This is a genomic window from Phormidesmis sp. 146-20, assembly GCF_052939475.1.
Genome location: NZ_JBJPHT010000013.1, coordinates 58922 through 114953, shown reverse-complemented (window position 1 = coordinate 114953; position 56032 = coordinate 58922). Strand labels below are relative to the sequence as shown.

The following is a 56032-nucleotide window of genomic DNA, read 5'->3' as shown; positions in this document are numbered from 1 at the left end:
CCCCGCAAGCTGTCGAAAACTGGTGCCTCTGGCGATCGCATTCTGCAAGTCTTGACGAATCTGATCATTGATGCGCTGATCGATCATCAAAACCGTAATTGCGACGGTTCGGGCCGCTTTGCGTTTTTCTTCGGTCGCTTTCTTGTCTTCGATCGTGGCATCCCTCGGCGCTAACACCATCTGAGGCGACACCTTGCCCACATCCAAAAGTGGCTGATTGTAGTAGCGATGTCCCAAGGTGCTGGTCAGAGAAACGACCGTTACCACAAGCACGATCGTTGGATGTACCCCTTCTCGAAAGCCCCGCAGCGAAGCCCCTCGACTAGCAAAATTAGCCGACGCAGAGGTCGAAGAGGTGATCATCGGTAACAGCGTCTGCATCCCGGATTTAGACACCGTTTGGCGGAGTTGCTTGTGATACTGGCTGCACACCTGTTGAATCTGTCGCGTCAAGGACTGAAGAGAGGGCATAGGTGCTGACTCATAGCGTGAAGAGTGCGTGGAGGGTGCGTGGAATCGAGTGAAGAGAGCCGAAAGGATTGAAATTTCTAAAAGATTAGTGCCAACCAGACCGGGGGATTGAGACCAGACCGCCGATATTGATGCTGATCTTAATTAAGATGTACTGCACTCACCTCAAAATGACGAGCGTTTGAGCAAACTCGATCGCAGCAACTTCCTTTATAAAAGCTGGAAGATTGATCGAGCTATCCAAATTTACGAATCACCTGGGGAGCAGCCACCGCAGAGGTCAGCGAATCCATTGGGTTGTAAACTCCAGACCAGTGTGACAGTAAACGCCCTGCCTGGCTCAAGGTTTCAGTCGTGTCGATCGCCATCCGCCACTCGATCATCATTCCACTTAATCCGTTATACGCTCCGGAGAGGGCCGCTGTCAGGGCACAAACGGCGGGTTGATGACTCCGGGCAGCGCGTAATAGGGAGAGCCGAAAATCTTCTGGAGTACTGAGAAAACAGTAGAGCGCCAGCGCGATCGCCCCCTCCGATCGTCCCAGTTTGAGGGCCGCATCAAGTCCTGCGGGCTGCGTCAGTAAGGTTTGCACCTGCTGAAGTTGCTCAACTAGCGGCGATTTGGGCTTGTCAAGGGTTTCCAGGGTCACCAAAAGTTGAGGAATCAGCGTCAAGGGGTCGAGTCTTTCCTGCAAGATTTCGGCGATCGCACATTCCACCGCAAACACGCCGCGCGGGTCGATTTTGGGATTCTCAACGCTGGCGATCGCTCGCTCCAGGTTTTGCCAAAGCTTTAAGGGGTCTTCATGAAAGAATAATCCCACAGGCAGCAGGGCGATCGCCATCTTTGCGGTCACATCTGTCCCTGATAAAGGCTGATCAAACGCCTCCAGATTAAACTTGTGACGAAGCAACTGTTCTAGATAATGATGCGTCAGACTTTGCATCGGAAGAGGCTGAGTGGTCAGTTGACCCACGATCGTCCCCATTGCCCACGCTTCTCCCAAAATGGCTCCCACCAGGGTCGCCTGAAATCGAGTTAACAGCCCATACTGCATCGGTTCGCCCATCCCTTTTGAGGGTAATAAATGTGACGTGAAGATCGATCGCGCTTGCCAGGTTAGGATACACTCAGTAGGATCAATTTGAGGTGGTGCGATCGTTGTATATAGTAGGATAAGTGCAACCTTTCGCTAACCAACCTCCACATTTGGGGTCTCAACCATGCTACAGGTTCAGTTTATCTACCACGACGGATGATCAACTTACTGAGGTCAAGTCCGATGAACGGAAGCCGCACCAGAGCCACAACCCTAAGACGTTTCCAGCGCACGCTTCGAGTCACCTGCCAGCGATCGCTCTGTCACTACGGTACACTCAGCTTACTTTGGGTGGTTTGTTTTGCGCCAGTTGCTCTAAGCCAAAGTCAAGACAGTAGACAACCCGCCTCCTTTAGCATCTTGCGTCCTTTGCTGCGATCGGGCAGTCGAGGCGCAGAAGTGACCGAACTGCAAGCCGCGCTTAAATTATTAGGCTACTACGATGGATCAGTGGACGGCTTCTATGGAGACACGACCGTAACGGCTGTTTCGAGATTTCAGCAGGCTGCCGGACTGACCAAAGATGGCATTGTGGGCACCGCTACCTGGGATCGGCTATTTCCGCCAAATGTGAGCGATCTGCCCGCCTCCACGCCCTTTCCTGCTCGTCCTGTGTCTGCGTCTGCTCCTAAGCCCTCTCCTGCCCCCACTTCTCCCCAACCCGCTCGACAAGAAGATCCCCCGACGACGATCGACTTCCCGATTTTGAGAATCGGCAGCCAGGGAGCAGCGGTCACCAGATTACAGGAGCGACTCAAAGCGATCGGGCTATTGAGCGGAGCGGCCGATGGAGTCTTTGGTGCAGAAACTCAGTCAGCCGTCAAAGCGGCTCAGTCCAGGTTTGGGTTAGAAGCAGATGGCGTTGTCGGAGGGGCAACCTGGAGTGCCTTGATGCGATAAAAGCTGGAGTGAAATGGCGTTTTTAGGGCTGATGTTTCTCGTGATCAACTGATGTGAATTTTGGTAAATGAAGGCGCGATCGACCAGCAGAGAATGCTAGTTTAAAACCAGGCACAAAGAAGTTAAACCACTTCTCCCAACTGTTAGATTTGAGCCTGTGCCTCCCGCTCGAATCTAGTCGTACAGCGTGGTTTGAGTAGCACTGACCTCTAAAACATTAGCTTTGGGTTGTCTCGATCCACTTCGTTTGAGACAAATATAACCCGGCTAAAACTACAGCCTGAATTGGCTGAGAGCGGTGTCAAAAAAGCAATGCTGGCGAATGAAAAGTTCACACTATTTATGACTGATTGAACCAGCTACAACCAATCATTCCTAACTGCTTTAAGGGGTCTAGTTTATCTAAATTAGGCCCCTTGATCTGTGGATAATGCTAACAAAAATAGTTAACTTTCTCGACCTTGCCAGCGCTTTTTCCAATGAGAAGTGGGTTCTAAACCAGACGAGGCTTGCTCGATTTCACGACGTTTCAAAATCACTGCGGGCGAATCTTTGAGCGTAAAATCTCGATAAGGAACTGCGGCACGAGTCTGTAAATGTTCTAACTCCTGGGGCGAGAGTTGTGGCAGGTCAGCAGCCTCCCAACTGGCGATCGTACCGGGCGATCGTCGTCCCACAGGATCAGTCGCCCCAACCCGCAAACCCGCCGCCATCAACGCAGTTCGCACCGCCGCCGCACAAGAATAAGTTGCCAACCGACCCTCCGATTTGAGCAGCCGAGCTACCTGACTGAGAAACTCGATCGACCAGAGTTGAGGGCAATGAGGCGGCGAAAAGGGGTCAAGAAAAATGGCATCAAACGGCTCTGACTCCAAAGGTAGCGTTTGACGAGCATCCCCCAGTATTAGTTGAGCATCGAGGCGATCGGTTTTGACTATGCCAGATTTTGCCAGCGTTGTGAGCGAAGTTTGAATTTCTGGATGCCAGGGAGTGAGAAGCTGATGAGCGACCCTTGCGGTCTCTGCAAAGCAGCACGCCTCTTGAGGCACCGTTGCATCGATCTCCAACGCCACCACTCGCACCCGACAGTCAGGATTTACTTGCCAAATTGCTTCTAGCGCGGCCGCTGTGTTGTAGCCCAATCCATAGCAAATATCCAACAGGTTGAGCGAGGTGCAACCCCTTGTGGATAACTCAAAGCGACTGGCTTTCTGCCTCAACAAAGTCGGCTCGACAAACTTCAATTCTGCTTCTTGCCGCGCCCCAAACTTGCTATGAAACGCCTCTCCATATTCAGTTGAGAAAAACGTAAACGAACCATCACCAGTCGGTTGAGGAGTGAAGGGCATGGGGGAGGGAGGAGGGAGGAGGGAGGAGGGAGGAACGGGAAGTAAAAGGAGATGCGGTAAGATTGAGTTCTTAAGAATCGCGAATTAAATAAGATCATTTATTGCCAAGCGACTTCGCCCCCTAAATCCCCCATTCTGGGGGACTTTGAGATCAAAAAAATTCTGGAATTCAAAACGGGTTCGAGCTTCAAAGTCCCCCAAATTTGGGGGATTTGGGGGGCTATAACCCATTGAAACGAAGCCAAAATCAACTAACCAAGCATATTTAGAGAATTTCAGGTTAATAAACTCGCGTTCCTTAGTTTCAAATTAACGCGAATTCAATCTGGCTTTTTCGCTGCGTTGGTCAAATCAATTGGTTAATGCTACAGACCCTTCGCCCCTAAATCTCATTCTGGGGGACTTTGAGAATCCGATACTTTTTGGCTTGAAGTCCGCCACTCGTGGGAGATTTAGGTTGCCCTCCAAGATCTGTAGCACTCAAAGATCAATTTGGTATTGGTCAAATCTTCTATCTTCCAACCCCTCAGACCTGGAGGACTTTAGACTGTTAAGGTGCTTACCAGGAATTCACACCATCCCTAACCTATGATTCCTGTCGTCTCAGTCGATTGGTTGCGCGAACATCTTGAAGAAGTGACGATCGTTGATTGTCGATTTTCGCTCATGGAGCCAGATTTGGGACGGCAGCAATATGAGCAGGGGCACATTCCAGGGGCGTATTATTTGGATTTGAATCGAGACTTGTCGAGTCCGGTAGGTCGGCATGGCGGACGGCACCCTTTGCCAGATGTGGTAGCGTTGGCGGCGAAATTGTCAGAGATGGGAGTCACCAATTTGACTCAGGTGGTGGCTTATGACGATTCTCGGTTTGCTTTTTCGGCTCGACTTTGGTGGCTGTTGCGCTATCTGGGACACGATCGCGTTTCGGTTCTCAACGGCGGATTCAAAGCATGGCAGGCAGCCGGAAATTTAACGACGACAAGGCAGCCTGATCGCCGCTCTGGAAGCTTTATTCCTCAGCCTCAGAGCGACTGGGTTGTAGACATTGCCGCTGTCCAAGCCAAAAAAGACTCGGTGGCACTGGTTGATTCGCGTGAGGCAGAGCGCTATCGAGGAGAACGAGAACCCATCGACCCGATCGCAGGCCACATCCCCGGAGCTGTCAACTATCCGTGGCAAGATGTGACCAACGCAGACGGATTTTTGATTGAGCAACCCGATCGCTGGGCAGACGTACGATCGGCTTCAGAAATTTTGGTTTACTGCGGATCAGGCGTGACGGCGTGTGTCAATTTGCTGTCTTTAGAACTGGCAGGCATCGACGCAAAACTCTATGCAGGCAGTTGGAGTGATTGGTGTTCGTATCAAAACAAAGGCTGAAAGCTTTGAGTTTTCTGACGGCTCCAAACCAGGAATTTTCTCTAAAAGTCCCCCAGATTGGGGGGTTGGGGGGCAAAAGTGCTGAATCACGAAGCGAAAAAACTCTGTCGAATTCACGTTAATCGAAACCGCATCACTCCAATCGATGAAACTGATTCATAAAAGCCCGATCGATGCGATCTTTGAGCAACCAGAGAAGCGACGATCGCCAGCCAAACGTTCCATAAGAAGCCACCGCAGAACGATCGCCCGTTCCGATTAAGCTGAGATACTGCTTTTGAGGATGATAAGACGCTAACGGCTGTTGTCGAATCACACGGCACAGATTGTTAAACAGTGGCTTTCCTTGACGGACGGCAAATACACCCGCTTTGGGACGAGGAGAATTGACCATCGCTGCAACGTCACCCGCCGCAAACACCTGGGGATGAGAGATGGACTGTAGCGCATCGTTGACCAAAATAAATCCGTTTTGATCCACAGCCAGTCCAGCTTTGCCCAACCAGTCTGGAGCCGAAGCTTCTGTCACCCAAACCGTTGCATCACAGACGATCGCCAACCCCGATTCACACATCACCGTCCCCTGACGCACTTCTCGCACCGTTTCTGACAGATGAAGCTGAATGCCTCGCTGACTTAGCAGTTTCTCAAAAAAACGTCGCACCCAGGGACTATGTTTGGGCATTAATTCTGAAGCGCGATGAAAGAGATGCACCGTCACCTGCGATCGCAGTTCCAACAACCGATGCTGCATATTCAGCGCTAACTCGACTCCACCCGTTCCGCCGCCCACGATGCCGATCGTTCGAGCTGAGACAGACGACTGACAAAATTGCTCCCACCAGTCCAACAATTTCTGCACAGGTTTAGCGGGAATGCACTGCGCTGATTCAATGATCGCGGGCAACTTGGGCGTACTGCCAACATCGATCGACACCCAATCAAAAGCGACGGGAGCCTGGTTTTTACACAACACTTGCTGATTTTCTAAATCCAATCCAACGGCTTGATCGATTAAAAATTCTGCTTGAGCAAACTGAGTGAGCGATCGCAAATCAATGTGACAGTCCTCATGCGTATAAAATCCTGCAATTTGTCCCGGTAGCATTCCTGAATAAGGTGTGTCAGAGGCTTCGCTGATCAAGGTCAAACGCACCCCAGGCAACGGATTCAAACCAAACAGTCGGAGGGCGATCGCGTGGCTATGTCCTCCACCGACCAGCACAAGATTTTTGAGCATTGGTTTCTGTGTCATGTCCTGATTTTACGGTGGGGAAGGGGAGGAGACATTAGACAGGGGACAAGAAGCATCAGACGGTGAGCGAGAAGCATCAGACGGTGAGCGAGAAGCATCAGACGGTGAGCGAGAAGCATCAGACGGTGAACTGCTTTGTTTAAGCTCAGAGATTGGGTCGCATACTGGCAGCGATTTGTCAAACGATAAAAGCGTTCACTCTGCGGGATTGGCAGTATCCTGATAGGATTGTGAAATCTATGTTGGGGAGTTTCTGATGAATAAGATGCTGTGGCTGGCTGGCTTGGGAGTTGCGATCGCCCTAGGAAGCTGTGGCAAGCAAGATCGAGCGCAGATCCAAAAATCACCCGATGCCGTCCCTGTGACTCAGGCTCCCCAAAATTTTCCCAAGCCGACCGTCAGTGCGAATGCACCGATGCCGACGATCGCCGTCAAGGGAATGATTCAATCAACCAGCGCCCAGACTCGACTTTCTCGACTCTCAACTGCTAATCGGCGTGATCCCTTTGCCGCTGTACTCCCCCCCGAAATCAAGATGGGAGCGGTCAAAAATCAACCTGCGGCAAGGCGATCGGTTTCTTCTCAAGTCCAACGGCCCACTGTCAAGCCCGCTACTCAAGCGCCCCAGATTGCCCTAACGCCTCTTCCGCCCAGTTCTTTGCCTGCCCTTCCGCCTGTTGCGGTCAACTCGGCCCCGCCGCTCTCTAATGTGCCTGTCCTTCCGCCTGTCTCGCGCACCAGTTTGGCGGATGCGATCGAGATTACGGGTGTGATTCAAGTTGGGGGCAAAGTGACGGCGATCGTTCAATCTCCAACCGAATCGACCGCACGCTACGTTCAGCCCGGTGAATATCTAGCCAATGGCAGCGTCTTATTGAAACGCATTATCATGAGTAAGAACGGAGAGCCAACGATCGTGCTTCAACAAAACGGTGTTGAGGTGACCAAATCGATCGGCAGCACCCGTGTCGCCAGCGCTTCATAGGAATCAATAGCTGCAAAAAACTCCCTATCGATCTCCAAAAGACATCCTCTGAGATAAATCCCTTTCATCCCTCCTCGCGAAAGCGGGGCAACGCCCTCCCTCATCTCTCAAAACGGAGCTTCCTGGCATGATGGAGCCTTCCCCGCGATCGACTCACTCCAAGCAAATGTCTAGAGCAAACCCAGAACGGCGATCGCTCAACTACCAGGAGTCTTATATCTGTCCGGTGTGTCGTCATGGGCAGATTGAGGCGTTGACGCTGATGGATGCCTTTGCCTGCAATTTTTGTCGCCACATCTTTACGGCCAATTTGCGAGAGCAGTCCATTCACGTCGAAGATAGCTCTCAGCCGATGAGTTGGCGCTGGAATGGTCGCAACTGGCAAGCTGCAAATCAGCCCGATGTCGATCTGACCGTGGTGATCTGGCTGGTAGGTGTGGCGCTAGTGATTTTGCCCCCGGTGCTGGTGGGAATTCCGGCTTACATTTTTACCCCGTTGGAGGGGAGCGATCGCTCCTGGTTTCCGGCTTTTTGGGTGGGGCTGACTTTTGTCACGCACTTTTTGTTTGTCGCGTGGCTAATGGTTGAGCATTATCAACTGCCGCTCTATGTGTCCTACAAAATTCGTTTGCGCCAATGGTTTGAGCGACGTTAATTGGTTAAGGGACGCTATCATCTCTATCTATTCCTGGATAGTCTTGATAAAGAACTTTTGAACACTCCTGCTGGGGTTCCCATTGAGGTATTACGTCAGATTTACGAAGTCGTAAAGGAACGATTCAGCAAAGCATAGATTAAGGGAAATAACTTATGCAGATCACGATCGACCTGCCGCCAGATCTGGAACAAGACCTGATCCGTCAAGCGGCGCAATCTGACATTCCACTTCAGACCTTAATTCTGCAAGCCTTGCGTCGGATGATTGAAACGCCCCCTGTTTCCACTTCTCAATGGTCAGAGGCTATCTTGTCCTACGAAGGAATTCCTGACTTCCCTGCACTTGAGTCCTACCGTGACGAACTCCTTTCACCCCCTGAACTGGAGCTATTCTGATGCGCTATCTGCTCGATACTTGCGTTATCAGCGACTTCATCAAGGGCGAAACTGGTACTAAAGCCAGGCTCAAGCAAACCCCACCCGTTGATATTGCCGTTTCTGCAATCACGGTCATGGAGTTACGCTACGGCTTGGCACTCAATCCACAACGCGCCCAAGAAATCGAAGCGACGATCGCCAGTTTTCTGGCTTCTGTGACAATTCTCCCTTTCAGCATCGTAGAAGCTGAACAAGCGGCTCAGATCCGGGCTGCTCTTAAATCTCAAGGACAGCCGATCGGTGCCTACGATGTCTTAATTGCGGCTACTGCACTTCAACAGACCCTTCTCATGGTCACAGCAAACCAGCGAGAATTCGATCGAGTTCCTGGTCTACAAACTGAGAATTGGCGACAGCCTCAGAAAATTGGTTGATGCAAACCGCAAGGAATTATCTGCTGGAGCGGATGGGCAAGAGATCTCGGTTGCGACGCACACTGGTCTATTGCCGCTCAGAATGATCGTTCGCTGTTAGCTTAGAAGAGTTACCTTCTTGGCGCAGATCAGTTATGTCTGTCGATTTTAGTGCGGCGATTCCGACCTTTGTGATTACGCTGCGTGAAGGAGTCGAGGCGGCCCTTGTCGTAGGAATTGTCCTGGCTTATTTGAATAAAGCGGGTCAGTCTCGACTCAATGCCTGGGTGTATGGCGGTGTCGCTGGAGGAATCGGGGCCAGTGTCCTGGTTGGCATTCTATTTAACTGGACGATTCAAGCGCTGCAAGTGTCCGATCGCCCTTATGCCCCCGTTCTCAAACCGTTGATTGAAGGGGTGTTGGGTGTAGTGGCGATCGCACTCCTCAGTTGGATGCTCATCTGGATGACGCAACAGGCAAAATCTCTCAAATCCGGTGTAGAAACTCAGATTGGACAGGCGCTCAAAGAAGATGTTGGCGCAGGTTGGGGCGTTTTGGGTCTGATCTTTTTTGCCGTTTTGCGAGAAGGGTTTGAAACCGTTGTCTTTATTGCTGCCAAATTTCAGCAGGGGTGGATTCCCGTCGGAGGCGCGATCGCGGGATTGGCGACAGCGGTGGCGATCGGCGTTCTACTCTTCAAATGGGGCGTGAGAATCAACCTGCGTCTGTTCTTTCAGATCATGGGGGTGTTTTTGCTGCTGATCGTTGGCGGGTTGGTCATTTCAGCCCTGGCTCATTTCGACAAAGCGTTGGGAAGGCTGGCTCAAGATCCACAGTTTGCTTCTGTTTGCCCGTCTGGATTGGCCCAAAACGCTTCCTGCTTTCTCGGATCGCCCGTTTGGAATTTGCACGAAATTTTGCCCGATCGCCAATTTCCCGGCATCATCTTGCACACGCTGTTTGGCTATGTCGATCGCTTGTATCTGGGGGAAGCGATCGCCTATCTCCTCTTTCTGCTAACCGTTGGCGGCATTTACTTACAAAGCATTACTGGCTGGACAGGACTCAGGACTGGAGACCAAAGACTGAAGACTGAAGACTGAAGACTGAAGACTGAAGACTGAAGACTAAAGATATTGTCTAAAGTCCAACGCCCAATATCCAAGACCCCATCCAACAAAAACTGGGATCAAAAGCTTTCACTTTCAACCCCAGGCAAAGTAGCTGCACTTAACTTAAATCCACATCATCAGGAAACCAACAGCACGACTAGCCCTGAACGGCTTTACGACGACGAGACGCAGCCAGCAGACCAACAACGCCTAGACCTGCCAGAGTAGCGGGTTCGGGAACGTGAACAGACGCAGCAGACAGCGCAAAGTCAGAGTTTTTGGAGCCAGACGGATAGTTGCCCTTAGCATCTTTGACTTTTACAGGGGTGAGGCTAAACCCAGCAATTTCAGTTTTGCCAAAGGGGTTGAGAATGTTGTAAGACCCACCTTCATTGGTGAGAGAAGGCGAAACATTCACCACAGAGCCACCGGGGAGACTCCAAACGGCTGTGTTGTTGCTCGTTACCGTGAGTTTACCGACCGTGTTGAGAACACCGCCCGCCGTAACGAGAGCAGCTTCAAAGACTTGATCGAAGTAGACTCCTGGCTGATACAAAAAGCTGAGTTGCAGTGATTCGAGAACGCCTGCTTTTTTGAAGTCAACTTTGAGGGATTCACCGAGATCAATTTCGCCTTGAGACGAGTCGCTAGAGAGCTTTTTGGCATCTTGAGCCACCCCGATTCCTAGAATTCCGCCGACGGTTTTTTGCGTCAATTGGCGGTTATTACTGGGATTAGCTGAGAGCTTGAAAAAGTTGTTGACGAGGCAGCTTTGTTGACCAACACAGTTTTGACCAACGGCATCCTGAGCGGTAAAAGAAGCGGCTTGAGCAGACGTGCTGGTGAGGGCGATCGCGCCAGTCGAGAGAACACCAGCCAAAATCGAGAGACGAGTCAATTGAGACATTTTTTTGCTTCAGTGAGTGAGTAGAAGAGGAAGTAAGCGTTTTTAGCGATTCGGTACTCAGTACATACCGCAAAAGCTACGTATAAATTGTCTTCCTTGCTTTGATGTTTCCATACTATTACGCAAACTCCGTAGTTCACCCGATCTCACCCTTTCTTTATGCAACGCTCAAAAAAATGCCTGTATCTCTAACTTTGTGTAAGGTGTGGGAATAAATCGCAATTTGATCGTTCCGTAGGGGCACTGAGTTCTACGTAATAATTGTTACTTAAACGTAGTGATCAAACCACGCCTCGGTAACTTTTCTAACCGGGACGAATTGCAGATCAGCGTTTTCTCTTATGTTTTCTGTTATGTGTTTTCTCTTATGAATGTTGAGGACGATCGCAAGTTCCTCTCAAGGTCATCCCTAAAAAAACGCAGACTCAACAAAATTCTTGACTTCGACTACAGATCCGGAAGCGCTTTCTGAGCCTCACGTTAACGTTAACTCGATGAAGTTCCTTTGCTTCGGTATCAAGCTTCTGCCTCCCAAACCGCCCAATTAGAGGGACTTTAGAACAAGATTTCTGGCTCGTAGCAAAGGAGTTATTGAACTTGCACTAAAAAATAGCTCCAAACTTCAGCACTACGCTGAAAATCTGGAGCTAAGAGAATTTACATATCCGCAGCGACGAGTCTTTACGCCAACACCGTTTTTGCTTGCTGCGCTACTTGCTCAACTTGATCCTGAGACAGCGTTTCTAAGGCCGATCGCGCCTCTGGTGAGTCAAACGCACTCATAGCCTGCACCACACGATAGCGAATTTGCCAATCTGGGTTAGAGACATAAGGCATCAAAATCCCCACCGCTCGTAGATCGCCCAACTCCCCTAGAGAGCCGATCGCCGCCGTTTTCATCAAGTCGTTGTCCGATTCAAGCGCCTCTTGCAGCAGATCAAACGCGCGAGTATCGCCCAATTCTCCCAAAGCAGCCACGATACTAAAGCTGACCAGCCACTCCCCTGTTCTGTGGTAGAGCTGCTGTAAATCGTCGTAGGCTTCTGTCAGTTTGAGCGCGGCGATCGAGTCTGCGGCGGCCGCTTGCACGTCGGGTTCTGGATCAAATAAGCCCGCTTTGAGCAGTTTTAGCGCCTGTTGACGATCCTGACTGCCCAGCGAGGAAAGCTGACTCACCGCCGCGTAGCGCACCCGCACATTGCTATCCACCACAGGTTGTTGAATCATCTGAAACGCGATCGCTGGCTCAAGTTGACGCAGTTGATTGACCCCGCGCATTCGATCGCCAAAATCTGTGGAATCTAAAAGTTCTTTCACCGACTCAGAGGTAATGCTCATCCTAATCAAGTTTTGAGTTTTTATTTTGAATGATCCGCCAATTTCGCAGCCAGAATCCGCTTTACGCCTGCTCTGCGGCCATCGCTCGAATGATGTCGCCACGAGTGAGAATGCCGATCACATGCCCTGCCTTATCCACCACAGGTAGACGGTGAACATTGCGATCGTGCATCAGTTTGGCGGCCTCCGAAAGGGGTTTGTCGGGGGCGATCGTCACAACAGGGTCGTGATTCATGACTTCGCCAGCCGTTTGCCCCAGGGCTTTGTGCAGATCTTTTTCGTAGCGAGATGGGTTTTCGAGATAAATCACGCTGTCGAGGATCATGATGTAAGCCGGAGGAGTCACGCCGCTCTCTTGCCACATCAGATCGCTTTCAGAAATAACGCCCACCAGTTTTCCAGCTTGATCGACCACCGGGAGACCGCTAATCCGCCGCTCCGCCAAAGTTTGAATGACTTCTTTAAGGGGAGTTTCGGGATGTGCAGTCACCGGGTCGCGAGTCATAACATCCGCAATGGTTTTTGGCATGGGAATGATCGCTCTAAGGTTCTGAGGATCATTATTGAGGAATTTGGGGGATCACCTTCGATCGCGTTCATAGCTTGTAACAAAGGTTTGCGCTGATCCCGCAGTTTTACCCTAATCCCAGATCCGTGACCGCCCCCAGACTGCTCGACGAAACGAGTTTGGCATACTTGGCTAACACGCCTTTGGTATAGCGAGGAGCGGGCGGTTTCCAGGTTGAGCGGCGGCGATCGAGTTCTGTGTCTGACACATTCAATTGCAGCAACCGGGCAGGCGCATCAATGGTGATCAAGTCTCCTTCTCGAACGAGGGCGATCGTGCCTCCGACAAACGCTTCTGGGGCGACGTGACCGACGACCATGCCGTAAGTGCCGCCAGAAAAGCGTCCGTCTGTGATCAGTCCAACCGCATCGCCCAACCCAGCCCCAATGATTGCCGACGTGGGAGCCAACATTTCACGCATCCCGGGCCCACCTTTTGGCCCTTCATAGCGAATGACCAAGATATCTCCCGCGACAATTTTATTTGCCAGAATTGCTTCCAGGCAGGCTTCTTCTGATTCAAAAACTCTGGCTGGGCCAGTAATCTGAGCTTTCTTAATGCCCGTAATTTTTGCGACTGCGCCTTCGGTTGCCAGATTGCCGCGCAAGATTGCCAGATGTCCTTGAGCATAGATTGGCTTGTCCCAGGGACGAATCACATCTTGATCGGGACGCGGCTCATTAGGAACGTCTCGCAGCACTTCGGCGACGGTTTGCCCCGTCACAGTCAGGCAGTCACCGTGCAGCAAATCGTGAGCCAGCAGCATTTTCATGACTTGAGGAATGCCGCCTGCTTTGTGTAGATCGGTTGCCACATAGCGTCCAGACGGCTTGAGATCACAGAGAACGGGCACGCGGGCGCGAATTCGTTCAAAGTCGTCCAGTTTCCATTCAACGCCGGCTGAGTGAGCGATCGCCAAAAAGTGTAAGACAGCATTCGTCGAGCCACCCACCGCCATGATCACCGAAATGGCATTCTCGATCGACTTACGTGTAATGATGTCTCTCGGCAAAATCTGATTGCGAATCGCTTCGACCAGCACTTTGCCCGCGAGTTTGGTATTGTCTGCTTTTTCGGGGTCGATCGCCGACATCGTAGAGGAATACATCAAGCTCATGCCCATTGCTTCAAAGGCAGAAGACATGGTGTTGGCAGTGTACATTCCGCCACAGGAACCCGCTCCCGGACAGGCGTTGCGCTCGACAGCATAGAGCATCGCTTCATCAATTCTGCCTGCACTGTATTGACCAACTGCCTCAAAAGAACTGACGACCGTTAAATCAGTGCCTTCTAAATTCCCTGGTTTGATGGTGCCGCCATACACAAAGACAGCGGGAATATTCATTCGAGCCATTGCGATCATGGCACCGGGCATATTTTTGTCGCAGCCGCCGATCGCCAACACGCCATCCATACTTTGGCCCATGCAGGCCGTCTCGATCGAATCGGCGATCACATCCCGTGAAACGAGCGAATACTTCATGCCCTCGGTGCCCATCGAAATGCCGTCGCTGATGGTGATCGTGCCAAAGATTTGAGGCATTCCACCCGCCGATCGAATTCCAGTCTCAGCTTGAATGGCGAGGGGAGCGATTCCCATATTGCAAGGTGTGATCGTACTGTGAGCGCTGGCCACTCCCACGATCGGCTTGGTAAAGTCGGCATCCTCAAATCCAACGGCCCGTAACATGGCGCGATTGGGCGATCGCTGGACACCCTGAGTGATGGCTTGGCTTCTAAGATTGTCTGTTCTAGGATTATCTGACATTCTCTGTTCTCAATTGACGATCGGCGAGTGATTTAACGGAAATTCGATGAAGTTTTTTCGCTTCGGTGTTCAAATCTTTTGCCCCTCAACCTCCCAATTCTGGAGGACTCTAGAACAAGAGTTCTGGCTCAAAGTCCTGCTTTTATAGGGAATTTAAGGAGCGCTTCCAGATTCACAATCGGAGCCTTTTGTCGAATTTACGTTGATTTGGAGTTCGTTTTTTGAACAACCCACAGAGAGCTATTCTAGAACTTCTTAGAAGGCAAAATGGTTGTGTTTCAAGAATGTTATTAGCTGCTGATGAGCTGTTTGACGAGTTCACAAAATCCCTCACCTTCGGCGGCGGTTGTGACATAGGTGGGTTGGTGAGTTAGTTGGTCGGCGTAATGCAGGACGTTTGCGACTCCGACTGAGGTGGGAAAGACACTCGGATCAAACAAACTTTCGTCATTGGGACTGTCGCCGACTGTGAGAATTTCATCCGATGCAAAGCGATCTTTGAGAACAGTTAACAATCCGTCAGCTTTGTTTTGCTGAAGGGGTTTGATGTGGCACTGAACATTGCTATACGTGAAACTCCAGCCTTGAGACTGACAGAAATTAGCGATCGCTCCCAACTCCTCCAAACTCAGCCCTGTCACATCAAACGTCCAATCGGTTAATCGAAAACGGTTATCGTGCGATTCTTCAAGCGTGGGAAATTGAGTCTGCAATTGTCGAAAGGTTTCTGCTAATTTTTGGCGATGCTGATTGAGATCAGGAATGGGAACGAGTAAGCTTCCGAGATCATTTTCGATCAAATTGGAGTAAAACAAACCGCCATTCTCTGCGATCGCGCCCACAACCGGAAGATAATTTGCCAAACCGCTCACCCAGCCCGCCGATCGACCTGTGACAATCAGCACTTCAAATCGAGTTGAAAGGAGTTGCAGCGATCGCAACAGTTCGGGTGTAAATTTGCCTGCGGTGGTCAGCGTCCCATCCATATCGGTCGCAATCAGCCGAATCTTTTGGAGACAATGAGACGATTGAGAAAGCGGAAGTAGAGGCATGGAGGCTAAAAAAGGAGGGCTATGAAAATTCGTTCTGCAAACCAATCTGACATTCCTGGCATCAAATCGAGTTGAAAGGAGTTGCAGCGATCGCAACAGTTCGGGTGTAAATTTGCCTGCGGTGGTCAGCGTCCCATCCATATCGGTCGCAATCAGCCGAATCTTTTGGAGACAATGAGACGATTGAGAAAGCGGAAGTAGAGGCATGGAGGCTAAAAAAGGAGGGCTATGAAAATTCGTTCTGCAAACCAATCTGACATTCCTGGCATTTTACCGATGATTGCCAAAATCTGTGCACTGCACCAAGCCTGGGACGCTGCCAAATATGATTTTTTGCCCCACCCTGAGCGATCGTATCAAAAGTGGTTAAGCAATCTGATTAACGACCCTCAAGATCTTTGCTTAGTTGCTGAAGAATCCAATCAACTGGTCGGATTTTTGATCGCCACCGTCGAGAGAGAAGTTCCTATTTATACATTGAAGAGATACGCATTTGTGCACGATCTTTGGGTCGAGCCAGACTTTCGTCATGCTGGAGTCGCCCGTCAGATTGTAGAACAAGCAATCGCCCATTTCACTCAATTAGAGATTCCGCAAATTCGCTTAGATACAGCGCTGGAGAACAAGTCTGCCCGGAATTTGTTTGAAAAATGTGGATTTAGAATGAGTACGATCGAAATGTTGATCGAACTGCACAAAGGATGAGAGGTCAAAGGACGCTGAATTCAAATCGCCCACTCCGCAAATTTTACGCCTCACCCCTCACTCCTCACTCCTCACCCCTCACTCCTCACTCCCCCGGATTTCTCTCCCCCATGATGGTTTACTTTTGATTCGGGGGCATTCTGAAAACGATTCAAGTTCCTAGCCAGCATCGTCTATGTCATCTCAGCTTATTTTTCCCTTACTCGCTCAAGCCGCTCCCAAAACGACCAAAACAAAATCGGCTTCCAGTCCCGCTGCGGTCTCTACACCGAGTCAAGACGCTGGGCAACAAGTTTGGATGGCCGCCTCTGGTGGGTTGTTTTTGCTGCTGGTGGTTCTTGGCATTTTCTCTACAATTCAAGCCAACAAGCTCAAAAAACAGGTCAAATTTGAGACGTTTAAGAATCGAGAACTGCACAAAAAGCTGAAATACGCTGTAGAAACGATCGGCAAAATGGAGCGTAACCCCGATCTGATTCACTCGCGAGAGTTTAACCTCGACTATCTGAGAATGCGGATGGCTGAAGAGGTGTTTCACTTTGCGATCGTCAATCAAATCAAAATCAAAGTCAAAGACAAAATTACGATCGCGCTGCGTCCGGGTCAGGCCAATCAAGGTGAAATCGGCATTGCTAGCACAGGGCGACAGGTCGATGAGATTTTTGATGTCGAATATGAAGCAAAAGATGCCAGCGGCAAACTCTCCAAGCGCGTTCTGTTTCGCATTCAAATCAAGATTCTCAAATTGCCGACTCAGCCCACTTCGGTCACGATTAATCAGATCATCGACTGCTTTGAAACTTTCCTGAGTCCTTCTCACGAAAACGAAACCTGGCAGCCCGCTGTCCAGGGCCGCATCGCCAACATGCGCTGGGATCAAAAAGCAAAACCCACGCCTCTCTTAGTTTTAGAGCAAACCCAGGAAGGCTCCAATGTCACCTTTAGAACCAATCGGATGGCAGGACAAGCTTAAGGTTTGATGAGTCACAACTCGCTCGATCGCGTCAAATCTCCAGGATAATAGAAGCATCTCTTTTGAAATGACTCCTATGCAGACCAGCGATCGTCCTCTTGCCTCTAGCTTTCAGTTAGCTCGCACCGCTTCCGTGACTCGCAAAACAGGCGAAACGGATGTGAAAGTTAGCCTCAATCTGGATGGGACAGGTCACTGTGTTGCCAAAACAGGGGTGCCGTTTCTAGATCACATGCTGCATCAGATCGCGTCACATGGACTGATCGATCTCGACGTGCAAGCGACAGGCGATATTGAAATCGACGATCACCATACCAATGAGGATGTGGGCATTACGTTGGGGATGGCGTTGGCTCAGGCATTGGGCGATCGTAAAGGCATTGTCCGCTTTGGTCATTTTGTCGCCCCGTTGGATGAAGCTTTAATTCAAGTAGCGCTCGATTTTTCGGGTCGTCCCCATCTCAGCTATGGGTTAGACATTCCGACTCAGCGCGTGGGAACTTACGATACGCAGCTTGTGAGAGAATTTTTTGTGGCGATCGTCAACCATGCCCAGATGACGCTACACATTCGGCAATTAGACGGCATTAATTCTCACCACATTATTGAGGCGACCTTTAAGGCCTTTGCGCGATCGCTCCGCATGGCAACCGAAATTGATCCGCGTCGGGCCCATACGATTCCCAGTTCAAAAGGCGTGCTTTAACTGCCCCCATTGCCTTTAGAATAACCTGGTGAATAAATTCCGCAGAATACCTGGCGGTTAAGGTTAGCTTCGCAAGAGCAGTCGGAGGGCATCTATGATGCGTGCAGGAAGCCTATTCATTTCTTCTCTCCCAGATTTGGCGATCGTTCCTTCCAGTCACTCGCTTGCTCGTAGGCGTAGCCGACTTGAAAGATCTGGTCTTCTCGCAAAACGTTGCCTAAAATTTGGAGACCGATCGGCATTCCCTGACTATCGAATCCACAGGGGACGCTCATGCCGGGAAGACCTGCCAGATTTGCGGGAATCGTCATCAAGTCGGTCAAATACATACTCAGCGGGTCAGCCGTCTTCTCACCGATTTTGAAGGCAGTCGTTGGCGCGGTGGGAGACACTAATACATCGACTTGAGAAAAGGCTTGCTCGAAATCTTGCTTGATTAGCGTTCTGACCTTCTGAGCTTTGAGGTAGTAAGCGTCGTAGTAGCCTGCTGATAAAACGTAGGTGCCAATCATAATCCGACGTTTCACTTCTGCGCCAAAGCCCTCAGCACGGGTGCGGGTGTACATGTCCATCAAGTTTTCGGCATCCTCAATGCGGGCACCGTATCGGACTCCATCGTATCGGGCTAGATTGGCGGAGGCTTCCGACGGGGCGATGATGTAGTAAGCGGCAATGCCGTAGCGGAATCGAGGACAGGAGATTTCTTGAATTTCGGCTCCCAAGTCTTTGAGTTGCTCGATCGCCGTTCTCACCGCTTTTTCGACTTCAGGATCTAGCCCTTCGCCAAAGGTTTCTCGAATTACACCAACTTTTTTGCCTTTGAGATCGGGGGTGAGAAACTGCGTGTAGTCGGGAATGTCTACTTTGAGGCTGGTCGAATCTTTGGCATCGTATCCGGCGATCGCGTTGAGCAAAATGGCGGTATCTTCGACCGATCGACCAAAGGGGCCGATCTGATCCAATGAGGACGCAAAGGCGACTAGCCCATATCGAGAAACGAGTCCGTAGGTGGGTTTGAGTCCGACAATGCCGCAAAAAGAAGCGGGTTGACGAATTGAGCCGCCCGTATCCGACCCCAGCGAAATGGTACATTCTCCGGCAGCAACGGCCGCGGCCGACCCACCAGACGACCCACCCGGCACGCGAGACAGATCCCAGGGATTGGCGGTGAGTTGGTAAGCAGAAGTTTCAGTCGAGCCGCCCATTGCAAACTCATCCAGATTGGTTTTGCCGACGATCACGGCTCCGGCATCTGCGACTTTTTGCGTCACGGTCGATTCGTAAGGCGGCACGAAGTTTTGCAGAATTTTGGACGCGCAAGTAGTGGGAATGCCCTGGGTGCAGAGGTTGTCTTTGAGGGCGATCGGAATCCCCGCCAACAGCCCAATTTCCTCGCCAGCCGCGATTTTGGCATCCACCTGTTTGGCCTGCGCCAGGGCACGATCGGCGGTGATGTGCAAGAAGCTATGAAGCTTTGGCTCTAGTGCTTGAATCTGATCCAAGGCAGCTTGAGCGATTTCGGCAGCAGACCGTTCTTTGCGGATGAGTTGTTGATGCAACTCGCGAATGGATGCCATGTAATGCCCTCTCTCTGTTTCAGCGTCGTTTCAGCTCCAACTAAATAGTATAGGGGCGATAGGCAGCAATCGAGGGGTTGTTATGCTGCCGTCGCTTCTTCATAAACTCAAGGCAAGGGAATTCCTGCGGAACGAATAGCCAATTTAACAGCCCCTTTGACCACATCACTCACTGTTGCATCTCCCAATGACTGCCCCCACTTTAACAAGTTGGCTTTGATTGTCGAATTGGTTTGAGCCTGAGTCGCCATGTCTCTTGCTACCTGCTCCTGAGCAACATCAACTGTCACTCCTTTCTTCTGCAACTGCTCAATCAAGTCTTGAATTTGTGCTGCTGCCCTGCTCAAGTCACTACCCATATTGATGTAGTTACCCTGAACATACGTTCCGGTGTTAGATTCAATATAGTTACCGCCACCTGTATTGATATGTCGATCTACACTCATTACATGATTCTCCACGATTGCCTTTGCTTCCACACTAACTGGTCTACTTGCCATTAGTCTGGCAATTTCCATCAAATTAGTATTTTGGTGTTGATAAGCTTCAATTTCTCGATCTTTTGCTTGTAGTTGATGCCGATACTTCTCGTTGATAGATTTGAGAGCCGATTCATATCGCTGTTTCAGAGATTTTTCTAATTTTGCTTTATCTGCTCCTAGTGGTACATTGACGCGAACAATAAATGCCCCATCATTTTTATTTTCTATTGCCTGAATTGATAGCTCTTTCCCTTCTGTCTCAACTTTTATAGGACTTACGCACTGTACAAGAGAGCCATTGTGTGGGGTAACGTATCTGCGTTAGTGTGGGCTTTTAAAAACTGCCCTTTGCGGGCTGAGATCGCTAGATAGGAAGCAGAAAAATCATGCTCAAAGGGCTGAAAACCATACCTCCTATCTTGGATTTTCTGTCAATGCGTAAGTCCTATTTTAGTTTCTCTAGAGAAATCAGTAGGGCATTCCAATCTACTCCATTTCTAAAGATTAGATCAACTGTACCTAAAGCTTTTTGGAAAAGCTTGTTGAAATCGCCGGGGGCAAAAACTCCACTACTTGGACGACGTTCTTGATTTCCCGACTTTAAATAAACATACTGACATTCAGTATCATCTAAAATAGTACCAGTATTAATATTCCAGTCTTCTAAGCAAGTAGCTGTAAAAATTGCTCCTGTGAAATCTGTTCCTAATGCTTGAGTTCTGCTTAAGTTGGCACCACTTAGATCAGCGTTAACAAAGTCAGAATCATTAATATTAGCTCCACTTAAATTAGCTTGACGCAGGTTTGCTCTGCTAAGGGCGGCATCACTTAAATTTACTCCTCTTAAAATAGTTTTACTAAGGTCAGTTTCACTTAGAATACTTTTGTTTAAATTTGCTTCGCCTAGATTAGCTCCTCTGAGATTAGCGCCGAAGAGAACTGTCTTACTTAAAATTGCTCCAATTAGAACCACTCCACTGAGATCAGCACCTGTTAAATCAGCTTCACTTAGAATTACTCCACTTAGAATCGCTCCGCTAAAATTACTACTAAAAAAGTTTGCCTTACTTAAAACTGCCCCGCTTAAAATTACTCCACTTAAATCAGGAACGATGTTTGGGTTTTCTTCTACCCAATCATTCCAAATTTCAATACCCTGTCGAAGAATTGCTAAATGTTCCTCGTTCGCCATTACAGACTTTCCTCAAGGGTTTATCAGTTGGCGAAGCGAGAATTCTAATGAAACAAGGTCTTCTTGAATCGTTTGCCAGATGATGAATAGGTTCACCTGAAAATACTCGTGAATCACAATATTTCGCATTCCACGCACATCATCCCAAGGAATTTCAGGATGTGAAACTTCCACATCAGGTGGAATGCTACGAACTGCTTCACCAATAATTGCTAGGTTGTACAAGACTGCCCTGATCGTTTTGCGATCGCCTTGAAACTCCTCAAAGGTTGTCTCGTTTGTGAACTCTCGGATCTCTGCGATCGCGGCTAGTACATCTCTTACTCTATTTTGCCAATCTCTAGAAGGCACGAATCGCCTCCCGAAAAACAGGTTCCCGTAGATAAGGTTTGAGGGAGTCGGGTGTACCCAGATCAACCGAACTCTCTAAAATCTCCTCCAGGTATCGTTTCAAGCGTACAAAGGTGAACAACCCGACCGGGCGATCGAACTCTACCAGCAGATCGACATCGCTGTCTATTCGCGCTTCATCTCTTGCTACTGAACCAAACAGCATCAGAGACTTTACGCCAAAATCCTTCAGCGTGTTTTGGTGCTTTGCCAGTAATATAAGGGCCTCCTGTTTTCGCACTACCTAACCTGCAATGAAAAGAAAAACCTATCGAAAATTGTAGCCCACCAGTCACCTCCCAATTGCGTCTCAACCAAAAATTCACAGCTACTTGGGCATCGTGTCCACAGATAGCTTGCCGCTTGCGCTCCCACCGATAACTCAAGGTAGCATAACAAGCGGGCTGACCAAATTTTGGCAGAAGCGGACGTGATTTCTGAAACACAGATCCGATCGGTGACCTTAGAAAATGTTCTGGTGGACACAGGAGCTACAACACTCTGTTTGCCATCAGAAACGATCGCCCAGCTAGGACTGCAAATTCTCAAAGAAGTCAACGTCTCAACCGCAATGGGAATTGGCAAAGCTCGAATCTTTCAGGATGCAAAGATTTCTCTGCGGGGGCGAGAAGGGACATTTGAATGTTTGGAGTTGCCCGGAGGTCGCGATCCCCTTCTGGGTGTGATTCCTTTAGAGGCGTTGGGCATCAAGCTAGATTTACAAAATCAGACCTTAAGACTGTTACCCATCAGTTCTACAGAAACTTACCTGACGATTTATTAGGAAAGGCGTGAAGGGGATTCAACTTAAAGCGGTCTAATAGTAATAGTCTGGCTGGGGAGTGGTCTTAGCTGTAGAAGAGCCGTAGAAATAGTAGTTGGCGGTGTAGCTGACTCGGACTTGAGATTGACTGCGAACCCGATCGCACCCTTCAGTAGGCGCTTTGCCGCCTGTCGTTTCTAATCGCTGAATCCAATTGACGGGGCTAAATTTGCCGCTTCCTTCATGAGATTTGGCCTCCAGCAATAGCCAGGGAATCGTATCTTTGTCGGGCGCACCGGACTTTTCTCTGAGTTGCCCTGCAATTTTGCTGCCGTCATTGGCTTCCCAGGTGGGCCCGGCGTAGTGCTTTCCAGTCGTTTTGCCTTGGTCGTTGAGCAACACCGCATCAGGTGCTCTTAGTGTCCATTCAAACTGATTGGCATCTTCTGCTTTAGCTTTGCATTCATAAATCTGCACGCCTTGAGCCGCCATTTTGAACAAAAGTTCTTGACCCGATGGCACCTGTAAATTTTTGGGCACATCAGGAGCAGCTTGAGCAGAAAGATTCAAGGTTCCCAGACTGATCACAGAGAGCAGCAAGCAAGAAAGTCGATTCATGGCGGACTCCTTAGAAGAATAGATAGCTGAGAGATTACACGAGCGATCGTTTGACTTTATGCAGCAGTCCGCCTTGAAAAGCTAAAATCTTCAGATGGCTGAGAGGGGAAACCCGGCTTAATGATGTCAGGCAAGGGAACAAACGTGAAAAAACTTGGATTTCGATCGCACCTTCAGCAAGCCGTAAAGTTAGCTGGTTTTTTGCTGTTGAGTTGGCTGTTGGTGATGGGTTCCCCTTTACTGGCAGCGCCGATTAACCCCCAGCTAGAAGAGCAAGTGCTGCAAATTATTCGCAAGCATCCAGAAGTGATTCTCGAATCGGTCAGGACTTACCAAAAACAACAGCAAGATCAGCAGCGGCAGTCCCAGCAGGCGTTTGTTGATCAGATGAAAACGAATCCGAGGGCGGTGATTGGTCAGTCTCCGACGACGGGTGCCAAAGCTGGAAAGGTTGTGCTGGTCGAGTTTTCTGACTTTCAGTGTCCTTATTGCGCGGCGGCCAGTGCCACACTCAAACAGTTTTTAGCAAAACACGGCGACGAAGTGACTTTAGTGTACAAGCACTTTCCGTTAATCACGATTCACGCTGAGGCGATGCCTGCCGCAAAAGCCGCCTGGGCCGCTGGACAGCAGGGCAAATTTTGGGAGTATCACGATGCGCTGTTTACCAATCAGAAACAGTTAGGGGAAGCCTTTTACTCACAAACTGCCAAGACTTTGGGATTAGATGTCGCGCGATTTGAGCGCGATCGCTCCAGTAAGGCGGCAGAGACGGCGATCGTTCAAGACCTCCAGTTAGGCGAAAAGCTAGGCGTTGAAGGGACTCCGTTTTTTGTCATGAATGGAGTGGTTTTCTCTGGCTCGGTTGAGTTGCCGGAGTTAGAAGCGACCCTGGAGAAGCTGAAGGGATAAGGGGTGCTGTTGGTTGAGGTTGAGCAATTTTGGTGGTGAGTGAGATGAAACGGTGGATTAACGGGTTGGCGGTGGTATCTTTGATGGTGGCGCTCGATCGGGCTGTGGTGGCCCAAAACAAAATTTATACGCCAATTCCGCTGACTTCTGGTAAGGAGATTTCGGATACGCTGTCGGATGCTGACATTCCTACAGGACAGGGCAATTTTGCGCGAGATTACTCGATCCAACTACAAGCGGGTGATCAGATTTCGATCGATTTATCGTCAGACAATTTTGATACGATCGTGACGCTGATGACGACCAAAGGCGAAACGGTTTCTGAGAACGACGACGGCCCAGATGGCACGACCAATTCATTATTGTTTACGCGAATCGGCAAGCCCGGAAATTACATCGTGCGCGTGAAGGCATTTGGGGAAACCGTGGGCGGGCCCTTCAAACTAAAATTAACCAAGCTGAAACCCGTTCCTTAACCAGAAGATGAATTAGTTTAACAACGCTGTGACGAATCGATTTGAAACGGTGGAAGAAACGTGATTGGATGAGCGATCGAGAATAGCGCGCGATCGAGTTCACTCAAACTCTGGTGCCCATAAATCGGTAACGGCTACTTCCCAACCAGGCAGCAGATCGGGAACCGTCAAAACATCGCCATCTTGCAACGTGACAACTTCCTGGTCTGAGCGGCGCATCTCAACCCAACGCTGTTCTGGATTGAGCAAAATTCCTACTCTGGTGCCCTGTTGCAAAAACTCATCAATCTTGTCTCTCAGTTTTTGAAGGCTGTTAGTAGGCGATTTGACCTCCCCCATCAGATCGGGAGCTAACTCAGCAAAACTGCGGGGACTGCGACGTAGCCGTTCTGCCTGGACAAACGAAACATCTGGCGCACGAGTATCAGAGTTTGGCAACTTAAAGCCTGCACTAGAGCCTGTCACACGTCCCAATTTGCGAGGTCTAACCCAATTGCCTAAAACTCTTGCCACTTCGGTTGCTACCTCGTCTGATTCGTATCCACAGGGACTCATGATGATCACTTCTCCATTGACCAACTCCATTCGATAGTTGGGGTAATGCGCCTGAATGTTTTCTAAGTCTTGAGTGGTCAAATGCATAAAGCCTCCTGTACAGTCTTTGGCTCGATAGTTTTATTGTGAGGGTGTTGGCAGCTTTTGGCGAGATCAGACTTCCCTTTTATCCGTCCTCGCGTAGCGGATTACCCCCAAAGGAGGAACAGATCATCGCAGTTCTCCCTTCTCTTCGCCTCAGCGCTTCGTGCTTCTGATAAGTAGACGGGCTGAATTAAACATAAAACGCTCTAAAGACCCTCACCCCGACCCTCTCCCTGGGGAGAGGGAGCAAGAATCAAGAGTCCGGCTTAAGGGGCCAGGGGATGAGGGTCTTCAGTTTAATTGCACCCAGCTACTTACTAAGGGAGAAGTTGTGTAAAGGTGAGGTCTGATATGAGAAACGCTTCAACGAAACCTGGATCTGTTCAAACGGGAGCATCCCAATTGTGCAAAATCTCGGATTGCCCTCATCCCCAGCCCTTGTATCTTGAGAGGTGCGTAACCCGTCACTCCCTCAGTAGACAATACCGCTCTGTAGCGTGGGTGCCTGTAGGCTCAACAAGAGCAGGGTCATCAGACGGACGCACCTCCGTTCGCTGTGGCTTGTGCTGCCGTCATTTTGTCAGGGGTCTTCGCAGCTCAAAAGATTGGCTCTCCCTCTTGACTTTCAAGACGATCGCTACAAAATTCGGTATTGTTTAAAACTCTCATTCCTGAGCCGGAAATCTTGCTTTAAAGTTACGTGAATTCGATGAGGTTAGGACTTACGCATTGACAGAAAATCCAAGATAGGAGGTATGGTTTTCAGCCCTTTGAGCATGATTTTTCTGCTTCCTATCTAGCGATCTCAGCCCGCAAAGGGCAGTTTTTAAAAGCCCACACTAACGCAGATACGTTACCCCACACAATGGCTCTCTTGTACAGTGCGTAAGTCCTAGAGGTTTTTTTGCTTCGTTCTTCAGCGCTTCTGCCCCCCAACCCCCCAAAATTGGGGGACTTTCAGACAAGATCTTGGGTTCAAAGTCCCTCACTCGTGGGGGATTTGGGGGGCTGCCTGGATTCACAACCGCAGCGAAAGATTTCATCGAATTCACGTTAAAATTCTCTAAAATTGGCGAGCAAAAGCCCTTTACGGCGAAGCGAAAAAACTTCATCGGACTGGCGCTAGAACAACATCACTCTTGTCGATCGAAGCTGACCCAAAAATCTGGCTAGCCGATGTACTGTTAGGGTGTTTGGTGCGAGATTAACCGATGGAAAAATTGACGTTTTACATTGTCGATGTGTTTGCCGAAGAGAAGTATGCGGGCAATCAGCTTGCTGTCTTTCGTCATTGTGGAAACCTCTCCACGGAGCAAATGCAGCGAATTGCCAAAGAGATCAATTATTCAGAAACGACGTTCATTTTGTCTGAGGAGATGCGAGAAGGCGGCTATGACGTGCGGATTTTTACGCCCGATCGCGAGTTGCCGTTTGCTGGACATCCCACTCTGGGAACTGCATTTATTCTGCAACGAGAAGTCATCGGGCAGCCTGTCGAATCGGTGACGCTCAACCTGAAAGTGGGGCCGATTCCGGTGACGCTCAACTACCCCAATGGGACGATCGACCTGCTGTGGATGCGCCAAAATCCCCCGACGTTTGGACGAAAATTTGAGGCAACGACGATCGCGTCCATTCTCAATCTTGACCCCTCGGATCTGGACGATCGCTATCCGATTCAAGAAGTCTCGACCGGGCTGCCTTTTTTTATCGTGCCGTTAAAGACTCAGCGATCGCTCAAGCAGGCTAAAACGAACCGCGATCGCTTGTTTGAATTGATCCAGACTACAGACGCGCAGGCCATGCTGATTTTTTGTCCAGAACCCTACCAGCCGATCAATCAACTCAGCGTCAGAGTCTTTGTCGAGGCGATGGGCATTCCTGAAGATCCGGCAACGGGCAGCGCCAATGGCTGTCTAGCGGGATATTTGGCGAAGTATGACTATTTTGGCGACCCCTTGCAAGTAACTCATCACGCTCTTGAGATTCGCGTCGAACAAGGCTATGAGATTGGACGGCCGTCGCTGCTGTTTCTCAAGGCGCAAAAATCGGGCGATGCGATCGAGGTTTCCGTCGGTGGTCAGGTGGTGCTGGTAGCGAGAGGCGAATTTGTTTAGAGCATTTTTTCGAGGAATTGTTTGGCTCGATCGCACCTGGGATTAGCAAAAAAGTCTTTCGGAGAAGCGTCTTCGGCCAGCTTGCCCTGGTCTAAAAAGAGAATGCGATCGGCAACTTCGCGGGCAAATCCCATTTCGTGGGTGACGATCGCCATTGTGATGCCTGTCTGAGCGAGAGATTTCATCACGTCCAAGACTTCTTTGACGGTTTCGGGGTCGAGGGCGGAGGTGGGTTCGTCAAATAGGATAACTTCGGGTTCCATCGCGAGGGCACGGGCGATCGCGACGCGCTGTTTTTGTCCGCCAGAGAGCCGAGACGGATACACATCACACTTTTCATCTAATCCAACTTTTGCTAATAGCTCCATTCCTTTGCGTTTTGCTTCCGATTCGCTTTCGTGTTTAATTTTGATCGGCGCATAGGTGACATTTTTGAGCGTGGTCATGTGGGGGAACAGATTAAAGTGTTGAAACACCATTCCCAATTTTTGGCGTACTGTAGCAATATTTGTATGCGCGGCAGTGATGTCTTGATCGTTGAAATAAATGCGTCCGCGTGTGGGGCGCTCTAATAAATTCATGCAGCGCAAAAAGGTCGATTTCCCAGAGCCAGACGGCCCCAAAACGGCCACGACTTCGCCTCGATGAATCTCTGTTGAAATATCATCCAACACTTTGAGCGTCCCGAAGGATTTGGACAAAAACTCGACTCGAATGACGGTTTGATTATTCACTGCGTCTTAACCTCTTTTCTAGAATGGATGCGGTGTACGTGAGTGCCATGACCAGAATGTAATAGAGCAATCCTGCAAAAATCAACGGTTCAAAATAGATGTATTTGTTTGACCCCACGATTTGAGCGCTCCGAAGAATTTCGACAACGCCCACCGTCGAGACCAGGGAGGAGTCTTTGAGGAGAGCGATCGTTTCGTTGACCAACGCTGGCAATATATTCTTCAACGCCTGGGGCAACACCACATCCCACATCAGCAATGGGTAAGGAATTCCTAACGACATCGCAGCTTCAGATTGACCTTTCTCAACCGCTTGAATCCCTGCGCGAATGGTTTCGGACATATAAGCGCCAGAGTTGAGACTAAAGGTAAACACTCCTGCCTGCAATGCAGAAATATCATAACCAATCAACTGAGGGGTCGCGAAGTAGATCAAGGAGAGTTGCAGCAGGAGGGGTGTTCCTCTAAATACAGACGTGTACGCGACGGCAAACCAGTAGAGGGGCTTGATGCCAGAGATTTTGAATAGAGAGAGTATTGTCGCGAGCAGTAGACCAAAGAATACAGAAGTAAACGTAAATAAAAGTGTCTGGGGAATGCCACTCAGAATAAAAGGAATATCAGGAAGGATACGGCCAAAATCTAAGTTAAGGGCTGCCAGAAGGGGTAGGGAAGTCAACATATGAAGGATGGGAGCATAATCGGGAGGGAGGAGGGAGGAGGGAGGAGAAAATAAATTTAATTTTTCTGTGATCCCTCGGTTTGAGGGTGGTGGAAGATTAGGGTGAGGTGGTTGGGGAGGCAGTTGGGGAAGCGGTTGGAGAGGGGGTTGGAGAGGCGGCTGGGGACGCTGCTGGAGAGGGAGGAATGCTGGTGGAGAACCATTTTTTGGCGAGGCGATCGAGTTCTCCGCTGTCTTTCATTTTTTGTAATACTTTGTTGAATTCTTCGACGCGAGTTGACCCTTTTGGGAAGGCGATCGCTGACCCCGACGGCCCTTCAGAGGGGATGATGTTGAACTCTAGATCGGGATTGGTTTTGATCAACCCTTCGATCACGGTGTTTTCGATAATGGCGGCATCGATGCGCTTTGATTTGACTTCTTGAACGATTTCAGGGATTCTGTTGAGCGTTTTGGCTTCGATTCCTTTGACTTTTTCGCTAATCTTCTTAAGGTCGCCTGCTTGAATCGAGCCTAACTGTACCCCCACTTTTTTGCCTGCTAGACTTTCTGGAGTCGTCAAATTACTGCCTTTGAGAGCAACGATCGCATTCTGCGCTTGAAAGTAAAGTGTCGAGAAATCAACGTTTTTTTTGCGCTCCTCGGTGGGGGTCATTCCTGCCATGACAAAATCAGCGCGTTTGGCTTGCAGAGCGGGAATCAGACCGTCAAAATTGGATTCTTGAATTCTCAGTTCGTATCCCAATTCTTTGGCGATATAGTTCGCGATGTCGATGTCAAACCCGACTATTTTTCGTTCACCTCCCGATGTGTCGTAGAATCCGTAGGGTGGATAGTCTGGTGATGTGACCATCGTTAAAACTTTACTGTCGCCGCCACTACCCTGAGTGCTGGCCGATTGATTGCTGCATCCGACGATCGCACTGGTCGCCAGCGATGTCAAAAACAATCCACTCAGTACTACCTTTCGTCGTTTCATTCTATTCACCCTCATACTTCTTACAACAGATGTAAATCAATTAATCCAATGCTCACAACTACCGAAGTAGGTAATCTAGAACACGAAGGTAGTTCGGATTACTCCAATGACGACATCGGGATTGCGATCGTCATGATTAGGAGCCGTCAGCCATACTACGCCCGGTGTGATCGAAAGGTTGTCCGTGAGTTGGTAGCGGTAAAATGCCTCAATGTGATAGCCCGTGTTGCGATCGCTGCGTTGACCTGCGGGGAGTCCGATCGCTTGGGCGAGTGCGTCATTGCTAGTGCTGGTGAGTTTGGGCTGCATTCCAAAGACGAGGCCGCCCAGATTGCCTTTTTTGCCCAGGTCAGGAAACGCTAAATTGATGGCGTAGTTCCAGACATCTGCATCGCCTTTGGTGCCGTCTCCGAGCGATCGGGCCGCGGTGTAGCCAACCCAGCCAGCTAGTTCAAATTTGGGAGCCAATCGATAACTAAGCTGAACGCCGTAAGAATTGCCTTGTACTGGCCCTGCCCCGATCACTTTTGCCGCATTGCTTCCTGCCAGAGTATCGACTCCATTGGCGACTGAATAGGTATTCACATACATCAGACCAAATTTCAGCGCTCCAGAGTTATAAACAAGCTGGCTCCAGGCGCTATGCCCCCCGTTAAAAATGCCTGATTTTTCGTCTGGGAAGTTGGGCCCGCCGAGCGTCGAGTCTTCTCCGTAGTAGCCAAAGTCCAAACTGATTGCGGGTGAGAGTTTGAGGTTGGCAGCCAATCCAGCCCGGTTGCCGATCGGAAAGAAAATCGGATTAATTTGAGCAAAGTTAGAAAGCGAGCCTGTGACCTGATCATTGAAGGGCGTAATTGGATCGGTGATAATGCTGGGATCGATCGTATTCGCGTCTAGATAAACCGTGAGATTTTCGCCAACAGGAAAGCGATATTGCAGCCGATTGATTGTGACCTGACCATTTTGAGAAACGCTGGTGGCCAAAAAGCGCGATTCGTCAGTCTGTCCGCTCAAGACTCCAGCCGGAAACTGAGTGCCCGTATCCAAGCGGCGCAGATTAGTAGACTGTAAGCGGACTCTCAGCCGATCTCTCCCCGAAAAGCTGGTGTCAAAATCAAAGCGGGCCCGATAGCCAATGTTGGGATTGTTGAGGCGATCGGCAGTGTCTCCATAAGCGTCTGCTAGATAGGCTACGACTTCAACGCCCAGCTTGGTTGTGGTTGAAAATTGCTGTTTTTCTAAGGTTGAAGTGCGGGCTTCTAAGGCATCGACTCGTCCGCGCAAGGTTGCCAATTCTGCGGCAAATTCTTCCTGAAGTTTTTGTAGGGTTGCCAGGTCTTCTTTTTTGACTAAATCCGAGGTGGCGGCTGCAATTAATTCATTCACACGATTGAGACAAGCATTCAATCCAGCCGCAAATTCGTAGCGAGTCATGGCCCGATTGCCGCGATAGGTCTTGTCGGGATATCCTGCAATACAGCCATACCGTTCGACTAGAGACTGCAACGCCTGAAACGCCCAGTCAGTCGGACGCACATCCGTAAGCTGCGAGACAGAGGTGACTTGATCCAGGGCCGCCACATCAGGGGAATCGGCTTCTAGACCAAAATTTTGCGCGTCGATCGCGGGACTTTCTGCCCAAGCCGCTGTGTTAGAAAGTAACCCTCCTGCAAGAAAAGCCAGTCCGATCGCGCCTTGTTGCAGTTCTTTTTTAATCATAAAATCTCACTCACACCTCTGAAAAGTCTATGAAAGAACTCGATCGCATCCAGAAAAATCACTTCGATTCGAGTCGGTTGCAAGAACTCAAAACTTTCTGCTTGAAGAGATCAGAATTACCATCAAAAATTCTGAATGTTCAAAGATTTCAACACACCAACCTGCTGATCATCGACTGATTGTTATAAAAGTTTTGTTAGAAAGAATACTCCTTTCTCTAATTTTTGATTTCATCCCTCTAAAGCAGTAAGTTAGTGAGCGAGACTCTTTAAAGATGCTGGAACTCAAAGAACGGCTGCGATCGCACCTTTTAGAAATTATTCGAGAACGAGATGCTTATCTAGCAACAGTCGGACATTTTTATGTACAGCAATATATTCGCCAAACATTTGAACAATGGGGATCGGTCGATCGTCACGAGTTCAAAATTGGTCAAAGAACGCATACAAATTGGGTTTTAAATCTGGCAGGAAAACAAACCAAACCACCGATTTTAATTGGTGCCCATTACGATACTTTTCCGGGTTCTCTTGGAGCCGACGACAATGCCACCGGAGTAGCTGTATTACTCGAATTAGCGAGGGCTTTTAGTACAGATTCGGCTCGATATCCTGTTCGATTGGTTGCCTTTGACTTTGAGGAAACGACTTACGATCGAGCAGGCAGCACCCATTACGCTAATTCCCTGCAAAACGAACCGTTACGCCTGATGATTTCGCTCGAAATGTTGGGCTATTGCACTTCACGCCCCCATTCTCAAACCTATCCCGCTGGACTGGAGCGGTTCTATCCTCATCAGGGCGATTTTATTGGGTTGGTTGGCAATTTAAAATCGATTCCCGATATGCTGCGTCTGCATCAAGCGATTCGTCAAGCTGGAGTCAAGTGTGAATGGCTGCCCGTCCCCCAAAAAGGGAAAATTCTCCCTCTGACACGCCGCAGCGACCATGCGCCATTTTGGGATCGAGGCGATCGAGCTTTTATGATCACCGACACTGCCGACTTGAGAAATCCCCATTATCACCAGGACAGCGATCGACTGGAAACGATCGATCTCGACTTCCTGACAGGCATTTGCGCGGGACTCATCACCGGAATCCGTCATTTGTAACGGTTAGCTGCGCTTCCAACGCCGACCCATCCGCCATTGCCACAACAGGGTCGTAACGATGTTTTCTAGGCATCCCACTGACCTCTCATGCATCTAGCTTTACCCTAGATCACAAGTCACGCCCCCTTGATTTTTTCTCCTTTTTCTTAATTTGACACCACTGATTGGGGGATTTAGGAGGCGAAGGATCTGTAGCATTAACAAACTGATTTGATATAGTGTGGGTGGCAAAGACAAACTACTCAGTGCTAGGTTCAAATTTCAGCTATGCAGGCGATTACAGCCGCTCAACAGGAACGATCGGAGGATCTAGACAAATGGCTTCTCGATGGCGATACCTTCCAGCGATCAGTCTGGGATTTTTAGTCGGTTTAACGGTGCCGATCGCTCTTTTCATCCACCGCATTTCACCCTTGAGAAATCCCACGTTTGTCCCCAGTAGCGCCAATGCTGGCACCCTAATTTCTCGATATCGATTTATCACCGAGCAAGATTGGCTACAGTGGGCAACGATGTTTGCAGGCGTGCTGGCTGTGAATGCCACGATCGTTCTTTGGCAGGAGTTTCACCGCCGTTCTAGCACCATTCAAGGGCAGGGACTTGTCAGCATTTTCAGTGCGATCGGTTGGCTATCACTGGGAACTGCTCTATTTGCCCTGATCTGGCTAACCTTTATGGTCTACTTGCTCTTCCAGTACATCATCGATTAACGCAGATTCAACCTGTAAGAAACTTTGCACCACAAATCTTGTCTGAAAGTCCTCCAGAAGTAGGGAGTTGGGAGGCAAAAGATCCAAACCCCGAAGCAAAAAAACCGATTTCTTCAAGTCACCCGCAAAGAGCCGAGTCCACGTTGATCTAACAAAACGATCTGACAAAACCTATCCGACAAAATTAACGAAACCTTACCGCTTAAAGTCTCAAGGAATAGGCGACTCATCCCTCCTCGCGAACCAGATTACCCCCACAGGGGGAACAGATCATCGAAGTTCTCCCTCATTCCTTCTTCCTCATCCCTGTCAACCGATCGCCGTCTTCAAAAAGCGCCCCAAATCATTGTCTCGATTGAGCCAGCCCTGCAAAAAAACCTCTTGACTGGGATTAGAATCCACGCGCTGATTGCGATAATTAATCCGACCCTGGACAATTTTGGCGGCGGTTTGAGCATTGTTGTTAGCTGATAGCTTTGCCTGAGTGCCAGGGCCAAAAACCCCATCCGCGCTGATTCCCAACGCTTCTTGTAAAAACTCGATCGCGCCACCCACTCCAAAATTGACCGCCGTATCAAAGTGCGCCACCGCCAGCGGCAACACCATAATTGTGGCTTGAGACGGCTTCCAATACATTGAAAAATAGATGTCGTGAACCTCTTCGTGGGTAATCAACTCAACAGGCTGAGTCGGCAACCGTTTCTCAATTCGATACGTATCGTAAGTGTCTTGAATCACCCCCATATTCGTCGCCCCACCGGGATCATCGGGATGATTAACGTAGCCGCCTTCCCATTGCAGCGTAAATTTGAGGGCTGTTGCCAGCGCATCATTTTTAGGACTGTTGGCGACCAAGGCTGGTGAAGCGACTAAAGGCGGACGCACATCGACTAATTTGCGGGCAAAGGTTGGGCCAAACAAACCCGTCGCAGCATTGTTGAGATGAGCCGATTTGCAGAAGTTTTCAAGCGCGGCTTTTGTAGCAGGCCCAAACACACCATCGATCGTCGTCTTGACATCACCGGGCAAAAAGCCGATCGCACTTAGACGAGTTTGCAGATCTTTGACAAGTTCTTTATCACTGGTCAGCGTTGCCAGGTTGATGACTTTGTTTTGTGCGACCAAATCTTTAAGTTGCATAGATTGACCCTGGGAATGAGGTAACTTTTCAGCGTAAGGAGTTTCACTTCTGGCTGTAGCTATCGTGGCTTACGGAGATGAAAAAGCTTCTTGTTGTAGCAAAAATTTAATAATCTCTAGAATGCTAGTTGCGATCGCACTTTCAATAAACAGGAATTTGACAAGGGTATTTTCTACCACAGGTGAGACTCAAAAATTCTCAAGGGCCTGTACCCTTGGCAATGGAGATCACAGAACCACTTCACCGAACAACCTCGATGCAAATTCAAACACCAGACTGGGTTAAACACGCGGTTTTTTATCAAATTTTCCCCGATCGCTTCGCCAAATCTAAAACGCCACCTCATCGATTTTTGCAGCACGATCGCTGGGAAGACTGGCAGGCAACCCCAACGCTGCAAGGCTATAAGGGGGGAGACTTGTGGGGAGTCACAGAGAAGTTAGATTATATTCAAGATTTGGGTATCACTGCGATCTATTTCACTCCGATTTTTCAATCAGCCAGCAATCATCGCTACCATACACACGACTATTATCAAGTTGATCCCCTCTTGGGTGGCAATTCAGCATTTCGAGATTTTTTGGATGAGGCTCACCGCCGCGATATCAAAGTGGTGTTAGACGGGGTGTTCAATCATTCGAGTCGGGGGTTTTTCTTCTTTCATGATGTGTTAGAAAACGGGCCGCATTCTCCCTGGGTCAACTGGTTCAAAATCTATAAATGGCCCGTCAATGCCTATAACGGAGAGTTTCCCGCCAACTACGAGGGATGGTTTGGCAATCGAGCGCTGCCCGTGTTTAATCACGACAATCCAGAAGTGCGCGAATATCTGATGGAGATTGCTGAATATTGGCTCAAGTTTGGCATTGATGGTTGGCGGTTGGATGTACCGTTTGAGATCGAAGCTGAGGGATTTTGGCAGGAGTTTCGCGATCGCGTCAAAGCTGTCAATCCGGAAGCCTACATCGTGGGTGAAGTCTGGGGAGATTCTCGACAATGGTTGGATGGGACTCAATTTGATGGTGTGATGAATTATCTGTTTACAGGGCCGACCATCGCATTTACAGCAGGCGATCGGGTGATTCTCGATCAGGTTGAAAGTCGTGATTACAAACCGTATCCGGCTCTATCGGCTTCTCAGTACGCCAAGAAGATTCAAAAGTTGTTAAAACTGTATGATTGGCAGATTCAATTAACTCAGTTAAATCTATTAGCGAGCCATGACACTGCGCGATTACTGACCATTGCCGATGGTGATGTGCCTAGTATTGAGCTTTCTACACTGTTGCTGATGACTTACCCCGGTGCGCCTAGCATTTATTATGGGGATGAAGTGGGTTTGCCGGGCGCGATCGACCCTGATTCTCGTCGCGGTTTTCCAGATCCATCCGAGTGGAACCAGAACCTTCTCACCTATCACCGTCAACTAATTGCCCTGCGTCACGCTCACCCTGCTTTGAGGATTGGCAACTACAAAGTTCTTCATGCCGAAGGAGACGGCTACATCTTTGCCCGCACCCTCGATCAAGAAGTCCTGATCATTGCCGTCAATGTTGGAACTTCTGCACTAAAACTCAGCCTCGATCGCTTCAAAATAGAATTAAAAGCACTGCCCAATAAACTATTGTTTGGGTCGGCTAATCTATCAGAAACAAGCGAGCAACTAGCGATCAATCTCTCCGCCCGCTCAGGCTGTGTGTTGGGTTAGCAATCAAAAATTTCTTCTTTTAGACAGAGATCAGTTGAGGATTTTTCCTGCTTTTAGAAGGATGAGATTGAGGAACCAAATTCATAGAATGATTGCTCGAAAAGATAGTTAACAGGAGTATTTTTATGCCAGAGCAACCCTTTGAAACTGCACAAGCAACCGATCGTTTTCAAGCGGATGATATTGCTGCACAGCGAGACGATGTAGATGAACAAAATACTGGTTTGCCATCGGAAGTGACTGATCAACTGATGGATGGGTCTGATCAAGTCTTTATGGCTGCTTTTAAGAATGCACAGGATGATGGTCTGGGTCGAGAAGCTGCGCTCAGTGTCGCCTGGAATACCATCAAGCAAGGATTTCAGCGTGGTGAGGATGGAAGCTGGCACCGCAAAGAAAAACCAGATGATAATGTATTGAGTTCTGGTACTGAATCCAGCGCCAACTAGATAAAGCGTTGCATTTTTTATGCTGTTTTGGATAGTCGAGGACGGGGGCGTTATTGTACACGTCCCTTCTTTGTTGCAGAAATAATCGCAAAAATAATTGATGTTAGACTATGCAGAATGTATGACCCCTTTAAGCTCCTTCTTATTCTTCTTAAAGTCACAGAGCGGTAATTGCAGAAGTGTTAGCTTAACATTTACTTTTTATGCAAGTTTATGCAAGATTTTAGTCAATTATTGTCCGACAAGGTAGAAACGATCGCTCAATCCTGGATTGATGCTGTCTTTCGAGATGAACAGATCAAAAGTACTGATCATCTTTCCCGCAAGGCAGTCGAAGATCATGTTGCAGACGTGTTAGTCGCGCTCTCAACAGTGTTGGCAAAAACGGAAGTGAGTGATCTAGATACCATTGCAAAAGCCAGCTTTCAACATGGAGCACTCAGAGCAGAACAGGACTTTGATCCGACTGAAGTTGTGCGCGAATATCATCTGCTGCGATCGACGATCGTTGCTCACCTAAAAACCGAGTTACTTCAAGGAACGCCAGATGAACTACTGCGAACCATTTCTCTAATTGATATGGTGGTTGATGCAGCGATTTCTCAGTGCTTTAAAAGCTATGTCGAACAACGACTACAAGAATTAGAGCAGGTGCAAAGTCAATTGATGTTAACCGTTGAAGAACTCAATCGACTGGTACATGTCAATCAAGACAGCCTATCCGTTTTGGCACACGAATTAAAAACGCCGCTTACGTCAATTATTGGCTACTCAGAACTGTTTTTGCGTCAGCAACAGCTCTCTAATGTCCCTTCTAATGTTAGAGATACCGCCCCCAGTCTGAGTCATATTGAACAGGTGTTGCGAAGTGGTCGATTGCTGTTACGTCTAATTAATAGCACGCTGGAGTGGTCACGCTACGAGCCAGGAAAAGTCGCCCTCAAGCAATCAACCGTGGAAGTACGATCGCTAATCCAGACTGTAATCGAGGTGATGCAGCCGCTTGCTGATAATAAAGGGTTACAGCTTTACATTGAGGATGAGTTTGCACCTGATGAAGTCACGATCGATGCGCTCAGACTGCAACAGATTTTAACCAATTTGGTGAGTAATGCAATTCGTTACACTGAGACGGGAGGCATCACGATCAAGGCGCATTCTCTAACCTCTCAGCACTGGTTGTTGAGCGTGACTGATACAGGTTTAGGCATTTCACCAGAAGATCAGAGTCGCTTATTTCAGCCCTTTGCGAGAGCGAGTTTGCCGACAGGATTTCATCCGGCTGACAGTACGGGGTTGGGGTTAGCGATCGTCGATCGATTGGTCAAGTCATTACAAGGTGAAATTAGTCTTGTTTCGGAGCCTGGTAAAGGTTCGACTTTTAAGGTAACGTTTCCGATCGAGGGGGTTTTAGAATCAGACTTATTACCTTCTCAAGCCAAAACTGTTAAATAAGTTCAAGTTCTAATCTATTACAAAATCCCCAATCTCTTAAAGAAATTAGGGATCTGAGGTTTTGTTAAATTAGAAACGAGGGATAAAAGGACTTCCAGTAGTTTAGTGGTGTCAATATCCCCCTACAAAACTCCGAAGCAAGAGCGCTCTATTGAAGTGGCGTTAAGTTAAACAGCTCCTGGTCCTCTGCCACGATCGTCTCTCTCCATTGTCAATTCACCTTCACTACCATCGTTAACTTCGGCGAGTTCGGCGGCGCGGGCAGCTTCCCGTTCTTCTTCTACTTGACGAGCATCTCCGGGCACTTCGTAGTACATTTCTGGCTCGACCGCATAGTTGTTAACCAACCCTTCCTTGTCTACCGTGTAGCCATCTGTCGTGCGGATGCTTTCTGAGTCGGTCTGGTCATCCGTAGGCGCGCTGGCTTCCCGTTCTTCGGTGGGATGTTGTTTATAAAGTTCTCCTTCTCGTTCTTTGCGGGCGGCTGTCTCAGCGGGGACAATCCCACGATCGTAGGTGTCAAATTCGGCGCGCTCAGACGTATCTCTTGCAGTTTTCTTACCAGTTTCGTTAGCCATAATTGATGTCCTCATTAAAGAATAGTAATTGTCGCTCAATGGAAAGATTATGCCTTCTGTAAATTCAAACACACTATCTTGAGAGGGGAGTTATTTAATAAAACTCAGCTTTTTCTCTGTCTTTTGGCGTAGCTTTCAGCAATACTATGGCTTCTAGGGAATGAATATTACAATTAATAAATTACGGCTGAATAAAACATCGAAAAACTAATCATTCCTATCCATAAGACTTACATCTATTGAGAGGTGCGAAGCCTGTCAAGTTCTCTATACACTCACTGTATTGGGACAAACGTAAGAATCGTTTTTACTACATTCACAAGGTAGAAAACGCTTCTAAACGCTGCTCTTTGATTTACTGAAACTAGATTACAGGGAGAAATACTATGCCGAGATTGGTGGGCAAGCGTTCTAATTCTGATTCGACGATCGCTCTATTTCTGTTGCTGGCGATCGCAGCGGGCACCTTTCTAGAATTTGCAGGCTATATCAATTTGATTCAAGGATTTGGGCGAGACGGTCGATATAACTATCAGCCAAGCCGAGTTGAAGAAGTGATTTAACGAGCTTAGTTCAACAGACCGTGAGAGTAACGAATATTCAATCTATTGAAAGGCAAACCAGTCTGCCGCTCGGTCACTTCGAGAAGCTTTTAGTACAAATAGATAAGGAAAAGAGATGCGTAAAGGTAGTGATGTTCTGGGTAAAGTCATAGTTGCTTTTGACACAGGCAAACGAATTGCACGAGTGCAGGATCTCATTTTTGACCAGACTGCCAATCAGCTACTTGGTTTTTTAGTCAGCGAAGGGGGATTGTTTCAGTCGCCACAAGTGGTTTCCTGGCAGAATATACAAGCGATCGGGCCCGATGCGATTGTGATTCCTGATAAAACTGCGATCGTTTCGGCAAAACGAGTTCCTGAAATTCAGTCGGTTTTAGTGAATAAACTGGTGCTGAAAGGAGACCGAATTTTGACGACAGATGGACGCTATTTGGGACTGATTGTTGACCTGTACTTTGATGAACAGAGCGGCACGATCGAGGGTTATGAAGCATCGGGTGGTCTATTTGCAGATGCTTACTCCGGGCGATCGTTTATCCCGGCTCCCAAAACGGTAAATATTGGCGAAGATATTACGTTTGTCCCGCCCGAAACGGCTGATTTGATGGCGGAGCAGGTGGGCGGTATTCGGGGAGCAGTTCAAACCGCTACTAGCCGAATTCAAGAATCCACCGAAGTCGCAACCCAACGCCTTCAATCTGCCGCACAATCTGCCAGCGAGCGCCTACAACAATCTGCCGAAGAGACGAATCATCGACTCAAAGAAGTTGCTCAGACAACCCAACTACAACTTCAAGAAGCCAGCAGTCGCGCCAGCGATCGGTTTGATCAAGGCAGTCAAAGTGCAGCCGCTTCGATCACCAATGCCTTAGTAAGTCCAGAGGCGCAGCTAGAACATGTCGTTGGCAAACTGGTCGATCGTCCGATTTACACATTGGATGGGCTAGTTTTGATGGTTCAAGATCAAGTCGTTACGCTGTCTCTAGCAGAAGAGGCGCAGCGATTGGGTGTATTAGACCAGGTTTATCGAGCCACTAACGGCAGCCTCACAGCAGAAATTAATCGGCAATTACAAGAGTCTACTCAGTCAGCCAGCACCAGACTACAAACCTTATCTCGAAGTGCGATCGCTCAAGGCAGTGAGTTTGCCCAAACCATGATCGAACAAGCCAAAGGTCGGCGGGTTCAGCGAATGGTACGGGACGAAGACGATCGCATTATTGCGGCTCCCGGCCAGATCGTCACGGATCAAATGGTCGATCGCGCCCAATCTCATCGCCAAGAAGCGGCCCTTCTAGAATCTGTTGGCTTGCCTTCGCTGTCAGTTGTGCGTCGTCAGGCAAACGATACTTTTTCTAGTACCGGAACTCAGCTTCGAGAACAAGCGCTGATTGCTCAAGAAAATGTCAGTACGCTGTGGCAACAACTCAAAGAGCAGTTTATGACGCTTCAAAAACGGAGTGAGCGACTACAACACCAACAACGTATCGAATCGGCACTAGGACGACCTGTTACCCGCGTGATTTTAGATCCTCAAGACCAGGTGATCTTGAATGTAGGTGAGATTATTACGCATGAGGCGGTTCGGCGGGCAGATGCAGGCGGCGTTCTCAATATTCTGCTTAACTCTGTCTACAAAGAACACCCGATCATTGCAGAAGCCGAACTTCGAGCCTCTGAGCCAGGAATTGCCGCACTAGAACGACAAATTGAACGAGCCAAGGCACGATCGCACAATTAGGTCAAAACTGCTAAGTCAAGGCAATGTGCAACTTTCTGATCAACGTCCCCCTTTTGAAGATTCCGTGTACAAACAAGTGGATTGCTTCCGTTTGAGTCGGCTTCTGCCCCCTAAATCCCCCACGAGTGAGGGACTTTGAACCCCTGAGAAGTTTCTTTGCATTCTAGAAGCCTTTCTTTCTCAAAGTCCCCCAGAATGGGGGATTTAGGGGGCAGGGGATCTCGGCGATGACAGATCGATCGACTTGTGTGTACACAGTAGCTTTTGAAGAGGGATTAAGGGATCTCTAAACTGTGCCTCCAACGGTACGATTCCCCAACCCCCTTCAAACGGGGCTAGGAAAAAGTTGCACATCGCCTAAGTCAGGAACTCACAACTTAGATTCCCGCAGGTGGGTCGGAATGTTTAAAGGTTCGGCTCACCTTTTGTTTTGTATTGATGTGAATTCTATTGAGTTTTTTCGCTTCGTTGTGAACTGCTTCTGCCCCCCAACCTCCCAATCTGGAAGACTTTCAGACTAGATTTACGGTTCAAAGTTGCTCACTCGTAGGAGATTTAGGGAGCGGCTCGACTTGACAACCGGAGCGAGAGATTTCATCAAATTCACGTTTTATTGGCAAACTTATTCCAAAGAGCGGTGTTTTTGGCGATCGTTTCCCTTTCTCTAGACCGATGTGACTTGGGGTATCCGTAGTGGACGATAGGCCGTAAGACTGACGAAGGGAATGAGACGATGAAACTCAAAGATGTTGTAAAAATTCTCAAAGATACCGTTGCTGAGTGGAGCGAGGATAATGTTCCGCTACTGGCGGCGGCGCTGGCTTATTACACTGTGTTTTCGCTTGCACCCCTGTTGCTGATTGCGATCGCGATTGCCGGGGCCGTCTTTGGTGAAGAGGCCGCAAAAGGTGAACTGATTGGGCAGATTCAAGGATTAGTCGGTTCAGAAGGGGCAGAAGCGATCCAAACGATGATTGCTAATGCAAATAAGCCAGGATCAGGAGGAACGATCGCGACGATTACCGGGGTGGTCTTTTTGCTGTTTGGCGCGTCGGGTGTATTTGGTCAACTGCAAGCCGCACTCAATACCATCTGGGAAGTCAAACCCAAACCAGGGCAAGGAATCGGTAGCTTTCTACAATCTCGATTTTTGTCATTCGCGATGGTGTTGGTGATTGGGTTTCTATTATTAGTTTCCCTTGTGCTCTCAGCAATCTTAGCGGGCATCTCAAATCTGTTTGGCAACTTTGTTCCTAACCTTGTTATTGTCGGTCAGTTGCTTAATTTTGTGATTTCGTTTGGCGTAATTACAATGTTAATTGCAGCAATCTACAAGTTTCTACCGGATGTAAGAGTTCCTTGGAGAAATCTCTGGGTAGGAGCGGGTGTGACAGCGTTGCTGTTTAACATTGGTAAGTTTTTGTTGGGGCTTTATCTGGGAAGTAGCAGTGTTGGCTCGACCTATGGGGCAGCAGGTTCTTTTGTTGTCGTTTTGATCTGGGTGTTTTATTCGGCTCAGATTCTTTTGTTTGGGGCAGAGTTTACGCAGGTTTATTCAAAATATCGAGGGACACCGATCGAACCATCCAAACACGCGGTTCATGTGCCCAAGGTGAATGAGCGCTCAGAGATGAAGATTCAAACAGAACGCCCCAAAAAGCAGTCTCACCTTGGACGGTACGCAGTCGGGCTAGTAGGTTCGATTGTGGCGCTTGCGGGCATTTCTCGTCCAAAGTCACAGCGGAGGCGGCGCGTGCGATAGTTTAGTTGAATCGCTCAACCAAACTGTTTTTTTGCCTGCTCGTACACTTCAACGGTGATTTGGCTGAGACCTGCTTCTTGAGCAAATTTCTCGATTTTTTTACGGGCAGCCGGACGCACAAAAAACGGAATTTCTTTCAGTCGGGCCTCTGCGTCACTTGTCCAAACGATCGCGTCACTCATTTCAACTCTCCCATTCTATGCAGACTATCATTACAGACTTTGCATTCAATCAATCAAATCGTGTAATCGAAACCGCGCAATTTCAAAAATCTCGGTCAACGCTTGCGTGATTTCTAGCTCGAATGAGTGGTGTAATCGTCGATCGAACGCTTCTAAAATAGTCTGCTTTGTATGGTTTTTAACCGCTACGATGAACGGGAAGCCAAATCGATCTTTGTACGCTTGATTAAGCGCTTGAAACTGGTTGTACTCTTCTCGCGTGAGGCGATCTAATCCGACTCCAGACTGCTCTTTGACAGATGCTTCGGCCATTTTTGTTTTGCTGCCCAGGTCAGGATGCGCCTTAATCAGTGTCAATTGTTCGACTTGAGTCATGTCATTTACAACAGCTATCATTTTTTGATGTAAATCGGTCACATCTTTGAAGGGCCGTTGATGCCAAACCTGATGAGCGATCGCAGGCGTATCTTCAAAAATAGCTCCCAATACTTCAACAAATTCGGGTTGACTGAGTTGATTGAGTTGAGCGATCGAGTTCATGTTAACTTCCTCGATAAGTGCTGTAAGACCACGGAGAAGTCAGTAGAGGCACATGGTAATGGAGGGTAGAATCTGCAATGCCAAACTGAATGGGAACGCGATCAAGAAAGGGCACCTCCGGCAACTCATCCCCTTTTTTGGCAAAATAGTCACCCACCCAAAAGACAAGTTCATAGCGTCCTACTTTAAGTTCAGAGTCTGCTAGAAACGGGCGATCGGTGCGTCCATCAGCATTCGTTACCAGGGTTTTGAGGTGTGTTTTTTGGGATAGAGATTCGATTGCCCACAGTTCGATCGTCAGGTTTGCGGCGGGGCATCCGTGGGCGGTATCCAGAACGTGAGTTGTTAGTTTACCAGTCATAGTGATTTTTGCGCTCAACGCATTGGGCCAGCTAGAATCGTATTTGAGATCGCTTTCATAATGTTAGAACCATCTTCTTGCTTGAGTTCTTGATACCATTCTTGTGTTTTTTCTGGATCTTTGCCATGTGTCATGTCTGATCGCTTCCTGGCTTTTAAGACGACATCAGAAGTACGTCCTTTGCGTTCTGATTCGTATCTGAGTAAAGCATCCTCTACGCTAATATTTGTGGTAATGAGATAGCGCGTAACGACTTCAGCATCCTCTATCGCTTGACAGCCACCTTGCCCCAAATCAGGAGCCGTACTGTGTGCCGCATCGCCCAATAACACGACTCGTCCTTTGGCCAACCGCTCTAACGGATCAACATCATGAATCTCAACTCGATTGGTACGCAACGGATCTAAGCGCTGGATCAAGGTTTGTACAGGAGTCGCCCAGCCTTTAAAGAAGTCCATCAGTTCGGTTTGATGCTGTTCGGGTTGGCTGACGGTGCCCTTGGGAAGTGGGACATCAAAAAAGAAATAGAAGCGATCGCCGCCCACAGGCATCATCGAAGCGCGTTTGTGTTCACCGACATAGATTGCCCAACTGTCTTTGGGTGCCAAATCTTCGCTAATCGGAACTAGCCCATTCCAGTTGACATAGCCGACGTAGCGCCGTTCTGTAGGATGCCCTAACACGTATTGCCGAACGGTGGAATGAGTGCCATCTGCGCCAATTAATACATCGCCAGTCACGCGCTGGCCGTCTTCAAAAATCGCGGTTACCTGGTCGGCATTTTGTTCGACGGCAACTAGTTTGGCATTGAGTTGCACATTTTCTGCCCCAAACGCATCTAATAGCATCTGTTGCAGATCGGTACGAGCAACGGGGTAAGGGCGCTGTCCGACAGTATTGATCAACGGTGCCAAACTAAAATCGGTCAGCAACTCACCCGTCTGGCTGAAGTATTGCATTCGATCCATCTGTCCGCCGATGCTGGCGATCTCTTTACCCAGACCCAGACGATTCAGGACTTTGACCCCGTTTGACCAGAGAGAAATTCCGGCTCCAGCGGGACGCAGTTCTTTGACGCGATCGAAGATCTCAACCTGATAACCCACCTGCCGCAAGGCAATCCCCGTCGCCAAGCCGCCCATTCCCGCCCCGATAATGATCGCTTTGAGATGATTCATAGTGATGTGAGAAGACGACTAATTTGAATAAGGTATACAGTATACTTTCTGCGAAGGCACGGCAAATTACTGTGATTTTAGCGACAAACGGTCACGCGATCGCTGCACACAGCTACCTGGCACAAATTCAGAAATTCACACTTTTTTAAAGTCTTGCTTAAACACTAGAACTCATCAGGCAAACCACACCTAACGCTTGAGCTTGATATCCCCCTATTTTGGAGATTCAATCATGCAACGAGTTCTAGTATTTAGCCTATCGATTCCTTGTGATTTATTGCAAGTTGCCATTGTCGTATACAGAACTGGCAGACCTCAGCCGCAGTTAGCGATCGTCGGAACATAGTTCCAGTCCAGAAGCAGCTTTTTCTTCAGCCTTCATTTAACTTTCATCACAATGGAAATTCACAATGGCTCTTACACGACGGCATTTTGTGGCAGGGACGGTCACGATCGCAACTGGACTCACGATGCAACTCACTGCTCAGTCCGCAAAACCTGGAACATCAACCGCAAAGGATTGCATCTTCATCTGCAACGAAGACTCTAATACTCTCTCTGTCATTAACCCTTTAACAAATCAAGTCGAAACGACAATCAACTTGACGAGTTTTGATGAAGATCCGCGTCCGCCCTTTCGGTTTGTCACAGGTGGAGTCATGCCAACGCAAGCTGCAATGATCGCTAAACCGCTTTATCATGGCGCAATTCACATTCATGGCTCGGCTCCTTCACCCGATTCGCAACTGTTGGCAGTGACAGGTCGAGGAACCAGCAATCTCTATCTGATTGATGTCGAAACCAAACGAGTGATTGGCAATCGAGCTAATTCCTTTACAGCACCAGACAAAGCCGTGAATTCGGACTGGTTATCCAGCGGTCTTTTGTTAGGTCGTGAACCCCATGAACCCACGTTTACTCGAAATGGCAAAGAACTTTGGGTGGCGCTGCGAGGTGAAAATCGGATTGCGATCGTAGAAGTCAAAGCGGCTCTAACTGCACTACAACAAGGCATCACAGCGGGGGGCGTGAGACAGTATATTCAAACGCTCAACGGCCCTGCACAAATCTGGTTTTCACAAGAAGGTCAAACTGCTTTTGTCATTTCTCAAAAAGTGCCGTTGATCGAGGTGTTTGACGTGAATCCGGATGGCAATGGGTTGAGCCGTCCCAAGCTAAAAATGCGCCTGGATAACCGTGAATACGATCGCTTTGGCTTTACTCCATTTCAGAAAACTACGCCAAACGGTCAAGAAATTTGGTTTTCTCATAAACTTGCCGATACGATTTCAGTGCGAGAAACCAATGGTTCCTATCGGGTTTTGGATGTTTTTGCTTTGGGCGATCGTGCTCGTCCCAATCATTTAGAATTCGTTGAAAACGCTCAAGGAAAAGTCGCTTATGTCACACTTGCACGAGTGGATGATGACAGTTTGAGGGGCATTGCATCGAGTCAGGTTGTCATTATTGATCGATCGCAGCCTGCTGGAAAACGGCAAGTTATTGGTACATTTTTCACCCACGGACGAGAGGCGCATGGGCTGTGGACAAATCCGGAGAATACTCGTCTCTATATCGCCCATGAACAGGATGAGTTGCCGGGTACACCTGCGGCGGGACAAGCCGTCTGCACTGTCTTTGATGTGTCAAAACCCCACAAACCAGCCTTCATCGCTCAGATCCCATTAGGTGAATTAACACTGCCCTCTGGTAAGTTACGCAACAAGAAAAGTATCAATCTTGTTTATGTGCGTCCGGGAACTTCTAGCCAAACTGCTGGATGATTTGGAGGTTTATCATGATTCGTCATTGTTTTTTTCAAGGTCTTTTCCAACGTCTTTTTCAACTCTTAGCGATCGCGCTCATCTTGTTAAAACTCCAACCATTTCCAGCACTTGCCGATGAGTTAAGTCACCCTCATTTTCGACATTCCAAAACTTCTAGCCAAGTTAGTCAATTTGTAGCTTTCTCCAAAGCGATGGAGGTTGGGATGAAAAAAATGATGACCGAAATGCATCAGATTGACACAATAGGCGAACCAGATATTAACTTTCTCGTGATGATGATTCCACATCATGAAGGGGCTGTAGAGATGGCGCGGCTTGTTCTACTCTACGGAAGAGATCCGCTTGTTCGTCAACTTGCTGGAGAAATTATCGCTTCACAACAAGTGGAAGTTGCCGCAATGCAGGCTCGGTTACTGATGCTCAAAAAAGGTGAGAACTTAGAGCCAGACGATTTCCCAGCAATTCATGGAACACGCGGAATGGCAATGCTAGATTCGTTATCTTACTAATTGCGATCGCGTTATTAAATGGATTCATTTTGAACATTGCAGATGACAGATTCACAGATTTTTAAAGTTTCTCCTTCAATCTAAAGTTAGACAGCAATTCTCATGTTCTGTCGCTAAATTGCCCAGGAATTAATGATGATGAAACCAATGCAGCTAGTTGAATCTTACAGGACATATGGAGGAAGCTTGAGTGATGGACTTTCCACTAACATTGCCAAACAGCCTTTCCAAGATCCAGTATTTGAGTCGGGCATCTCTGCTTTTAGACGCAGTAGTTTTAGTCTAGGGAACCAGGGGAATGACAGTCTCTCTGGCGGACGAGGTAGAGACTTTCTTTTAGGAGAAGCAGGCAATGACCAATTAGATGGTGGAAACGGCAATGATGTTTTGATTGGTGGACTTGGCAATGACAGTCTACTAGGTGGAAAAGGGCGTGACATTCTTTTTGGTGGTGAAGGAATTGACACGCTGACGGGGGGCAATGGCAGAGATCGGTTTGTGATAGCTGGCAACGTTTTTTCTGGAGGAACACCAGTCCTTGTTGGCACCACTGGCATTCAAGCTCTCAACACTCCTGATATCATCACCGACTATCAGATTGGGAGCGATCAGTTTACTTTCAAAGGGAGCGACCTCGGTATTGATCAGATCAATCTTCAAAAAGGTATTACTTCAGAGATCGCGGGTGATGGTAACTTCATTGTGATGCTTGACCCATTTCCCAATGCTGCGTCTGCTGCAAGCGCGATCGCAGCAAATAATGCCATCACAGCGACTGAAGGGGTATTTGTTTATTTCAACACAACCCTTGGAATTAACCGCCTCGTCTACTCTCAAGATCTTGGCAACGGTGGAACGATTAGTGTCCTTGCCAATCTCACCAATCAGGCTGGAGATGCAGGGCTGCAAAGCTTAAACAGCTACTCTAGTAGAGATTTTAGCCTGTTCTAAACGTTCTGTCTTGATCGCATCTGAGGGGTAGCGATTGAGTTACCTCTCAGCTTTTTGCGTTTTGAATATTCGCTTTCCCTTCGACAAAATTTTCTGTACATTCACAGATTTTTAAAGTTCGTTTAGGAACATCAGAGTGAACGATTCAAAGCTGAACAAAGGAGACAAATTCCATGACTCGAACGGTAGCAATCGACTCAACGAGACGAACAACGAGTGCCTTCAAACAGCTTATGTCCTTACACTGGATCATGGCAGCTTGTTTTCTGCTGGTATACCTCACTGGCGCGATCGTGGCTCGGCTTCAGACAGGAGCGTTTTATACTGGCCCAAAAGGACTGCTCTCTTTTTTACACCAATCGATCGGAGTTTTGGTGATGATGTTACTCATTGCTCGGGTTTCTCTGCTCATTCGGGTTGTCTGGAGCAAATACTCGCGACGTTTACCCACTCCTACAGACAATTGGATACTTAAGTTTATCCTGCACACTGTTCTCTATGGGTTCATGTTAGTTGCTCCCATAACGGGCTTTCTGATTGCAAACTCTTACGGCAGTCAGGTGCCTTTCTTCGGACTTGCAACGGTCACTCCCATCTTTACCAAAAACAACGCAGTGGTTGAAACTGCTAGAAGCCTACATTTTTGGCTTTCCTATCTGTTTCTTGCTTGCATCATTTTGCACATTCTGGCGCATTGGAACATCGTCCGTAGCAGTGGGCAGCGGATTCAAACTACGATATCTAAGATGCGGTTCCATCACAAATAAACCTATGGCTGCTACAACTGTTTTGCTGGTTGATGATGATACGAACCTGTGTGAAACCATACAGCTTTATGTGGAGCGGGAAGGATGGCGCTGTTTGGTGTCACACAACGGCACAGATGGCACGGCTCAAGTTCAGCGTTTTCATCCAGATTTGGTTGTGTTAGACATTATGCTGCCAGATTTGAATGGATTTCAAGTGTGTCAAGCTTTGCGTAAAGCAGACTGCTTTGTTCCGATTTTGATGTTGACCGCACGCGCTGATGAAAGCGATCGCGTTCATGGTTTAGCAAGTGGTGCTGATGATTATCTGACTAAGCCCTTTAGCGTTAAAGAACTGATTGCGCGGGTTAGAGCGCTGCTAAGACGCAGCTATAGCGTTGGCTATCGGGATGTGCGACGAGCGCGGGGAATTGTGATCGATCGCGACCAGCGGCAGGCATTTCTAAATGGCGAATTACTTGATTTGCGCGGTAGAGAGTTTGATCTGTTGGCACAGCTAGTTAATTCTCCTGGACGGGCTTATAGCCGCGAACAACTGCTAGAACACATTTGGGGCTATGACTTTGAGGGGGATGTCCGAGTCGTCGATGTTTATATTCGGAAGCTGCGGGAAAAAATTGAGCTAGACTCGGCACACCCAAGTTATCTACAGACGGTTTGGGGGGTAGGCTATCGCTTTGTCGTGGGGGAAGTATGAAACCGTGGCAGAGTGTCTCCACTCGTTTAACACTCACGCTGCTAACGGTGACATTAGGCAGTCTCATTGGGCTGTCTTGGATATTGGATTCAGCCCTAAAGCAATTTTTTGTTCAGGATGCTCAGGCGAGTTTAGAGCGACAGTCAACCGTATTAGCAGCCCAACTTTCGGCGCAGCCAGGATCGTCACTCGCTCGTCAATTATCTGACCTTACCAGCCAACAGCAGAAAGTTCAGGTAATAATTCTTGACCCATCTGCAAACGCGCAAGTCATGAGCCAGGGAGTCGCAGATTCAAGCGCGATCGAGCTTCCTTCAGACCCTATTACTAAAGCGCTGGCAGGTTCACCTCAAGCTGGGGAGTTTTGGGTCGCGGTCGATGCCCAGTATCCTTGGTGGCTTTACAGTACGGCTCCGATTAAACGGGGCGATCAAATCATTGGTGCAGTCTATGTGGCGATGCCGCTCAAACGACCAAGGCAGTTTGCTGAACAAGTGAAAGGTATTGTGATGGGAATCACTATTGCAGCGACAGCGATCGCTATCACGACCGGACTTCTGCTATCGCGTACTGTGACACGCCCCCTGCAAATACTGCACCGTCAAACGCAGCGCCTTGAGGCTGGGGACTATACCGCTCGTTCTTGGCTGAAAGGAAATGATGAACTTGCTCAACTCAGTCATCTGCTAAACCAAATGGCGGACAAACTGGTTGAAACGCTTGCAGCCCTCCAATCTCAAGAAGCAGTGCGTCGAGAATTAGTTGCGAACGTCTCCCACGATTTGAGAACGCCGCTGGCCACATTGCGGATTGGACTAGAAGCCGTGATCGATGGGGTGGTGGATGGTGAAAAAGCACAGCAGTATTTGAAACGCGCTTGCCGCGAAACAGATTATTTATCTCACTTGGTTGAGCAGTTGTTGTTATTGGCAAAAGCAGATGCGGGACAACTTCAGATTCAACCAGAAGCGGTGTCTGTGGTAGCGATCGCCCAAGAATGTTTCTCTCGAATGCAAGCGTCTGCGAATAAAGCAGGACTGGAGCTAAAACTGTGTGTCAAACAAACACCACCAGCCGTGCAAATCGACCCAGCCTTGACAGGGCAAGTCATCATTAATTTACTAGATAATGCGATTAAGTATGCCTCTGATGGAAAGGTTGTTTCTTTGAACATTCTTTCTCCGGTAGAGCAGAATCAGAAATACTATGTTCCTCTCCAAGTCCAAGACTACGGGCACGGAATGGCTGCTGATGCCATTAGTCGCGCAACTGAGCGATTCTACCGAGGAGACAATTCTCGCCCTAGAGGGGGAATGGGGTTGGGATTAGCCATCGCTCAACAAGTCTGTCACTTACAGCACGGAAGTTTGCAGATTAAAAGTGAAATCAATCAGGGAACTGTGATTACATTGTTCTTACCGATCGCAGTGATGGTAAACACTTCTGGTTGATCTCGATCGCGCGGCCGACTGTACTTGTACTAATGCGCTCTAAGGAATTCAAACTCCAGGGACTTATCCACCTGTAAATCTGACGATCGCTCAAAATTGCGCTTACAATAAGATGCTGACCAATACAAGAAAATTTGATGCAGAAAACGTCATCTCTGCCTTCGGCTTTAGTCATTTCTGGGTTTCATGCGCTTTCAGAACCGTTGCGCGTCAGAGTCATCGAGTTGCTGCGAGAACAAGAGCTTTGCGTCTGTGACCTTTGTGAAAGCTTAGAGGTGACTCAATCTAAACTATCGTTTCATCTCAAAGTTTTGAAGGAGGCGCAGCTAGTGCAGGCTCGTCAAGAAGGACGCTGGATTTATTACAGCTTAAATCTGTCGCAGTTTGTTGTCTTAGAGCAATATCTGGCAGAATTTCGTCGCTTCAGCCCAATCCTTCCCGCTCGTGTTTGTCGAGACGACGGTTAATTTACTTTTTTGTTTACATTTTGTCATCAAATATGTGTTGCAGCAGACTTGAAAGAATCAAGTTTATTTGAAACGATCAAGGAGTTCTTCACCAGGGCACTTGAAAGTGAAATTTTTATGATCATCAACTTATCACTTCCAAACAGAACGCTTTTGAGTTTATGTGTCGTGGCGGTCTCCGGCTTAATTGGTTGTAGCCCTTCAAACCCAGCAGCCAATTCTAGTCAGACCCAGACGACTCCGACAGAGGTTGCTAACTCGGCTATCCCAAGTGCCCAAAGCATTCAGATTGACGGATCGAGTACGGTCTTTCCGATTAGTGACGCGATCGCCAAAGACTACAAAAAGTCCAAAGAAAACAGTATCGCGATCAACGTTAAATTTTCTGGAACAACAGGCGGTTTTAGAAAGTTTTGTGCAGGAGAAATCGATATCAGCAACGCCTCTCGTCCGATTTTGAAAGAGGAAATGGAAGCCTGCAACCAAAAAGGAGTGCGATATATTGAGCTTCCTGTAGCGTTTGATGCTTTGACGATCGCTGTGAATCCCCAAAATACTTGGGCACAGGACATCACGATCGCAGAGTTAAACAAAATTTGGGAATCCGATGCACAGGGCAAAATCACCAACTGGAAACAAATTCGAGCGTCCTATCCCGACCGCCCTCTCAAACTATACGGCGCGGGCAAAGATTCGGGAACGTTTGACTACTTTAACGAAGTCACCCACGGAAACCCCAAAGAGAGCCGCACTGACTACACCTCCAGCGAAGACGATAACGAACTTGTCGCAGGCGTGAGCAAAGACCCGAATGCGCTCGGCTATTTTGGATTTTCTTATTACGAAGACAAGCAAAATCAGTTAAAAGCTTTAGCGATCGATTATGGCAAGGGTCAGGGAGCCGTTGCTCCGTCGCGAGAAGCGGTCGAAAAAGCAACCTACCGCCCATTTTCACGTCCCTTGTTTATCTATGTAAATGCGGAGGCAGCGCAGCGAAAACCAGAACTTCAGGAATTTGTTCTCTACTATATTCGCAATGCAAAGCGAGTTTCGGAAGTGGCACAATACATTCCCCTGCCGGATGAAGGGTATCGCCTCAGCGAACTTCACTTCTACCGACTCAAAGTTGGAACGGTGTTTGAAGGGGTTCCGCAGCCAGATTTGACGATCGGAGAACTACTGCGGAAGCAAGCCAGTTTTTAACGTGAATTCGATGAGTCTCCCCCTCGTTCTCTAGTCCGTCAGCCCTGAAAATTAAAATTTATTTTGTCTGAAAGCCCCCCAGAATCGGCAGCTTGGAGGACAGAAGATCGGGGCAACGTCAGCGAAAGAACTCTATTGAGTTGACATTTGAGTTGACGTTTTTTAAGCAGTTAGCGTTCACGATCGCTCTATTTTCCGGCTGCGATCGTGAACAATCAAGCTGTGTTTGATTCAGGATTCAGGATTAATCAAATTTTTTAGATTTGAGATTTCTCAAAAGTTATTGAAATAAGCATTGAGATGATTAAACTAAAGGAATATACTAAATTAACTTGAAATATAGAGACAATTTATCAGGTAACCTCTATGACCGTGCGAGTTGGAATTAATGGGTTTGGCAGAATTGGTCGATTGGATTTACGAGCCGCTTGGGGCTGGCCAGAGATAGAGTTTGTCCATATCAACGAGGTAAAAGGCGGGGCAGAAACAGCAGCCCATCTGCTCAAATTTGATTCTGTACACGGGCGCTGGGCCCCAGAAGTAGAAGCGGGTGACGATCGCATTCTCATTGACAAAACAGCTCTCACCTTCAGCGAATATGCCAAACCCGGCGAGGTGCCCTGGGAAGATTACGGCGTAGATATTGTCTTGGAATGTTCTGGTAAGTTTCGCACTGCTGAAACCCTCGATCCCTACTTTAAGCGCGGGGTTAAGAAAGTGATTGTAGCGGCTCCCGTCAAACAAGGGGCGCTCAACATTGTGATGGGCATCAATGATCACCTCTACCAGCCCAACGAACACCACCTCCTCACCGCAGCATCCTGTACTACAAACTGCCTTGCCCCGGTCGTAAAAGTGATTCATGAAGGGTTGGGGATCAAGCATGGGGTAATTACGACAATCCACGACAACACCAATACCCAAACGATCGTCGATGCTCCCCACAAAGATCTGCGTCGGGCGCGGGCTACTAGCTTATCGCTGATTCCTACTACAACCGGGTCAGCAACCGCGATCGGACTCATCTATCCCGAATTAAACGGCAAGCTCAATGGTTTAGCGGTCAGAGTTCCATTGCTCAATGCGTCGCTGACAGACTGTGTGTTTGAAGTCGTGCGATCGACCAGCGTTGAAGAAGTCAATCAATTGCTAAAAACAGCGGCTGAGGCTTCACTAAATGGCATTTTAGGCTATGAAGAACGGCCCTTGGTGTCGATCGATTACAAAGATGATCCCCGTTCCTCAATTATTGATGCTCTTTCCACAATGGTGGTTAATCAAACTCAGGTAAAAATTCTCGCTTGGTATGACAACGAATGGGGCTACTCCAATCGCATGGTAGAGCTTGCGAGAAAAGTTGCAATCAGCTTGAAATAGGTTTGAGTTTCGTCTTTCACTGACCATTCAGCACTCCTACTTCCTCACCTCTCATGGCAACTTCTACCGCGTCTCGTGCCAACTTCAAGCACTACATTCTCGTCACCCTGACCTATTGGGGCTTCACGATTACTGATGGGGCCCTGCGGCTGTTGGTACTGCTCTACTTTAATAACATTGGCTATACCCCGATTCAGATTGCCTCGCTGTTTCTGTTTTACGAAGTCTTTGGAGTGGTTACAAACTTCTTGGGCGGCTGGATTGGGTCTCAGTTGGGGCTAAAGGTGACACTCTATACGGGGATTGGGCTACAAATCTTTTCTCTGGTGTTGTTGTCCTTTCTTAATCCTGGCTGGGCGCAATGGTTAGCGGTGCTATATGTGATGGTGGCTCAAGCATTTTCAGGCATTGCTAAAGACTTGACCAAAATGAGTACCAAAAGTGCCATTCGATTAGTTGTACCGCAGGATGCTCAGTCTGCTTTGTTTAAGTGGGTTGCGATTCTGACAGGTTCTAAGAATGCGCTTAAAGGAGTCGGCTTTTTTGTGGGCAGTGCCCTACTAGGATTGTTTGGTTTCGTTAATTCCTTGTGGATTATGGCGGGAGGCTTGTCTCTATTGTTGTTTACGGGCTTGTTTCTGCCGAAGGGAATGGGCAAAATTAAGGCAAAAGTTAAGTTTACTCAACTCTTTTCTAAGAGCCGTGAGATCAACATTTTGTCTGCGGCGCGATTCTTTTTGTTTGGCTCTAGAGATGTCTGGTTTGTCGTCGGATTGCCTGTCTTTTTGCGGAGCGTTTTGGGGTGGTCGTTTTATCAAGTCGGCGGCTTTCTCGCCTGTTGGGTGATTGGCTATGGCATTATTCAATCCCTTGCTCCGACGCTAATTCGACGATTTGGATCGAGTCGTCCGCCTCAGTCAAAGACAGTTCAATTTTGGACATCAGTGCTTACTGTGGTTCCGGCAGCGATCGCGATTTCTCTGCAATCGGGAGTTTCTGCAAATGTCGCGATCGTGGGTGGGCTGCTTTTGTTTGGCGTTGTCTTTGCGTTTAACTCTGCTGTTCATTCTTATTTAGTTCTAGCATTCACCGATGATGACAAAGTAGCGTTAAATGTCGGCTTTTACTACATGGCAAATTCGGGGGGGCGACTAGCGGGGACGGTGTTATCTGGGTTGGTGTATCAGTTTTATGGGTTAGTAGGCTGTTTGTGGGTTTCGACCATTTTAGTGTTAGCGGCGGCAGTGATTACTCGCAAACTGCCTGATCCTCAGCCGAGCCGAGAGATTGCCTGGAAAGCGGAAGGCGGTGATTGAGGTCTCTGTTTGATTCATATTTCGCCAATTGCTGGAAAACCGGGCGTTGCTGATTGGAGGGATAAATCTGTGGGAAGTGTCCAGCTTTTCGCCCCCTAAATCCCCCCAAAATTGGGGGACTTTGAACCTTGGGTTTCTCTCCGCTTTGGGGCAATTCATCCCCTGATTCAGCAACGCCGAAAAACGCTGTTGATAGCGATCGCCTGTTGGTACGATCGACACACAATTCATCAAAAATCTTGATCTTGCGGTCGCCCCAACTAGACATCTTGCAGTCGCTTTGGAGTATCAGACGATACTGAATCAGTTAATACTATGACAACGTTTGATCATCCTCCCAGAATTTTGTTTTTGTATGGTTCTCTCAGGGAGCGTTCTTATAGCCGTCTTGCTGCGGAGGAAGCGGCCCAAATCATTCAAGAATTTGGGGCAGAAGTCCGATTTTTTGATCCGCGTGAGCTTCCAATTTATGGCAGTGTGCCTGATACTCATCCCAAGGTGCAGGAGTTGCGATCGTTGAGCCAGTGGTCAGAAGGTCAGGTGTGGTGTAGTCCAGAAATGCACGGACAGATCACAGGCATTCTCAAGAATCAGATTGATTGGATTCCTCTTAGCATTGGAGCGGTCAGACCGACTCAGGGAAGGACTTTGGCAGTCATGCAGGTGAGTGGAGGGTCTCAATCGTTTAATGCAGTGAATACGCTACGGTTGTTAGGTCGATGGATGCG

General features: G+C 48.5%; 58 protein-coding genes and 1 pseudogene (2 of these 59 cut by a window edge). 33 read left to right on the top strand and 26 right to left on the bottom strand.

The window, feature by feature from the left end; all coding sequences use genetic code 11:
• On the bottom strand, positions 1-471 hold the 5' portion of the coding sequence (locus tag ACKFKH_RS13250) for an HD family phosphohydrolase (protein ID WP_446858776.1). It extends 1965 nt beyond the left edge of the window; the window shows 471 of its 2436 coding nt (coding positions 1-471); it begins with the start codon at positions 469-471; its stop codon lies off the left edge, out of view.
• 236 nt (positions 472-707) lie between these two features.
• Positions 708-1541, bottom strand: coding sequence for an ADP-ribosylglycohydrolase family protein (locus ACKFKH_RS13245; protein WP_446858775.1), 834 nt, complete (start codon positions 1539-1541; stop codon positions 708-710).
• A gap of 213 nt (positions 1542-1754) precedes the next feature.
• Between ACKFKH_RS13245 and ACKFKH_RS13240 the strand changes: the two genes are divergently transcribed.
• Complete coding sequence (locus tag ACKFKH_RS13240; protein WP_446858774.1) at positions 1755-2471, top strand: peptidoglycan-binding protein; 717 nt, start codon at positions 1755-1757, stop codon at positions 2469-2471.
• Between the two features lie 446 nt (positions 2472-2917).
• Here the strand turns inward: ACKFKH_RS13240 and ACKFKH_RS13235 are convergent, their stop codons facing one another.
• The gene (locus ACKFKH_RS13235) at positions 2918-3820 is read right to left on the bottom strand and encodes a tRNA (5-methylaminomethyl-2-thiouridine)(34)-methyltransferase MnmD (protein ID WP_446858773.1); all 903 of its coding nucleotides are present in this window, start codon (positions 3818-3820) and stop codon (positions 2918-2920) included.
• A 588-nt stretch (positions 3821-4408) separates the two neighbouring features.
• Here ACKFKH_RS13235 and ACKFKH_RS13230 point away from each other — a divergent pair.
• On the top strand, positions 4409-5203 hold the full coding sequence (locus ACKFKH_RS13230; protein WP_446858772.1) for a sulfurtransferase: 795 nt from the start codon (positions 4409-4411) through the stop codon (positions 5201-5203).
• Between the two features lie 133 nt (positions 5204-5336).
• Here ACKFKH_RS13230 and ACKFKH_RS13225 read toward each other — a convergent pair whose 3' ends face one another.
• Positions 5337-6458, bottom strand: coding sequence for an FAD-dependent oxidoreductase (locus ACKFKH_RS13225; RefSeq protein ID WP_446858771.1), 1122 nt, complete (start codon positions 6456-6458; stop codon positions 5337-5339).
• Between the two features lie 256 nt (positions 6459-6714).
• On the opposite strand from ACKFKH_RS13225, the gene ACKFKH_RS13220 reads away from it, so the two are divergent.
• The 5 genes from ACKFKH_RS13220 to ACKFKH_RS13200 all read left to right on the top strand — a co-directional run bounded on the left by ACKFKH_RS13220 (position 6715) and on the right by ACKFKH_RS13200 (position 9994).
• Positions 6715-7443 carry a hypothetical protein gene (locus tag ACKFKH_RS13220; protein WP_446858770.1) on the top strand — a complete coding sequence of 243 codons (729 nt, stop codon included), beginning with the start codon at positions 6715-6717 and terminating at the stop codon, positions 7441-7443.
• A 127-nt stretch (positions 7444-7570) separates the two neighbouring features.
• A complete protein-coding gene (locus ACKFKH_RS13215; protein WP_446858769.1) occupies positions 7571-8098 on the top strand; it encodes a hypothetical protein in 528 nt (175 codons plus the stop codon).
• Positions 8099-8253: 155 nt separating this feature from the next.
• Positions 8254-8496: a hypothetical protein gene (locus ACKFKH_RS13210; protein WP_446858768.1), complete on the top strand. Its 243-nt coding sequence runs from the start codon at positions 8254-8256 to the stop codon at positions 8494-8496.
• Positions 8496-8912: a PIN domain-containing protein gene (locus ACKFKH_RS13205; RefSeq protein WP_446858767.1), complete on the top strand. Its 417-nt coding sequence runs from the start codon at positions 8496-8498 to the stop codon at positions 8910-8912. The genes ACKFKH_RS13210 and ACKFKH_RS13205 overlap by 1 nt, the downstream gene beginning before the upstream one ends.
• Before the next feature lie 134 nt (positions 8913-9046).
• Positions 9047-9994, top strand: coding sequence for an FTR1 family iron permease (locus ACKFKH_RS13200; protein WP_446858766.1), 948 nt, complete (start codon positions 9047-9049; stop codon positions 9992-9994).
• A 166-nt stretch (positions 9995-10160) separates the two neighbouring features.
• Here ACKFKH_RS13200 and ACKFKH_RS13195 read toward each other — a convergent pair whose 3' ends face one another.
• The 5 genes from ACKFKH_RS13195 to ACKFKH_RS13175 form a co-directional block, all read right to left on the bottom strand.
• Positions 10161-10910: a PEP-CTERM sorting domain-containing protein gene (locus ACKFKH_RS13195; protein ID WP_446858765.1), complete on the bottom strand. Its 750-nt coding sequence runs from the start codon at positions 10908-10910 to the stop codon at positions 10161-10163.
• Positions 10911-11591: 681 nt separating this feature from the next.
• Positions 11592-12248: a phycobilisome degradation protein NblB gene (nblB, locus tag ACKFKH_RS13190; protein ID WP_446858764.1), complete on the bottom strand. Its 657-nt coding sequence runs from the start codon at positions 12246-12248 to the stop codon at positions 11592-11594.
• A 61-nt stretch (positions 12249-12309) separates the two neighbouring features.
• On the bottom strand, positions 12310-12777 hold the full coding sequence (locus ACKFKH_RS13185) for a CBS domain-containing protein (RefSeq protein WP_446858763.1): 468 nt from the start codon (positions 12775-12777) through the stop codon (positions 12310-12312).
• Between the two features lie 106 nt (positions 12778-12883).
• Positions 12884-14584, bottom strand: a complete 1701-nt coding sequence (ilvD, locus tag ACKFKH_RS13180; protein ID WP_446858762.1) for a dihydroxy-acid dehydratase — start codon at positions 14582-14584, stop codon at positions 12884-12886.
• Positions 14585-14874: 290 nt separating this feature from the next.
• Complete coding sequence (locus tag ACKFKH_RS13175) at positions 14875-15843, bottom strand: HAD-IIB family hydrolase (RefSeq protein WP_446858761.1); 969 nt, start codon at positions 15841-15843, stop codon at positions 14875-14877.
• 21 nt (positions 15844-15864) lie between these two features.
• Here ACKFKH_RS13175 and ACKFKH_RS13170 point away from each other — a divergent pair, with 21 nt between their 5' ends.
• The 3 genes from ACKFKH_RS13170 (at position 15865) to hisB (ending at position 18020) form a co-directional block, all read left to right on the top strand.
• Positions 15865-16341: an N-acetyltransferase family protein gene (locus tag ACKFKH_RS13170; RefSeq protein ID WP_446858760.1), complete on the top strand. Its 477-nt coding sequence runs from the start codon at positions 15865-15867 to the stop codon at positions 16339-16341.
• A 175-nt stretch (positions 16342-16516) separates the two neighbouring features.
• On the top strand, positions 16517-17314 hold the full coding sequence (locus ACKFKH_RS13165; RefSeq protein WP_446858759.1) for a hypothetical protein: 798 nt from the start codon (positions 16517-16519) through the stop codon (positions 17312-17314).
• 67 nt (positions 17315-17381) lie between these two features.
• Positions 17382-18020, top strand: coding sequence for an imidazoleglycerol-phosphate dehydratase HisB (gene hisB, locus ACKFKH_RS13160; protein WP_446858758.1), 639 nt, complete (start codon positions 17382-17384; stop codon positions 18018-18020).
• Between the two features lie 116 nt (positions 18021-18136).
• Here hisB and gatA read toward each other — a convergent pair whose 3' ends face one another.
• The 5 genes from gatA to ACKFKH_RS13135 all read right to left on the bottom strand — a co-directional run bounded on the left by gatA (position 18137) and on the right by ACKFKH_RS13135 (position 21902).
• On the bottom strand, positions 18137-19597 hold the full coding sequence (gene gatA / locus ACKFKH_RS13155; RefSeq protein WP_446858757.1) for an Asp-tRNA(Asn)/Glu-tRNA(Gln) amidotransferase subunit GatA: 1461 nt from the start codon (positions 19595-19597) through the stop codon (positions 18137-18139).
• 107 nt (positions 19598-19704) lie between these two features.
• On the bottom strand, positions 19705-20043 hold the full coding sequence (locus tag ACKFKH_RS13150; RefSeq protein ID WP_446858756.1) for a hypothetical protein: 339 nt from the start codon (positions 20041-20043) through the stop codon (positions 19705-19707).
• Positions 20044-20524: 481 nt separating this feature from the next.
• Complete coding sequence (locus ACKFKH_RS13145; protein WP_446858755.1) at positions 20525-21271, bottom strand: pentapeptide repeat-containing protein; 747 nt, start codon at positions 21269-21271, stop codon at positions 20525-20527.
• 12 nt (positions 21272-21283) lie between these two features.
• Positions 21284-21622, bottom strand: coding sequence for a HepT-like ribonuclease domain-containing protein (locus ACKFKH_RS13140; RefSeq protein ID WP_446858754.1), 339 nt, complete (start codon positions 21620-21622; stop codon positions 21284-21286).
• On the bottom strand, positions 21612-21902 hold the full coding sequence (locus ACKFKH_RS13135; protein WP_446858753.1) for a nucleotidyltransferase family protein: 291 nt from the start codon (positions 21900-21902) through the stop codon (positions 21612-21614). Before ACKFKH_RS13135 ends, ACKFKH_RS13140 begins: the two co-directional genes overlap by 11 nt.
• Positions 21903-22091: 189 nt before the next feature.
• On the opposite strand from ACKFKH_RS13135, the gene ACKFKH_RS13130 reads away from it, so the two are divergent.
• Positions 22092-22445 (top strand): retroviral-like aspartic protease family protein, encoded by a 354-nt coding sequence (locus ACKFKH_RS13130; protein WP_446858752.1) that lies wholly within the window; start codon positions 22092-22094, stop codon positions 22443-22445.
• A gap of 33 nt (positions 22446-22478) precedes the next feature.
• Here the strand turns inward: ACKFKH_RS13130 and ACKFKH_RS13125 are convergent, their stop codons facing one another.
• Positions 22479-23042: a DUF3455 domain-containing protein gene (locus tag ACKFKH_RS13125; protein ID WP_446858751.1), complete on the bottom strand. Its 564-nt coding sequence runs from the start codon at positions 23040-23042 to the stop codon at positions 22479-22481.
• Between the two features lie 144 nt (positions 23043-23186).
• On the opposite strand from ACKFKH_RS13125, the gene ACKFKH_RS13120 reads away from it, so the two are divergent.
• Both ACKFKH_RS13120 and ACKFKH_RS13115 read left to right on the top strand, forming a co-directional pair.
• Positions 23187-23954, top strand: a complete 768-nt coding sequence (locus ACKFKH_RS13120) for a DsbA family protein (protein WP_446858750.1) — start codon at positions 23187-23189, stop codon at positions 23952-23954.
• 44 nt (positions 23955-23998) lie between these two features.
• Positions 23999-24430: a PPC domain-containing protein gene (locus tag ACKFKH_RS13115; protein ID WP_446858749.1), complete on the top strand. Its 432-nt coding sequence runs from the start codon at positions 23999-24001 to the stop codon at positions 24428-24430.
• Positions 24431-24529: 99 nt separating this feature from the next.
• Here the strand turns inward: ACKFKH_RS13115 and ACKFKH_RS13110 are convergent, their stop codons facing one another.
• On the bottom strand, positions 24530-25072 hold the full coding sequence (locus ACKFKH_RS13110; protein ID WP_446858748.1) for a Uma2 family endonuclease: 543 nt from the start codon (positions 25070-25072) through the stop codon (positions 24530-24532).
• A gap of 1208 nt (positions 25073-26280) precedes the next feature.
• Here ACKFKH_RS13110 and ACKFKH_RS13105 point away from each other — a divergent pair.
• Entirely contained in the window at positions 26281-27186 is a 906-nt protein-coding gene (locus ACKFKH_RS13105) for a PhzF family phenazine biosynthesis protein (RefSeq protein ID WP_446858747.1), read from the top strand.
• Here ACKFKH_RS13105 and ACKFKH_RS13100 read toward each other — a convergent pair.
• The 4 genes from ACKFKH_RS13100 to ACKFKH_RS13085 all read right to left on the bottom strand — a co-directional run bounded on the left by ACKFKH_RS13100 (position 27183) and on the right by ACKFKH_RS13085 (position 31300).
• A complete protein-coding gene (locus ACKFKH_RS13100) occupies positions 27183-27920 on the bottom strand; it encodes an amino acid ABC transporter ATP-binding protein (protein WP_446858746.1) in 738 nt (245 codons plus the stop codon). The genes ACKFKH_RS13105 and ACKFKH_RS13100 overlap by 4 nt on opposite strands.
• Positions 27913-28602: an amino acid ABC transporter permease gene (locus tag ACKFKH_RS13095; RefSeq protein WP_446858745.1), complete on the bottom strand. Its 690-nt coding sequence runs from the start codon at positions 28600-28602 to the stop codon at positions 27913-27915. The genes ACKFKH_RS13100 and ACKFKH_RS13095 overlap by 8 nt, the downstream gene beginning before the upstream one ends.
• A gap of 97 nt (positions 28603-28699) precedes the next feature.
• The gene (locus tag ACKFKH_RS13090; RefSeq protein WP_446858744.1) at positions 28700-29581 is read right to left on the bottom strand and encodes a transporter substrate-binding domain-containing protein; all 882 of its coding nucleotides are present in this window, start codon (positions 29579-29581) and stop codon (positions 28700-28702) included.
• Positions 29582-29656: 75 nt separating this feature from the next.
• Positions 29657-31300, bottom strand: coding sequence for an iron uptake porin (locus ACKFKH_RS13085; protein ID WP_446858743.1), 1644 nt, complete (start codon positions 31298-31300; stop codon positions 29657-29659).
• A 274-nt stretch (positions 31301-31574) separates the two neighbouring features.
• Here ACKFKH_RS13085 and ACKFKH_RS13080 point away from each other — a divergent pair, with 274 nt between their 5' ends.
• Together ACKFKH_RS13080 and ACKFKH_RS13075 are read left to right on the top strand one after the other, a co-directional pair.
• The gene (locus ACKFKH_RS13080) at positions 31575-32411 is read left to right on the top strand and encodes a M28 family peptidase (protein ID WP_446858742.1); all 837 of its coding nucleotides are present in this window, start codon (positions 31575-31577) and stop codon (positions 32409-32411) included.
• A gap of 317 nt (positions 32412-32728) precedes the next feature.
• A complete protein-coding gene (locus ACKFKH_RS13075; protein WP_446858741.1) occupies positions 32729-33121 on the top strand; it encodes a hypothetical protein in 393 nt (130 codons plus the stop codon).
• 309 nt (positions 33122-33430) lie between these two features.
• On the opposite strand, the gene ACKFKH_RS13070 is transcribed toward ACKFKH_RS13075, so the two are convergent.
• A complete protein-coding gene (locus tag ACKFKH_RS13070) occupies positions 33431-34261 on the bottom strand; it encodes a glycosyl hydrolase 108 family protein (RefSeq protein WP_446858740.1) in 831 nt (276 codons plus the stop codon).
• 257 nt (positions 34262-34518) lie between these two features.
• On the opposite strand from ACKFKH_RS13070, the gene ACKFKH_RS13065 reads away from it, so the two are divergent.
• The 3 genes from ACKFKH_RS13065 to ACKFKH_RS13055 all read left to right on the top strand — a co-directional run bounded on the left by ACKFKH_RS13065 (position 34519) and on the right by ACKFKH_RS13055 (position 37874).
• Positions 34519-35970 carry a glycoside hydrolase family 13 protein gene (locus tag ACKFKH_RS13065; protein WP_446858739.1) on the top strand — a complete coding sequence of 484 codons (1452 nt, stop codon included), beginning with the start codon at positions 34519-34521 and terminating at the stop codon, positions 35968-35970.
• 125 nt (positions 35971-36095) lie between these two features.
• The gene (locus ACKFKH_RS13060; protein WP_446858738.1) at positions 36096-36419 is read left to right on the top strand and encodes a ChaB family protein; all 324 of its coding nucleotides are present in this window, start codon (positions 36096-36098) and stop codon (positions 36417-36419) included.
• A 213-nt stretch (positions 36420-36632) separates the two neighbouring features.
• Positions 36633-37874 carry an ATP-binding protein gene (locus tag ACKFKH_RS13055; protein ID WP_446858737.1) on the top strand — a complete coding sequence of 414 codons (1242 nt, stop codon included), beginning with the start codon at positions 36633-36635 and terminating at the stop codon, positions 37872-37874.
• A 167-nt stretch (positions 37875-38041) separates the two neighbouring features.
• Here the strand turns inward: ACKFKH_RS13055 and ACKFKH_RS13050 are convergent, their stop codons facing one another.
• The gene (locus ACKFKH_RS13050) at positions 38042-38452 is read right to left on the bottom strand and encodes a hypothetical protein (RefSeq protein ID WP_446858736.1); all 411 of its coding nucleotides are present in this window, start codon (positions 38450-38452) and stop codon (positions 38042-38044) included.
• A gap of 386 nt (positions 38453-38838) precedes the next feature.
• On the opposite strand from ACKFKH_RS13050, the gene ACKFKH_RS13045 reads away from it, so the two are divergent.
• The 3 genes from ACKFKH_RS13045 (at position 38839) to ACKFKH_RS13035 (ending at position 42518) form a co-directional block, all read left to right on the top strand.
• Positions 38839-39015, top strand: a complete 177-nt coding sequence (locus tag ACKFKH_RS13045) for a hypothetical protein (RefSeq protein WP_446858735.1) — start codon at positions 38839-38841, stop codon at positions 39013-39015.
• 115 nt (positions 39016-39130) lie between these two features.
• On the top strand, positions 39131-40756 hold the full coding sequence (locus ACKFKH_RS13040) for a PRC-barrel domain-containing protein (RefSeq protein ID WP_446858734.1): 1626 nt from the start codon (positions 39131-39133) through the stop codon (positions 40754-40756).
• A 733-nt stretch (positions 40757-41489) separates the two neighbouring features.
• Positions 41490-42518, top strand: a complete 1029-nt coding sequence (locus ACKFKH_RS13035) for a YihY/virulence factor BrkB family protein (protein ID WP_446858733.1) — start codon at positions 41490-41492, stop codon at positions 42516-42518.
• 14 nt (positions 42519-42532) lie between these two features.
• Here the strand turns inward: ACKFKH_RS13035 and ACKFKH_RS13030 are convergent, their stop codons facing one another.
• Genes ACKFKH_RS13030 through hpxO form a run of 4 tightly spaced genes read right to left on the bottom strand, consistent with a single transcriptional unit; the run spans position 42533 to position 44779 of the window.
• Positions 42533-42700, bottom strand: a complete 168-nt coding sequence (locus tag ACKFKH_RS13030; RefSeq protein WP_446858732.1) for a PCP reductase family protein — start codon at positions 42698-42700, stop codon at positions 42533-42535.
• Between the two features lie 45 nt (positions 42701-42745).
• Positions 42746-43240: a 2-oxo-4-hydroxy-4-carboxy-5-ureidoimidazoline decarboxylase gene (gene uraD, locus ACKFKH_RS13025; protein ID WP_446858731.1), complete on the bottom strand. Its 495-nt coding sequence runs from the start codon at positions 43238-43240 to the stop codon at positions 42746-42748.
• 1 nt (position 43241) lies between these two features.
• The gene (gene uraH / locus ACKFKH_RS13020; RefSeq protein ID WP_446858730.1) at positions 43242-43601 is read right to left on the bottom strand and encodes a hydroxyisourate hydrolase; all 360 of its coding nucleotides are present in this window, start codon (positions 43599-43601) and stop codon (positions 43242-43244) included.
• A 14-nt stretch (positions 43602-43615) separates the two neighbouring features.
• Entirely contained in the window at positions 43616-44779 is a 1164-nt protein-coding gene (gene hpxO / locus ACKFKH_RS13015) for an FAD-dependent urate hydroxylase HpxO (RefSeq protein WP_446858729.1), read from the bottom strand.
• A 410-nt stretch (positions 44780-45189) separates the two neighbouring features.
• Between hpxO and ACKFKH_RS13010 the strand changes: the two genes are divergently transcribed.
• The 11 genes and pseudogenes from ACKFKH_RS13010 to arsH all read left to right on the top strand — a co-directional run.
• Entirely contained in the window at positions 45190-46563 is a 1374-nt protein-coding gene (locus ACKFKH_RS13010) for a YncE family protein (protein WP_446858728.1), read from the top strand.
• Positions 46564-46577: 14 nt separating this feature from the next.
• Positions 46578-47075: a DUF305 domain-containing protein gene (locus tag ACKFKH_RS13005; protein ID WP_446858727.1), complete on the top strand. Its 498-nt coding sequence runs from the start codon at positions 46578-46580 to the stop codon at positions 47073-47075.
• 135 nt (positions 47076-47210) lie between these two features.
• Positions 47211-48026 (top strand): hypothetical protein, encoded by an 816-nt coding sequence (locus ACKFKH_RS13000; RefSeq protein WP_446858726.1) that lies wholly within the window; start codon positions 47211-47213, stop codon positions 48024-48026.
• A 233-nt stretch (positions 48027-48259) separates the two neighbouring features.
• Positions 48260-48793 carry a cytochrome b gene (locus ACKFKH_RS12995; RefSeq protein ID WP_446858725.1) on the top strand — a complete coding sequence of 178 codons (534 nt, stop codon included), beginning with the start codon at positions 48260-48262 and terminating at the stop codon, positions 48791-48793.
• A gap of 4 nt (positions 48794-48797) precedes the next feature.
• Positions 48798-49490: a response regulator transcription factor gene (locus ACKFKH_RS12990; protein WP_446858724.1), complete on the top strand. Its 693-nt coding sequence runs from the start codon at positions 48798-48800 to the stop codon at positions 49488-49490.
• Entirely contained in the window at positions 49487-50941 is a 1455-nt protein-coding gene (locus ACKFKH_RS12985; protein ID WP_446858723.1) for an ATP-binding protein, read from the top strand. The genes ACKFKH_RS12990 and ACKFKH_RS12985 overlap by 4 nt, the downstream gene beginning before the upstream one ends.
• A 137-nt stretch (positions 50942-51078) precedes the next feature.
• Positions 51079-51408 carry an ArsR/SmtB family transcription factor gene (locus tag ACKFKH_RS12980; RefSeq protein WP_446858722.1) on the top strand — a complete coding sequence of 110 codons (330 nt, stop codon included), beginning with the start codon at positions 51079-51081 and terminating at the stop codon, positions 51406-51408.
• Between the two features lie 153 nt (positions 51409-51561).
• On the top strand, positions 51562-52611 hold the full coding sequence (locus ACKFKH_RS12975) for a PstS family phosphate ABC transporter substrate-binding protein (RefSeq protein ID WP_446858721.1): 1050 nt from the start codon (positions 51562-51564) through the stop codon (positions 52609-52611).
• 366 nt (positions 52612-52977) lie between these two features.
• Positions 52978-53988: an ArsJ-associated glyceraldehyde-3-phosphate dehydrogenase gene (locus ACKFKH_RS12970; protein WP_446858720.1), complete on the top strand. Its 1011-nt coding sequence runs from the start codon at positions 52978-52980 to the stop codon at positions 53986-53988.
• A gap of 53 nt (positions 53989-54041) precedes the next feature.
• A complete protein-coding gene (gene arsJ, locus ACKFKH_RS12965; RefSeq protein WP_446858719.1) occupies positions 54042-55304 on the top strand; it encodes an organoarsenical effux MFS transporter ArsJ in 1263 nt (420 codons plus the stop codon).
• Between the two features lie 306 nt (positions 55305-55610).
• Positions 55611-56032 (top strand): annotated as a pseudogene (gene arsH / locus ACKFKH_RS12960) (arsenical resistance protein ArsH) (its annotated part continues 202 nt past the right edge of the window); the annotation flags it as partial.

Excerpts from the sequence above, each read along its gene's own strand:
- ACKFKH_RS13070 (WP_446858740.1), bottom strand. The coding sequence starts at position 34,261 with ATGCAACTTAAAGATTTGGTCGCACAAAACAAAGTCATCAACCTGGCA.
- ACKFKH_RS13085 (WP_446858743.1), bottom strand. The coding sequence starts at position 31,300 with ATGATTAAAAAAGAACTGCAACAAGGCGCGATCGGACTGGCTTTTCTT.
- arsJ (WP_446858719.1), top strand. The coding sequence starts at position 54,042 with ATGGCAACTTCTACCGCGTCTCGTGCCAACTTCAAGCACTACATTCTC.
- ACKFKH_RS13045 (WP_446858735.1), top strand. The coding sequence starts at position 38,839 with ATGCCGAGATTGGTGGGCAAGCGTTCTAATTCTGATTCGACGATCGCT.
- ACKFKH_RS13065 (WP_446858739.1), top strand. The coding sequence starts at position 34,519 with ATGCAAATTCAAACACCAGACTGGGTTAAACACGCGGTTTTTTATCAA.
- hisB (WP_446858758.1), top strand. The coding sequence starts at position 17,382 with ATGACTCCTATGCAGACCAGCGATCGTCCTCTTGCCTCTAGCTTTCAG.
- ACKFKH_RS13060 (WP_446858738.1), top strand. The coding sequence starts at position 36,096 with ATGCCAGAGCAACCCTTTGAAACTGCACAAGCAACCGATCGTTTTCAA.
- ACKFKH_RS13080 (WP_446858742.1), top strand. The coding sequence starts at position 31,575 with ATGCTGGAACTCAAAGAACGGCTGCGATCGCACCTTTTAGAAATTATT.
- nblB (WP_446858764.1), bottom strand. The coding sequence starts at position 12,248 with ATGAGCATTACCTCTGAGTCGGTGAAAGAACTTTTAGATTCCACAGAT.
- ACKFKH_RS13210 (WP_446858768.1), top strand. The coding sequence starts at position 8,254 with ATGCAGATCACGATCGACCTGCCGCCAGATCTGGAACAAGACCTGATC.
- ACKFKH_RS13235 (WP_446858773.1), bottom strand. The coding sequence starts at position 3,820 with ATGCCCTTCACTCCTCAACCGACTGGTGATGGTTCGTTTACGTTTTTC.
- ACKFKH_RS12995 (WP_446858725.1), top strand. The coding sequence starts at position 48,260 with ATGTCCTTACACTGGATCATGGCAGCTTGTTTTCTGCTGGTATACCTC.
- ACKFKH_RS13150 (WP_446858756.1), bottom strand. The coding sequence starts at position 20,043 with ATGAGTGTAGATCGACATATCAATACAGGTGGCGGTAACTATATTGAA.
- ACKFKH_RS13005 (WP_446858727.1), top strand. The coding sequence starts at position 46,578 with ATGATTCGTCATTGTTTTTTTCAAGGTCTTTTCCAACGTCTTTTTCAA.
- ACKFKH_RS13215 (WP_446858769.1), top strand. The coding sequence starts at position 7,571 with ATGATGGAGCCTTCCCCGCGATCGACTCACTCCAAGCAAATGTCTAGA.
- ACKFKH_RS13000 (WP_446858726.1), top strand. The coding sequence starts at position 47,211 with ATGATGAAACCAATGCAGCTAGTTGAATCTTACAGGACATATGGAGGA.
- ACKFKH_RS13145 (WP_446858755.1), bottom strand. The coding sequence starts at position 21,271 with ATGGCGAACGAGGAACATTTAGCAATTCTTCGACAGGGTATTGAAATT.
- ACKFKH_RS13240 (WP_446858774.1), top strand. The coding sequence starts at position 1,755 with ATGAACGGAAGCCGCACCAGAGCCACAACCCTAAGACGTTTCCAGCGC.
- ACKFKH_RS13035 (WP_446858733.1), top strand. The coding sequence starts at position 41,490 with ATGAAACTCAAAGATGTTGTAAAAATTCTCAAAGATACCGTTGCTGAG.
- hpxO (WP_446858729.1), bottom strand. The coding sequence starts at position 44,779 with ATGAATCATCTCAAAGCGATCATTATCGGGGCGGGAATGGGCGGCTTG.
- uraD (WP_446858731.1), bottom strand. The coding sequence starts at position 43,240 with ATGAACTCGATCGCTCAACTCAATCAACTCAGTCAACCCGAATTTGTT.
- ACKFKH_RS13200 (WP_446858766.1), top strand. The coding sequence starts at position 9,047 with ATGTCTGTCGATTTTAGTGCGGCGATTCCGACCTTTGTGATTACGCTG.
- ACKFKH_RS13115 (WP_446858749.1), top strand. The coding sequence starts at position 23,999 with ATGAAACGGTGGATTAACGGGTTGGCGGTGGTATCTTTGATGGTGGCG.
- ACKFKH_RS13055 (WP_446858737.1), top strand. The coding sequence starts at position 36,633 with ATGCAAGATTTTAGTCAATTATTGTCCGACAAGGTAGAAACGATCGCT.
- ACKFKH_RS13090 (WP_446858744.1), bottom strand. The coding sequence starts at position 29,581 with ATGAAACGACGAAAGGTAGTACTGAGTGGATTGTTTTTGACATCGCTG.
- ACKFKH_RS13095 (WP_446858745.1), bottom strand. The coding sequence starts at position 28,602 with ATGTTGACTTCCCTACCCCTTCTGGCAGCCCTTAACTTAGATTTTGGC.
- ilvD (WP_446858762.1), bottom strand. The coding sequence starts at position 14,584 with ATGTCAGATAATCCTAGAACAGACAATCTTAGAAGCCAAGCCATCACT.
- uraH (WP_446858730.1), bottom strand. The coding sequence starts at position 43,601 with ATGACTGGTAAACTAACAACTCACGTTCTGGATACCGCCCACGGATGC.
- ACKFKH_RS13165 (WP_446858759.1), top strand. The coding sequence starts at position 16,517 with ATGTCATCTCAGCTTATTTTTCCCTTACTCGCTCAAGCCGCTCCCAAA.
- ACKFKH_RS13220 (WP_446858770.1), top strand. The coding sequence starts at position 6,715 with ATGAATAAGATGCTGTGGCTGGCTGGCTTGGGAGTTGCGATCGCCCTA.
- ACKFKH_RS13075 (WP_446858741.1), top strand. The coding sequence starts at position 32,729 with ATGGCTTCTCGATGGCGATACCTTCCAGCGATCAGTCTGGGATTTTTA.
- ACKFKH_RS12990 (WP_446858724.1), top strand. The coding sequence starts at position 48,798 with ATGGCTGCTACAACTGTTTTGCTGGTTGATGATGATACGAACCTGTGT.
- ACKFKH_RS12985 (WP_446858723.1), top strand. The coding sequence starts at position 49,487 with ATGAAACCGTGGCAGAGTGTCTCCACTCGTTTAACACTCACGCTGCTA.
- ACKFKH_RS13030 (WP_446858732.1), bottom strand. The coding sequence starts at position 42,700 with ATGAGTGACGCGATCGTTTGGACAAGTGACGCAGAGGCCCGACTGAAA.
- ACKFKH_RS13225 (WP_446858771.1), bottom strand. The coding sequence starts at position 6,458 with ATGACACAGAAACCAATGCTCAAAAATCTTGTGCTGGTCGGTGGAGGA.
- ACKFKH_RS13205 (WP_446858767.1), top strand. The coding sequence starts at position 8,496 with ATGCGCTATCTGCTCGATACTTGCGTTATCAGCGACTTCATCAAGGGC.
- ACKFKH_RS13185 (WP_446858763.1), bottom strand. The coding sequence starts at position 12,777 with ATGCCAAAAACCATTGCGGATGTTATGACTCGCGACCCGGTGACTGCA.
- ACKFKH_RS13195 (WP_446858765.1), bottom strand. The coding sequence starts at position 10,910 with ATGTCTCAATTGACTCGTCTCTCGATTTTGGCTGGTGTTCTCTCGACT.
- ACKFKH_RS13050 (WP_446858736.1), bottom strand. The coding sequence starts at position 38,452 with ATGGCTAACGAAACTGGTAAGAAAACTGCAAGAGATACGTCTGAGCGC.
- ACKFKH_RS13125 (WP_446858751.1), bottom strand. The coding sequence starts at position 23,042 with ATGAATCGACTTTCTTGCTTGCTGCTCTCTGTGATCAGTCTGGGAACC.
- ACKFKH_RS13105 (WP_446858747.1), top strand. The coding sequence starts at position 26,281 with ATGGAAAAATTGACGTTTTACATTGTCGATGTGTTTGCCGAAGAGAAG.
- ACKFKH_RS13040 (WP_446858734.1), top strand. The coding sequence starts at position 39,131 with ATGCGTAAAGGTAGTGATGTTCTGGGTAAAGTCATAGTTGCTTTTGAC.
- ACKFKH_RS12970 (WP_446858720.1), top strand. The coding sequence starts at position 52,978 with ATGACCGTGCGAGTTGGAATTAATGGGTTTGGCAGAATTGGTCGATTG.
- ACKFKH_RS13230 (WP_446858772.1), top strand. The coding sequence starts at position 4,409 with ATGATTCCTGTCGTCTCAGTCGATTGGTTGCGCGAACATCTTGAAGAA.
- ACKFKH_RS13170 (WP_446858760.1), top strand. The coding sequence starts at position 15,865 with ATGAAAATTCGTTCTGCAAACCAATCTGACATTCCTGGCATTTTACCG.
- ACKFKH_RS13175 (WP_446858761.1), bottom strand. The coding sequence starts at position 15,843 with ATGCCTCTACTTCCGCTTTCTCAATCGTCTCATTGTCTCCAAAAGATT.
- ACKFKH_RS13010 (WP_446858728.1), top strand. The coding sequence starts at position 45,190 with ATGGCTCTTACACGACGGCATTTTGTGGCAGGGACGGTCACGATCGCA.
- gatA (WP_446858757.1), bottom strand. The coding sequence starts at position 19,597 with ATGGCATCCATTCGCGAGTTGCATCAACAACTCATCCGCAAAGAACGG.
- ACKFKH_RS13110 (WP_446858748.1), bottom strand. The coding sequence starts at position 25,072 with ATGCATTTGACCACTCAAGACTTAGAAAACATTCAGGCGCATTACCCC.
- ACKFKH_RS13245 (WP_446858775.1), bottom strand. The coding sequence starts at position 1,541 with ATGGGCGAACCGATGCAGTATGGGCTGTTAACTCGATTTCAGGCGACC.
- ACKFKH_RS12980 (WP_446858722.1), top strand. The coding sequence starts at position 51,079 with ATGCAGAAAACGTCATCTCTGCCTTCGGCTTTAGTCATTTCTGGGTTT.